The 57671-nt window shown below is 38.9% G+C and carries 50 protein-coding genes and 1 riboswitch (2 of these 51 cut by a window edge); of the genes, 32 read left to right on the top strand and 18 right to left on the bottom strand.

Going from position 1 to position 57671, the window contains the following annotated elements; all coding sequences use genetic code 11:
• The 3 genes from F0527_RS13170 to kynB all read left to right on the top strand — a co-directional run.
• A protein-coding gene (locus F0527_RS13170; RefSeq protein WP_370454683.1) for an amino acid permease crosses the window boundary here: on the top strand, positions 1 to 869 show its 3' portion. It extends 493 nt beyond the left edge of the window; only the last 869 of its 1362 coding nucleotides appear in the window; its start codon lies off the left edge, out of view; its stop codon occupies positions 867 to 869.
• Complete coding sequence (gene kynA / locus F0527_RS13165) at positions 854 to 1693, top strand: tryptophan 2,3-dioxygenase (protein ID WP_150285203.1); 840 nt, start codon at positions 854 to 856, stop codon at positions 1691 to 1693. The genes F0527_RS13170 and kynA overlap by 16 nt, the downstream gene beginning before the upstream one ends.
• A gap of 62 nt (positions 1694 to 1755) precedes the next feature.
• Positions 1756 to 2379, top strand: coding sequence for an arylformamidase (kynB, locus tag F0527_RS13160; RefSeq protein ID WP_150285202.1), 624 nt, complete (start codon positions 1756 to 1758; stop codon positions 2377 to 2379).
• Between the two features lie 151 nt (positions 2380 to 2530).
• Here kynB and rsgA read toward each other — a convergent pair whose 3' ends face one another.
• Together rsgA and F0527_RS17130 are read right to left on the bottom strand one after the other, a co-directional pair.
• Positions 2531 to 3568, bottom strand: a complete 1038-nt coding sequence (rsgA, locus tag F0527_RS13155) for a ribosome small subunit-dependent GTPase A (RefSeq protein WP_370454682.1) — start codon at positions 3566 to 3568, stop codon at positions 2531 to 2533.
• 262 nt (positions 3569 to 3830) lie between these two features.
• Entirely contained in the window at positions 3831 to 3995 is a 165-nt protein-coding gene (locus tag F0527_RS17130) for a hypothetical protein (RefSeq protein WP_158512601.1), read from the bottom strand.
• Positions 3996 to 4366: 371 nt separating this feature from the next.
• Between F0527_RS17130 and F0527_RS13150 the strand changes: the two genes are divergently transcribed.
• The 4 genes from F0527_RS13150 to F0527_RS13135 all read left to right on the top strand — a co-directional run bounded on the left by F0527_RS13150 (position 4367) and on the right by F0527_RS13135 (position 9070).
• Positions 4367 to 5764: an amino acid permease gene (locus F0527_RS13150; RefSeq protein ID WP_150285287.1), complete on the top strand. Its 1398-nt coding sequence runs from the start codon at positions 4367 to 4369 to the stop codon at positions 5762 to 5764.
• Between the two features lie 297 nt (positions 5765 to 6061).
• Positions 6062 to 7510, top strand: a complete 1449-nt coding sequence (locus tag F0527_RS13145; protein WP_147197308.1) for an MFS transporter — start codon at positions 6062 to 6064, stop codon at positions 7508 to 7510.
• Between the two features lie 166 nt (positions 7511 to 7676).
• Entirely contained in the window at positions 7677 to 8636 is a 960-nt protein-coding gene (locus tag F0527_RS13140) for an EamA family transporter (protein WP_150285201.1), read from the top strand.
• On the top strand, positions 8636 to 9070 hold the full coding sequence (locus tag F0527_RS13135) for a GNAT family N-acetyltransferase (protein WP_150285200.1): 435 nt from the start codon (positions 8636 to 8638) through the stop codon (positions 9068 to 9070). Before F0527_RS13140 ends, F0527_RS13135 begins: the two co-directional genes overlap by 1 nt.
• Positions 9071 to 9138: 68 nt before the next feature.
• On the opposite strand, the gene F0527_RS13130 is transcribed toward F0527_RS13135, so the two are convergent.
• A complete protein-coding gene (locus F0527_RS13130; RefSeq protein WP_190323492.1) occupies positions 9139 to 10398 on the bottom strand; it encodes a sensor domain-containing protein in 1260 nt (419 codons plus the stop codon).
• A gap of 313 nt (positions 10399 to 10711) precedes the next feature.
• Between F0527_RS13130 and F0527_RS13125 the strand changes: the two genes are divergently transcribed.
• The 5 genes from F0527_RS13125 (at position 10712) to F0527_RS13105 (ending at position 15239) form a co-directional block, all read left to right on the top strand.
• Positions 10712 to 11491, top strand: a complete 780-nt coding sequence (locus F0527_RS13125) for a transporter substrate-binding domain-containing protein (RefSeq protein WP_150285198.1) — start codon at positions 10712 to 10714, stop codon at positions 11489 to 11491.
• A 34-nt stretch (positions 11492 to 11525) separates the two neighbouring features.
• Positions 11526 to 12191 carry an amino acid ABC transporter permease gene (locus tag F0527_RS13120; RefSeq protein ID WP_066789878.1) on the top strand — a complete coding sequence of 222 codons (666 nt, stop codon included), beginning with the start codon at positions 11526 to 11528 and terminating at the stop codon, positions 12189 to 12191.
• 12 nt (positions 12192 to 12203) lie between these two features.
• Positions 12204 to 12947: an amino acid ABC transporter ATP-binding protein gene (locus tag F0527_RS13115; protein WP_066789876.1), complete on the top strand. Its 744-nt coding sequence runs from the start codon at positions 12204 to 12206 to the stop codon at positions 12945 to 12947.
• Positions 12948 to 13158: 211 nt separating this feature from the next.
• On the top strand, positions 13159 to 14154 hold the full coding sequence (bioB, locus tag F0527_RS13110; RefSeq protein WP_150285197.1) for a biotin synthase BioB: 996 nt from the start codon (positions 13159 to 13161) through the stop codon (positions 14152 to 14154).
• A gap of 269 nt (positions 14155 to 14423) precedes the next feature.
• A complete protein-coding gene (locus F0527_RS13105; RefSeq protein WP_150285196.1) occupies positions 14424 to 15239 on the top strand; it encodes an alpha/beta fold hydrolase in 816 nt (271 codons plus the stop codon).
• Positions 15240 to 15387: 148 nt separating this feature from the next.
• On the opposite strand, the gene F0527_RS13100 is transcribed toward F0527_RS13105, so the two are convergent.
• Complete coding sequence (locus F0527_RS13100; RefSeq protein ID WP_150285195.1) at positions 15388 to 16479, bottom strand: DUF1648 domain-containing protein; 1092 nt, start codon at positions 16477 to 16479, stop codon at positions 15388 to 15390.
• Positions 16479 to 16871: a GntR family transcriptional regulator gene (locus tag F0527_RS13095; protein WP_150285194.1), complete on the bottom strand. Its 393-nt coding sequence runs from the start codon at positions 16869 to 16871 to the stop codon at positions 16479 to 16481. The genes F0527_RS13100 and F0527_RS13095 overlap by 1 nt, the downstream gene beginning before the upstream one ends.
• Before the next feature lie 343 nt (positions 16872 to 17214).
• Between F0527_RS13095 and F0527_RS13090 the strand changes: the two genes are divergently transcribed.
• Positions 17215 to 17490: a hypothetical protein gene (locus tag F0527_RS13090; protein ID WP_066789863.1), complete on the top strand. Its 276-nt coding sequence runs from the start codon at positions 17215 to 17217 to the stop codon at positions 17488 to 17490.
• Positions 17491 to 17557: 67 nt separating this feature from the next.
• On the opposite strand, the gene F0527_RS13085 is transcribed toward F0527_RS13090, so the two are convergent.
• Entirely contained in the window at positions 17558 to 18133 is a 576-nt protein-coding gene (locus F0527_RS13085; protein WP_223823608.1) for a uracil-DNA glycosylase, read from the bottom strand.
• A 148-nt stretch (positions 18134 to 18281) separates the two neighbouring features.
• On the opposite strand from F0527_RS13085, the gene F0527_RS13080 reads away from it, so the two are divergent.
• The 5 genes from F0527_RS13080 to F0527_RS13060 all read left to right on the top strand — a co-directional run bounded on the left by F0527_RS13080 (position 18282) and on the right by F0527_RS13060 (position 25886).
• A complete protein-coding gene (locus F0527_RS13080; protein WP_150285193.1) occupies positions 18282 to 19043 on the top strand; it encodes a MerR family transcriptional regulator in 762 nt (253 codons plus the stop codon).
• Between the two features lie 259 nt (positions 19044 to 19302).
• Complete coding sequence (locus F0527_RS13075) at positions 19303 to 20724, top strand: alanine/glycine:cation symporter family protein (protein WP_150285192.1); 1422 nt, start codon at positions 19303 to 19305, stop codon at positions 20722 to 20724.
• A gap of 298 nt (positions 20725 to 21022) precedes the next feature.
• Positions 21023 to 21991 carry a sensor domain-containing diguanylate cyclase gene (locus F0527_RS13070; protein WP_150285191.1) on the top strand — a complete coding sequence of 323 codons (969 nt, stop codon included), beginning with the start codon at positions 21023 to 21025 and terminating at the stop codon, positions 21989 to 21991.
• 315 nt (positions 21992 to 22306) lie between these two features.
• Entirely contained in the window at positions 22307 to 23797 is a 1491-nt protein-coding gene (locus F0527_RS13065; RefSeq protein WP_066789854.1) for a malate:quinone oxidoreductase, read from the top strand.
• A 394-nt stretch (positions 23798 to 24191) separates the two neighbouring features.
• Entirely contained in the window at positions 24192 to 25886 is a 1695-nt protein-coding gene (locus F0527_RS13060; protein WP_223823607.1) for a methyl-accepting chemotaxis protein, read from the top strand.
• A gap of 74 nt (positions 25887 to 25960) precedes the next feature.
• Here F0527_RS13060 and F0527_RS13055 read toward each other — a convergent pair whose 3' ends face one another.
• Both F0527_RS13055 and F0527_RS13050 read right to left on the bottom strand, forming a co-directional pair.
• Positions 25961 to 26377 carry a DUF1284 domain-containing protein gene (locus F0527_RS13055; RefSeq protein ID WP_150285189.1) on the bottom strand — a complete coding sequence of 139 codons (417 nt, stop codon included), beginning with the start codon at positions 26375 to 26377 and terminating at the stop codon, positions 25961 to 25963.
• Between the two features lie 52 nt (positions 26378 to 26429).
• Complete coding sequence (locus F0527_RS13050) at positions 26430 to 27569, bottom strand: FAD-dependent monooxygenase (protein ID WP_150285188.1); 1140 nt, start codon at positions 27567 to 27569, stop codon at positions 26430 to 26432.
• 135 nt (positions 27570 to 27704) lie between these two features.
• Between F0527_RS13050 and F0527_RS13045 the strand changes: the two genes are divergently transcribed.
• Positions 27705 to 28190 carry a YehS family protein gene (locus tag F0527_RS13045; RefSeq protein ID WP_150285187.1) on the top strand — a complete coding sequence of 162 codons (486 nt, stop codon included), beginning with the start codon at positions 27705 to 27707 and terminating at the stop codon, positions 28188 to 28190.
• Between the two features lie 55 nt (positions 28191 to 28245).
• Here the strand turns inward: F0527_RS13045 and F0527_RS13040 are convergent, their stop codons facing one another.
• Positions 28246 to 29037 carry a TatD family hydrolase gene (locus F0527_RS13040; protein ID WP_150285186.1) on the bottom strand — a complete coding sequence of 264 codons (792 nt, stop codon included), beginning with the start codon at positions 29035 to 29037 and terminating at the stop codon, positions 28246 to 28248.
• A 329-nt stretch (positions 29038 to 29366) separates the two neighbouring features.
• Here F0527_RS13040 and F0527_RS17125 point away from each other — a divergent pair, with 329 nt between their 5' ends.
• Complete coding sequence (locus F0527_RS17125; protein ID WP_190323485.1) at positions 29367 to 31682, top strand: hypothetical protein; 2316 nt, start codon at positions 29367 to 29369, stop codon at positions 31680 to 31682.
• A gap of 150 nt (positions 31683 to 31832) precedes the next feature.
• Here F0527_RS17125 and F0527_RS13030 read toward each other — a convergent pair whose 3' ends face one another.
• From F0527_RS13030 to F0527_RS13020, 3 genes are all read right to left on the bottom strand, one after another.
• Positions 31833 to 32360, bottom strand: a complete 528-nt coding sequence (locus tag F0527_RS13030) for a cupin domain-containing protein (protein WP_150285185.1) — start codon at positions 32358 to 32360, stop codon at positions 31833 to 31835.
• 62 nt (positions 32361 to 32422) lie between these two features.
• Positions 32423 to 33319 (bottom strand): 4-hydroxy-tetrahydrodipicolinate synthase, encoded by an 897-nt coding sequence (gene dapA, locus F0527_RS13025; RefSeq protein WP_150285184.1) that lies wholly within the window; start codon positions 33317 to 33319, stop codon positions 32423 to 32425.
• Positions 33320 to 33433: 114 nt separating this feature from the next.
• A riboswitch (Lysine riboswitch) is annotated at positions 33434 to 33614 on the bottom strand.
• Positions 33615 to 33701: 87 nt separating this feature from the next.
• Positions 33702 to 34730 (bottom strand): YsnF/AvaK domain-containing protein, encoded by a 1029-nt coding sequence (locus F0527_RS13020; protein WP_190323483.1) that lies wholly within the window; start codon positions 34728 to 34730, stop codon positions 33702 to 33704.
• Between the two features lie 168 nt (positions 34731 to 34898).
• Here F0527_RS13020 and F0527_RS13015 point away from each other — a divergent pair, with 168 nt between their 5' ends.
• The 6 genes from F0527_RS13015 (at position 34899) to F0527_RS12990 (ending at position 41968) form a co-directional block, all read left to right on the top strand.
• Positions 34899 to 35420 (top strand): D-glycero-alpha-D-manno-heptose-1,7-bisphosphate 7-phosphatase, encoded by a 522-nt coding sequence (locus F0527_RS13015; RefSeq protein ID WP_150285182.1) that lies wholly within the window; start codon positions 34899 to 34901, stop codon positions 35418 to 35420.
• A 136-nt stretch (positions 35421 to 35556) separates the two neighbouring features.
• Positions 35557 to 36663 (top strand): NADH-dependent flavin oxidoreductase, encoded by a 1107-nt coding sequence (locus F0527_RS13010; RefSeq protein WP_150285181.1) that lies wholly within the window; start codon positions 35557 to 35559, stop codon positions 36661 to 36663.
• Positions 36664 to 36938: 275 nt separating this feature from the next.
• Positions 36939 to 38450, top strand: a complete 1512-nt coding sequence (locus F0527_RS13005) for an NADH dehydrogenase subunit 5 (RefSeq protein ID WP_150285180.1) — start codon at positions 36939 to 36941, stop codon at positions 38448 to 38450.
• Positions 38447 to 41047: a DUF2309 domain-containing protein gene (locus F0527_RS13000; protein ID WP_150285179.1), complete on the top strand. Its 2601-nt coding sequence runs from the start codon at positions 38447 to 38449 to the stop codon at positions 41045 to 41047. The genes F0527_RS13005 and F0527_RS13000 overlap by 4 nt, the downstream gene beginning before the upstream one ends.
• A gap of 85 nt (positions 41048 to 41132) precedes the next feature.
• On the top strand, positions 41133 to 41498 hold the full coding sequence (locus F0527_RS12995) for a Na-translocating system protein MpsC family protein (RefSeq protein WP_066789827.1): 366 nt from the start codon (positions 41133 to 41135) through the stop codon (positions 41496 to 41498).
• A 104-nt stretch (positions 41499 to 41602) separates the two neighbouring features.
• A complete protein-coding gene (locus F0527_RS12990; protein WP_150285178.1) occupies positions 41603 to 41968 on the top strand; it encodes a hypothetical protein in 366 nt (121 codons plus the stop codon).
• 205 nt (positions 41969 to 42173) lie between these two features.
• On the opposite strand, the gene F0527_RS12985 is transcribed toward F0527_RS12990, so the two are convergent.
• Positions 42174 to 43175, bottom strand: coding sequence for a M23 family metallopeptidase (locus tag F0527_RS12985; RefSeq protein ID WP_150285177.1), 1002 nt, complete (start codon positions 43173 to 43175; stop codon positions 42174 to 42176).
• 162 nt (positions 43176 to 43337) lie between these two features.
• Between F0527_RS12985 and F0527_RS12980 the strand changes: the two genes are divergently transcribed.
• The 4 genes from F0527_RS12980 to F0527_RS12965 all read left to right on the top strand — a co-directional run bounded on the left by F0527_RS12980 (position 43338) and on the right by F0527_RS12965 (position 50995).
• Positions 43338 to 45233, top strand: a complete 1896-nt coding sequence (locus F0527_RS12980) for a PrkA family serine protein kinase (protein ID WP_147197358.1) — start codon at positions 43338 to 43340, stop codon at positions 45231 to 45233.
• 160 nt (positions 45234 to 45393) lie between these two features.
• Positions 45394 to 46563 (top strand): sporulation protein YhbH, encoded by a 1170-nt coding sequence (gene yhbH / locus F0527_RS12975; protein ID WP_150285176.1) that lies wholly within the window; start codon positions 45394 to 45396, stop codon positions 46561 to 46563.
• Positions 46564 to 46621: 58 nt separating this feature from the next.
• Positions 46622 to 48022, top strand: coding sequence for a SpoVR family protein (locus F0527_RS12970; protein WP_150285175.1), 1401 nt, complete (start codon positions 46622 to 46624; stop codon positions 48020 to 48022).
• A 243-nt stretch (positions 48023 to 48265) separates the two neighbouring features.
• Positions 48266 to 50995: a S8 family peptidase gene (locus F0527_RS12965; RefSeq protein ID WP_150285174.1), complete on the top strand. Its 2730-nt coding sequence runs from the start codon at positions 48266 to 48268 to the stop codon at positions 50993 to 50995.
• Positions 50996 to 51042: 47 nt separating this feature from the next.
• On the opposite strand, the gene F0527_RS12960 is transcribed toward F0527_RS12965, so the two are convergent.
• A complete protein-coding gene (locus F0527_RS12960; RefSeq protein ID WP_150285285.1) occupies positions 51043 to 52650 on the bottom strand; it encodes a ribonuclease J in 1608 nt (535 codons plus the stop codon).
• A gap of 265 nt (positions 52651 to 52915) precedes the next feature.
• On the opposite strand from F0527_RS12960, the gene F0527_RS12955 reads away from it, so the two are divergent.
• Positions 52916 to 53368 carry a universal stress protein gene (locus tag F0527_RS12955; RefSeq protein WP_066789814.1) on the top strand — a complete coding sequence of 151 codons (453 nt, stop codon included), beginning with the start codon at positions 52916 to 52918 and terminating at the stop codon, positions 53366 to 53368.
• Between the two features lie 47 nt (positions 53369 to 53415).
• Here the strand turns inward: F0527_RS12955 and F0527_RS12950 are convergent, their stop codons facing one another.
• From F0527_RS12950 to F0527_RS12940, 3 genes are all read right to left on the bottom strand, one after another.
• The gene (locus tag F0527_RS12950) at positions 53416 to 54162 is read right to left on the bottom strand and encodes an amino acid ABC transporter ATP-binding protein (RefSeq protein ID WP_150285173.1); all 747 of its coding nucleotides are present in this window, start codon (positions 54160 to 54162) and stop codon (positions 53416 to 53418) included.
• Between the two features lie 15 nt (positions 54163 to 54177).
• Positions 54178 to 54837: an amino acid ABC transporter permease gene (locus F0527_RS12945; protein ID WP_066789802.1), complete on the bottom strand. Its 660-nt coding sequence runs from the start codon at positions 54835 to 54837 to the stop codon at positions 54178 to 54180.
• A gap of 131 nt (positions 54838 to 54968) precedes the next feature.
• Positions 54969 to 55742 (bottom strand): amino acid ABC transporter substrate-binding protein, encoded by a 774-nt coding sequence (locus tag F0527_RS12940; protein WP_066789800.1) that lies wholly within the window; start codon positions 55740 to 55742, stop codon positions 54969 to 54971.
• 269 nt (positions 55743 to 56011) lie between these two features.
• On the opposite strand from F0527_RS12940, the gene F0527_RS12935 reads away from it, so the two are divergent.
• Complete coding sequence (locus F0527_RS12935; RefSeq protein WP_150285284.1) at positions 56012 to 56716, top strand: DUF2935 domain-containing protein; 705 nt, start codon at positions 56012 to 56014, stop codon at positions 56714 to 56716.
• Positions 56717 to 56777: 61 nt separating this feature from the next.
• Here the strand turns inward: F0527_RS12935 and cysK are convergent, their stop codons facing one another.
• Positions 56778 to 57671 carry the 3' portion of a cysteine synthase A gene (cysK, locus tag F0527_RS12930; protein WP_150285172.1) on the bottom strand. The gene runs 30 nt beyond the window's last position, so only the last 894 of its 924 coding nucleotides appear in the window; its start codon lies beyond the right edge, outside the window; it ends in the stop codon at positions 56778 to 56780.

Below are 57671 nucleotides of genomic sequence, written 5' to 3'. Positions count from 1 at the left end.
GACCGCAAAACCTTGTGGATAGCGGAGGATTCCTTCCATTTGGTTTAAAAGGCGTCTGGATTGCTGTATTTATTTCCTTGTTTAGCTTTTTAGGAACAGAAATGATAGCGGTTACTGCAGGAGAAGCGGAGGACCCGGATGTGGCTGTACCCAAGGCATTGAAAGCGACAGTATTCCGCCTTTCCACTTTTTATGTCATTACCTTAGCGATTATGCTGATGATTGTTCCTTGGAAAAGTGCGGGCATTGATAAAAGTCCCTTCGTGAAAGTAATGGAGATATTGAATATCCCGGGTGCATCTGGCATTATGAACTTTATTATTTTGACAGCTGCTTTATCTGCGATGAACAGCCAATTATACGCATCAACAAGGATGGTATTTTCTTTGTCTCGGGCAAAATCAGCGCCAGCAGTTTTTGGTAAATTAAACAAAAAGGGCGTACCGTTATATGCTCTGGGGATCTCAGCGATGGGTATCATCATGGCGGCCGTTGTAAGTGGATTATTCCCAGGGACATCCTATGCATTCATGATGGGAATTTCCATGTTTGGCGCCATTTTTACTTGGTTCATGGTTTTTGTATCGCACTTATTCTTCCGTAAGAAATGGGAGAGAGCAGGCGGTCGTCAATTGCCTGTGAAGATGATCGGCTTTCCGTATTTGACAGCATTAGGAGCCATTCTCTTGGTCAGCTTAATGATTACTACCTGGTTTACGTCATTTAAAATACTGCTTCAATTTGGTATTCCATGGCTCGCCTTTTTAAGCGTTATCTATTTTCTTTTCCAGCGTAAAAATGAAAATACGCCATTACAGCAAGAGAACACGAAAGACGACGAGGAGGATTTAGAATGGAAAACTCAGTGAGTAACAATTTAGAAAAGGGCATCCAATTGGATTTTGAAAAGGAGATGTCATACGGCGATTACCTACGCCTTGATCAAATTTTGACAGGTCAGCATCGGCTTTCAGACCACCATGATGAAATGTTGTTTATTATTATTCACCAAACGAGTGAGCTTTGGATGAAGCTCATTCTGCATGAACTACATGCGGCGATTGAGTGTATTCAAAAGAACGAGTTAGAACCATCCTTCAAGATGCTGTCGCGCGTTTCTAGAATTCAGCAGCAGCTTATTCAATCATGGAGTGTTCTTTCCACGTTGACGCCTGCCGAATATATGGAATTCCGTGATAAGTTGGGACATTCTTCTGGATTTCAATCCTACCAAAATCGCTTGATTGAGTTCGCGCTTGGAAATAAAAACGCCCGCACGCTTGCGGTTTATGAACATCAGCCAGAGGTTTATCCATTGCTAACGAAGTCTTTAAAGGAACCGAGCATTTATGATGCAGCCATTTCAGCGCTTACCAAGCATGGTTTAAAAGTGGATGAAAAAGCGTTAAATCGTGATTGGACACAAAACTATGAACCGAATGAAAGTGTAGAAGAAGCATGGCTGACAGTATACCGCAATACAGATCAGTACTGGGATTTATATGAATTGGCAGAGAAGCTGGTGGATATCGGCAATCAGCAGCAGCTTTGGCGTTTCAACCATATGACAACTGTTGAACGAATCATCGGCCACAAAATGGGTACAGGCGGTTCATCCGGCGTCAATTATTTAAAAAAGGTATTGGATCACCAATTCTTCCCTGAGCTACTGAGTTTACGCACAAAGCTGTAAGGTATTTTAAGGAGCTTTTTATGCAGAAACAGTGAACAAGAGAATGAGGAGGAGAAATACAGATGGATTCGTGGATTGATATTTCATTGCCACTAAATCAACAGACGGCAGTTTGGCCAGGTGATACGCCATTTACGTATGAGGTGAATTGGAGCAAAGAAGAAAGCGGGTCAGTCAATGTTGGCCGTATTACAATGAGCATTCATACAGGTACACATATTGATGCACCATTCCATTTTGATAATGATGGAAAGAAAGTCTCAGAGCTTGATGTGAATGTGTACATTGGGAAAGCCCGTATCATTCATTTGCCAGTACCCTCTTCTATTGGGATAGAAGCACTCGCTGGTGTAGATTTAGAGGGAGTCAGCCGTTTATTGATTCGCACGGATGTCTGGCCGGATCGAAGCGTGTTTCCTACGGCAATCCCAGAGATTGAGCCGGAGCTTGCTTCTTATTTGGGGGATAAAGGAATTCGTTTGCTAGGCCTAGATTTGCCGTCCGTAGATCCGATTGATAGCAAAGAGCTGTTATCTCACCATGAATTAACAAAACATGGCATTCACATACTAGAGGGCTTGGTGTTAGACCAAATTGAACCAGGGGATTATGAGCTGTCTGCATTACCGCTTTCCCTAGCAGAAGCAGATGGTAGTCCAGTCCGCGCAGTAGTGAAGCGTCTGTAGTGAGTATTTAAAATTAAGAAGGATCTTTTTGCATGTCTATAGCAAAGGGTCCTTCTTTTATATGTTAAACACAAAAAAATACAGACAGAGAAAACACAGTTAGTCTTCTCTGTCTGTATGGGTGGCCTTTTTTATATAGTCTGCATCGCAGTTACTTGCGAGTTTTTCTTTTGCCTTGTTGTGTTTTTTGATTAGCTTTGCGCTCAAGATATGCCAATTCTTTTTGGAGTTTTAAATAGTTCGCATAACGCTGTTTCTCTAAAACACCCTCATCGAGTGCTTTTTGAATGGCACATCCTGGCTCGGAATGGTGATTGCAGTTACGGAATTGACACTGGTTGGCAAGCGACTCAATATCTTTAAAACCAGAGTCTACACTATCGTTTTCATTCCAAAGCTGAAATTCTCGCATTCCAGGTGTATCAATCAAGATACCGCCAGCGGGCATTTTAATCAATTCGCGATGTGTAGTCGTATGGCGTCCTTTCGCATCATCTTCGCGGATGTCTTGGACCGCCATCCGGGCCTCTCCGCAAAGAGAATTGATAAGCGATGACTTTCCAACACCAGAAGATCCCAGAAGAGCTGCTGTTTTACCGTTTTGTAGCATATCAGAAAGTGTATCAATACCTTCGCCCGTTTTTGAGCTAACAGCGACGACATCCGCGCCAATAGCCACTTGTTTTGCTTGATCTATATAATCTTCAGGATAGTCACAAACATCCTTCTTAGTTAAAACGACAACCGGCAATGCACCAGAATCGTAGGCAGCCACTAAATAGCGCTCTAACCGTCGCGCATTGAAATCATCATTCATAGACGTTACGAGAAACACTATATCTACGTTGACGGCAATAATCTGTTCGGTGATGGCCATTCCTGCAACTTTACGAGAGAAGAGGGAAGTCCTTGGCAAAAGGGAATGGATGATGCCTTTTTCCTCGCCTGGCATCTGTTCCACAGCAACCCAGTCACCGACTGCTGGGAAATCCCGCCGTTCAGCTGCAGCATGTGTAAAGCTGCCTGAACAGGTGGATAGCCATTCTCCTTCTGCTGTGACCACTCTATACATCCGTTTATGTTCTAATGTTACACGGCCTGGAACATAATTTCGTTCCGCCTTTTCAAAATTGTTTTTCCATTCATCTTGTCGTATATTATTCCAACCGTATTCGTTTAATTGATTCAAAGCATATTCCTCCTGTTATTTGCAAAATAAAAAGCATGGTCCGAGAACGGAAACCATGCTTCACCGCGCATAACAGAATAAACATGCCTAATTTATATTGGCATGGCAGGTGAATATATGGTCCCGTTCATTTGTGCAATAACCTTATTCATCGTTACCATATAAATCACCTTCCTTCTGTAAGTTATCTCAAAGATAACAGAAAAAACGAACAACGTCAATAAAAAATAAATTATTTAAAATGTTTAGAAAAATATTTGTGTTACTTATTCATTAATTTAATAATATGTTCCTTTGGATCCCAGCAATCAAATTTATATGCTGGTTTGGTTTCATAACCAAGCCTTGAGCAATAATATTTCATTCCTTCTGCTACTCTTTCCGCCTTGAAATGCTGACATGTTGCACAGCAATGGAAATCCTTCATTATAGGAACCTCCGTCTCTACTAATTTGGTATTAACTTTATCACACAGCCATTGGCGACGAAAGATAGGGAAAACAAATGATTCTATATTCTATGTATTCATTGTTAATAGCATTAGGAGTAATATTATATCCGCTTCGCTTTTAAAGAAGAAAAAAGCAAGGGTAAGTGGTTTTCAAGCGTACACCGAGGGGTAATTAAAATCTGTTAGTAGTAAAGATTAATAATATTGCAAAAATATATTGCGTATGCGACATAATTCGATTATATTTTTAGTAGCCAAAATGAGTGGCTATTCATCAAGGGGAGACAGGGGGAAGAAGTTTGAATGAATTAAAGGGGAGCAACACAAATCAAGGATTACAAAGAACGATGAAAGCACGGCATTTGTTTATGATATCACTGGGGGGAGTTATCGGATCGGGTTTATTCTTAGGCTCCGGTTATACAATTAGCCAGGCAGGGCCGGCTGGTGCTATTCTTTCATATTTAGTTGGCGGATTTATCATGTTCTTAACGATGTTATGTTTAGGTGAGTTATCTGTCGCTATGCCGGTTTCTGGTTCGTTCCAAACATATACAACAAAATTTATTGGTCCTGGCACAGGTTTTGCACTGGGCTGGCTTTATTGGTTAGGCTGGTCTGTTACAGTTGCGCTTGAGTTGCTATCATCTGGCCAGCTGATGCAACGATGGTTTCCAGATTCGCCAGTATGGATATGGTGCGCTATATTCGCCATTGTATTATTCTCATTGAATGCGCTTTCGGCCCGAGCTTTTGCTGAAACTGAATTCTGGTTCGCGAGTATTAAGATATTTGCTATTATTGCGTTTATCGTTTTAGGAGGAGCAGCGATTTTTGGTTTAGTCCCAATGCAAGGTGGACAAGCTGCACCGTTTTTGAGTAACTTCACAGCAAACGGCTTTTTGCCGCATGGTATAGGTGCACTGCTTATTACAATGATAGCTGTTAACTTCTCATTCCAAGGAACAGAGTTAATCGGGATCGCTGCGGGTGAAAGTGAAGAGCCAGAGAAGACGATTCCAAAATCAATCAAGCAAACGGTTTGGCGTACGCTGTTTTTCTTTGTATTAGCTATCTTTGTTGTAGCAAGCTTGATTCCAATGAAGCAAGCAGGTGTGGTAGAGAGTCCGTTTGTTGTCGTATTTGATAGTATCGGTATACCATATGCTGCAGATATAATGAACTTTGTCATTCTAACAGCATTATTATCAGTTGCAAACTCAGGAATTTATGCTGCAACACGTATGTTGTATGCTATGTCTACTGAGAAAATGGCAAGCCCTGCACTGACAAAGTTAAATAAACGTGGCGTTCCAATTAATGCACTTTTATTAACAATTGGCATTGCGTTATTATCCTTACTTTCAGGATTCTTTGCAGAAGAAACGGTATTCGTTTGGCTATTGTCGGTCGCTGGATTAGGTGCTCAGGTTGGGTGGATTTCTATTTCCGCTTCACAAATTGCATTCCGCAGAAAATTTATTCGCGAGGGTGGTAAAGTAGAGGATCTTAAATTTAAAACACCACTGTTCCCACTTGTTCCGATTGTTTCGTTAACATTAAATTGTATTGTATTGCTCAGCCTTGCCTTTGATTCTGAACAACGGCTGGCACTGTATCTAGGCACACCATTTGTTATCGCATGCTATCTGATTTATCATTTCAAAATTAAAAAGAAACGTGAAAACTTAGGTGTAGGCGAACAACAACTGCAATTGAAAGAAAATAAAACAATGACTGTCTAACTGACATGTAAAATCTTCAATCTCTTCGGAGGTTGGAGATTTTTTTATTTTGAATGGATGGTGGGTTTGAGTTGAAAATAATCGGTTATAAAAAGAGTTGGGGAGAGATATGAGCGAGCAGATAAAAACTAAGGAGAGAGTAGAAATTAAAAAAGTACTACATGCTTCATTGATTATTTTAAAAACATCTATACTGAAAGATAAATTTCTTAAAAAAGGGCAATATAAAAACATATATAGCGCTTGCTTAATTAAATGCTTTTATAAAAGATTATTTACCGAAGAGGAGTTGTTTATGTGGATCAGGACAATTTAACAATAGAGCCAGGCGATATTAATGTTGTAAATTCGAAAAAAACACGAAAAGCAGTAGTAGCGACGGGCATTGGAAATGCGATGGAATGGTTTGACTTTGGTCTGTATGCTTATTTGGCTGTTACGCTAAGTGAACTCTTTTTTACAGGTGTAGGTAACAGTGGTCTGCAATTGATCTTTACGTTTGGTACTTTTGCTGTTGCCTTCCTCGTGCGGCCAATTGGGGGAATTATCTTTGGGCGGATAGGTGATCTTCATGGGAGAAAAATTGTATTAAGCGTCACCATTATTATGATGGCCTTTTCAACTTTGATTATCGGTCTATTACCTACGTATGAAAAAATTGGTGTCTGGGCACCCATTTTATTGTTGCTTGCCCGTATGATTCAAGGTTTCTCCACAGGCGGCGAGTACTCTGGCGCCATGGTATATATTGCAGAATCTTCCCCTGATAAGAAGCGAGGAAGGTGGGGAAGTGGTCTTGAGATTGGTACTCTCGTCGGCTATATTGCAGCCTCAGGCATTGTGACTTTACTGACAGTATTCTTATCTGATGACCAAATGAATTCCTGGGGATGGCGATTGCCGTTTCTGATTGCTGCACCGATCGGGCTGATTGGTTTGTATCTTCGTCGCCATCTAGAAGAATCTCCAGTTTTTGAGGAGATGGAACAAGCGCAGGAGGATGCATCACAGCCAACCTTTAAGGATATTGTGAAGCATTACAAGAAGGATTTACTGTTAAGCATAGTGATAGTTGCCTTTTATAATATTACCAACTATATGATTTTATCTTACATCCCATCTTATTTGACTGAGACGCTGAAGATTAATCAAACGGCTGGGTTAATTATTTTGCTTATTGTAATGGTGCTAATGATTCCGCTTGCGTTATATTTCGGACGGCTTAGCGACCGTATAGGCAACAAGAAAGTTGTGCAAATCGGCTTAATTGGCTTATTAATCTTTGCCATCCCAGCTTTTTGGATGATGGGAACAGGCAGAATAGGCTTCGTCTTTGTTTCCATTTTGCTGCTCGGCCTGTTTTTAAGCTGTTACGAAGGTACAGTGCCTTCTTTGTTGCCATCATTATTTTTCACAGATGTTCGTTACCGTGCATTAGCAGTATCGTTCAATATTTCCGTCTCCATCTTTGGAGGAACGACCCCGCTTTTAGCTTCATATCTTGTTCATGCGACCAATAATACTCTCTCACCTGCTATTTATTTAGTCGTCGTCAGCTTGATTGGCTTGATTGTATTTACATGGTTATTCACTAGCACTTCTGGGATTGCCCTAAAAGGTTCATACCCAACGGTCGATACAAAAAAGGATTTCAAGGATGTTCTGAGACAAGACCCGGAAGAGGCTTTATGGTGGAAGGATGAAACCATTGAAGCGAAAGAGAACAATAAAACAGAAGGTACCTAAATAAAAAAGGCAATGCAGAATCGTCTGCTTGCCTTTTTTTGTTTATTAAATGTCGACCAAATTGTTATTGTATTTTCATCTAGGATACGTTAGCATTAGCGTTATTAACTGAATTAACAAAAAATTAGTAGTGTATGATTAAAAGAGTAATTGGAGAGTCGGGATTATGAAGGGAATGAATAGAAACAAAGGCCTTATACTTGTCATTATCGGAGCAGTGCTATGGGGGATTAGCGGCACGGTTTCACAAAAATTATTTCAGCAATATCATGTCAATGTGAATGGACTTGTGACGATACGGCTACTAGTAGCAGGTGTCTTACTTTTGGGGATGCAATCATTTAGAAGTACACGTTCCCACGTTTTTGGCGTATGGCGAAACAAATGGAGTGCCCTTCGGCTAGTGATCTTCGGGCTTCTCGGCATGCTTGCAGTTCAATATACATACATGGCATCCATCAAACACGGTAATGCCGCGGTGGCGACATTGTTGCAGTATTTAGCGCCAGTAATGATTATTCTTTACTTATTGCTCCGTAGACAAACAGTTTTTTCACGACATGATGCAGTAACTGTTTTGCTTGCATTGATGGGCTGTTTTTTACTACTGACGAATGGATCAGTATCCAATCTATCAGTGTCACCTGTTGCCGTTGCTTGGGGCCTATTATCTGGGCTTGCTTTGGCCTTTTATACTTTATATTCTGTGCCTTTACTTGCTCAGTTTGATTCTCAGGTGATTGTTGGCTGGGCCATGATTATTGGCGGAGTCGCACTTAGTTTGATTCATCCGCCGTGGCAAATGGACTTTTCAAGTTTTTCCCCAGTTGCATATATGTACTTGCTATTCGTTATTGTATTCGGCACGATGATTGCATTTTGGTTTTATATCGAAAGCCTTCAAAGTCTCTCCCCAAAAGAAACCAGCCTTTTTAGCAGTTTAGAACCCTTGGCAGCAGTACTTACAACTGTATTTTGGTTAAAAGAACCCTTTGGTATCTTTCAGTGGGTTGGAACGCTCTGTATTTTTGGAATGATTTTGTTATTGGCATTTCAAAAGAAGCCTTCTTCTAAAGCAGAGAAAGTTGCGGAAACAAATTACGATGAAAAGAGTGATGTGGAATAATGATTACGTTCAAAGATATCGATCGGCATAATTTTATGAATGTCATTAATTTAAAAGTGGCAGATGAACAAAAAAACTTTGTGGCATCGAATTTATTTTCACTTGCCCAGGCAAAAGCTTATCCGGAATGTATTTGCTTAGCTATCTATGCTGAGGATGTTCTAGTCGGTTTTACTATGTATTGTATTGATGCGGATGACGGAGAGTATTGGATTTACCGTTTAATGATTGATGCGCAATACCAGGGGAAAGGGTACGGGAAGGCTGCTATGAAAAAACTGATGAGCTTAATCCAAGAAGATACAGCTCATCATATGATTTATCTAAGCTTTGAGCCAGAGAATGAAGGAGCAAAAGCACTGTATGAAAAATTGGGCTTTAAAGGCGATGGTAGAGTAATCGAAGGGGAAATTGTGTATAAGTATAGCTATTAATAGTTGTATGGAAAAAATTTGATTTAAACAGTGTAAAAACGGGAATCTACCTAATAGATTCCCGTTTTTTATTCTATAGAGAAGTTGTTTTTACCGTCTTGTTTGATGCGATACATAGCATTATCGGCCTTTGTAATGAGAGAAAGAAAATCTTTACCGTCATCCGGATAAACGCTAATTCCAATGCTGCCTGTCACACTAATTGTATGACCTTCAATTTCAAATGGCTGCTTAAAGGCCTCTAAGATGCGTTGTGTTTTTTCTTTTATGCTTTCTATATCCCAAATATCTTCTAAGATGAGAATAAATTCATCTCCACCATAGCGGCAAATAAAATCGTTCTTCTCTACATAGCTTTCTAAGTGTGCAGCTGTCATGACAAGCAATTGATCGCCGATTTCATGGCCAAGCGAATCATTAATGCTTTTGAAATTATCCAAATCCATGAATAAGAAAGCAACTCGTTTCTTGTCAGTCGTATCTTCAATGATAGTTGCCATTTTTTTATGCAAAAAGCGTCTGTTAGGTAAATTTGTAAGCTGGTCATAATGAGCTTGGTTATAGATAACCTTTTCTAGCTCTTTTCTTTCGGTGATATCGTGTGCAATAGTTGACAGGAATTCCACCGTACCATTTTCAGTTTTGTGAGCGACTAGCATGTGGGAAACCGGAATTTCAATTCCATCACCATTTATAATGGTTGTTTCACCTTTCCAATAGCCTTTTTCTATTGCTGTAGGAATGCCTTCGTTTTTAATAAAATCAGTCATCCATCTACTCGTTACAGATTGAATATTTCTCTCCGTAATGCCAAGGATGTTGCGTGCGGCTGGATTGTAATAGAAGCTATTTCCGTTGATATCTAAAGTTGCTATAAAGCTAGGCGAAGCATCTAAAATTTCTATTAGCTGTTTCTGTTTTTGTTCTATTAGTTTTCTTTCAGTGATATCCCGGTCTACCCCTATATAGCCAATACATTCACCTTCGTCATTTAAAATAGGAGAGCCGCTCGTTTCTAAAATGACTTCATGGCCATCACGATGCAAGTTAATATTTTCTAAGCTGTTAATTGGCAGTTTGTTCGCAACGTGATACTGAAAAATGGGTCCTATCCGCTTTCCCTCATCTGGTTCCATCAAATCGAATGGAGTTCGGCCTATTATTTCATCTGGTGTATAGCCTAAAATCTGTTCAATTTGCGGACTTGCGTAGGTATAAACTCCATTAGCATCCACTTCCCATATCCAATCACTTACTTGCTCCACAAGCTTGCGATATCTTTCATCATCTGCTTGAAGAGTAACATTACTTAATATATGTTTTTCCATAAATACCATCCTAAAATTTCTAATTGTAAGAAAGATTATAGCAAAAAATGGTGAAAACACTACTACTTTTTTTCTAAGAAATGTTAAAATTTTTTATTTTGAAAAAGTAAAGTCTTAAAATCTCTTAGTTACTGTCTAGTTTATTAAATCGCATGAAATAGAGGCATTCGAGCCGTTTGGGGAAGAATCGTATACCCATAATCTAAAACTATGTCAGCTGCTTTTTTATATTTATAAAAGATTTAGAGGTTATTTTCAGCAATTGAGGGGTAAGTAACAATATAACTTGCTTTGGAGAGAGGAGAGATGAAGCATGAAAAAAACATACATATTTACCTTGTTAGGCTTGTTATTTATCGGTTTGCTTTCTGGATGTGCAGAAAAGGAAAAGCTTAGCGATGGCACAGAGCTAGTTGAGAAAGGTAAGTTTATATATGCTGCTTCCGGAGAGTTCAAGCCATTTAGTTATATGAAGAAAGACCTTACTATGACAGGTTTTGATATTGCAGTAGGAGAGGCTGTTGGTAAGGAATTGGGTCTTGAACCTGTACAAAAAAGGATGAAATTTAAAGGGTTAATAGAAGGGATAAAAACAGGTAGGGCGGATGTTGCTGTTGCCAGTCATACCATTAATGATGCTCGTGCAAAGCATGTTGCATTCTCTACACCTTATTATTACTCTGGCCCACAAATCTTTACAAGGTCAAATAGCAAAATTAAAACAACTAAAGATCTAAAGGGCAAAGAAGTGGCGGTTGCCAAAGGTTCTACGTATGCAGACATTGCTGGTAGATATACGAAAAATGTCAAAACATACGATAGTGACATTACAGCGTTAAAAGCGCTTAGCATGGGGCGCCACGATGCAGTAGTGACGGACTTTGTTACAGGTAAAAGTGCGAAGAAGGAAGGCTTTAAGATTAAAGGCCAACAATTAATTGAACGAAGTGAACAAGCTATTGTATTGCCGAAAGATAATCCGAAGCTTCTTAAACGTGTTAATGAAGCGCTGGACCATCTGCGTGACGATGGCACACTTGCTAAAATCAGCAAAAAATACTTTGGCCAAGATATCACCAAAAAGCCAGAATAATTACTAGATATTAATAAGGAAGGAAGTGGGTAACATGCCTAGCTTTTCACATTTTTTTGACACACTTATAAGCAGCAAAGGTTTATTTATAGATGCGATGATGGTCACCCTCGAATTGACGGTTGTATCTATTTTAATCGGTATTATTTTTGGGTTATTCTTTGCCCTACTAAAAATTTCACGTATTAAAGTTCTTGGTTATATTTCAAATTTATATGTATTCCTTGTGCGCGGGACTCCGCTGATCGTACAAATCTTTATTCTATACTTTGGTTTTAGTGGTATTTTCTTAATCTCAGATTTCTGGGCAGCAGCATTAGCGCTTGCTTTCCATAATGGGGCCTATATCGCTGAAATTTTCCGCGGGACTATTCAATCTGTGGACAAGGGACAAATGGAAGCAGGTCGTTCTCTTGGGATGACTAGAAGTACGACTATCCGTCGAATTATTCTTCCACAAGCATTCCGAAGAGCATTGCCACCGCTTGGCAACCAATTCATCATCGGTCTGAAGGATTCATCATTAGCAGCCTTCATTTCCATGAATGAGCTCTTCAACGTAGCTACAACACTTGGTTCCAATAACTTTGATGAGATGACGTATTTATTGATTGTAGCTGTGTACTACTTAGTACTTGTTGCAATATTAACATTAGCTGTTAGCTTGTTTGAAAAGAAATTAGCAGTGAGCGACCGATAGGAGGTTACTAGAATGAGTGAAAGAGAAATGATACGAATTGAACACCTAAACAAGTCTTTTGGCGATTTGCATGTATTAAAAGACATAAATCTTTCTGTACATGAAAGTGATGTGGTTTGTCTTGTCGGGGCATCTGGTTCTGGGAAGAGTACATTATTAAGATGCTTGAACTTTCTAGAAAGAAAGGATAATGGAAATATCTTTATTCAAGGCGAAAACATCATCCCAAAAACGCATGATATGAATGAGGTAAGACAAAGAGTTGGCATGGTTTTTCAACATTTTAACTTGTTCCCTCACAAAACAGTCATTGAAAATATTATAGAAGCACCAACCGTTGTAAGGAAAGTATCAAAAGATGAGGCAATTGCTGAAGCAAAAGAATTACTTAAGAAAGTGGGACTTGAGGACAAAGCAGATGTCTATCCAAGCAAACTATCCGGCGGTCAAAAACAAAGGGTAGCGATTGCTAGAGCACTTGCAATGAAACCAGACATTATGCTTTTCGATGAGCCAACATCCGCGCTAGACCCTGAACTTGTTGGTGAGGTATTGGCGACGATGAAAGAATTGGCCGATGAAGGGATGACAATGGTTGTCGTAACGCATGAGATGGGCTTCGCACGTGAAGTAGCGGATTGGATTGTCTATATGAACGAAGGTCAAATTATCGAATTAGACCGTCCTGAAGAATTCTTTGAAAATCCAAAAGAAGAACGGACGAAGGAATTCCTTAAAACCACCGCGCTTAAATAAAAGAAATATAATTAAAAGGATAGAAGAGCTTGAAGTAACTTGCTCTATCTATCCTTTTTTATTTTTTGTGCCTTTTGAACAATACAGCACCAATTTATTTTTCTTTAACAGTTATATAATTTCCTTTGAAAACTATTCGGCGTGGTTTATAATTTTTGTTAACCAAATTAATTATATGGTTAACAAATGTTAATTTCTATTAAAGGGGGAAATGTACATGATTAAAGAAAAAGAGCTAGAACAATTGGCAGATCAAGTGATTAAAGGGAAGGCATTAAATAAAGTTGAAGCACTTTCACTGTTGCAAATAGGCGATAAAGATGTTTTAGCATTAATGAATGCGGCTTATAAAATTCGATCCCATTACTTTGGTAATAAAGTGAAATTAAATATGATTATTAATGCGAAGTCAGGCCTTTGCCCAGAAGACTGCGGGTATTGTTCCCAATCAATTGTTGCAGAAACGCCAATAGAGAAATATGCGTGGCTTACAAAAGAGACGATTATCCAAGGTGCCAATGAGGCCATCTCTCGCAAGGCGGGTACATACTGTATTGTTGCATCTGGTAGACGCCCTACTGATAGGGAAGTAGCCCATGTGATTGAGGCTGTAAAGGAAATTCGCGATACAACAGATTTAAAGATTTGTTGCTGTTTAGGATTTTTAAAACCAAGCCATGCTGAAGCATTAGCAGATGCGGGCGTGCATCGCTACAACCACAATATAAATACGCATCGTGATCAATACGAGGAAATTTGTTCAACACATACGTACGACCAAAGAATTGATACAGTACAAGAGGCAAAAAAGGCAGGGATTTCCCCGTGTTCTGGTGCTATTTTTGGAATGGGGGAAAGTGAAGAGCAACAGGTAGAAATGGCCTTTGAATTGCATGATTTAGATGCCGATTCAATCCCATGTAATTTCCTTGTGGCCATAGAAGGAACACCATTGGGTGGAAAAAAAGAATTAACACCTGTGCAATGCTTAAAAATTCTTGCTATGATGCGTTTTATAAACCCAACGAAAGAAATTCGTATTTCTGGCGGGCGAGAAAAAAACCTTGGAACCCTTCAACCTTTAGGGCTATTTGCGGCTAATTCCATCTTTGTGGGTGACTATTTAACGACCAAAGGACAACAACCGTTAGATGACTGGAAAATGATTGATGATTTAGGTTTTGAAATTGAGGAGTGTGCTTTGTAAAGGGAGCTTATTTATTACAATGAGGCTTAGATTGTTGGCACCCATTATCTTATCCGGAATATCTAGCAATAATTCTTTGTAGAAACAACTAGCAAGCTAGGAATCTCATCCTAGTTTGCTTAGTTTAACCAAAGCATTATGTGAAGGGTGATGATATAAAGGAAAAAGGTCATTGTCAGTTAATTTCCTTAATAAAGTAAACATTTATGGTAATATAGATCTGAAAATTGCAAATTGTAAGATCGTCTGTTTAGAAAGAGGGAGAAAAAGTGGCATATTGTAAAGCTCGACAGGCAGAAATCTATTATGAAGAGATAGGTGATGGCACACCAATTTTATTTATACATGGATTTACACCTGATCATAGATTAATGAGTGGTTGTATGGAACCAATATTTACTTCAAGGGATGGATGGAAAAGGATTTATGTCGACTTACCGGGAATGGGACTAACAAGGAATTATAAAGAAATTAGTAATACCGATGATATGTTAGAAACGCTTATAGATTTTATTGAAGTAGTCCTTCCTAATCAAGAATACATAGTTGTAGGAGAATCTTATGGTGGCTATTTAGCAAGTGGACTTATTGAAAAACAAAAAGATAGTATAATTGGGGCTGCTTTTATTTGCCCTGTTATTATTCCTCGACAAGGCAATAGAGACGTTGAGAAACATACAATATTAAGAAGAGACGAGGCATTTATAAAAAAATTATCAAAGGAAGAATTAATGGACTTTAGTAGTAATCAAGTAATACTTGATGAGTACAATTGGTTACGCTATAACAACGAAATTTTAGCAGGATGTAAAATTGCAGATGAGCAATTTTTGGAGAAAATTAAGAATAACTATGAATTAACAATTAAAGTCCATCAAACTATTTTTTCTCGACCTAGTTTATTTCTTTTAGGTAGACATGATTCTTCTGTGGGATATAGGGATGCGCTTAACATTATGGAATACTATCCAAGAGGAACATTTTCAATTCTGGATAATGCAGGTCATAATTTGCAAATCGAGCAATCCACTCTATTTAATTCATTGATCAATGAATGGTTAGATAGAACAGAAGGATTATTATAAGTTCAGTCTAATAAATAAAAAAAGGTACATCACTAAATACATGTGATGTACCTTTTAGCTTTTGCTAATTATAACACTACATTCATTTAACTATAATTTTGCAGTTATATTCCTACATTTTTGGTGTAAGCACCGTTAGACCGTCTTTCTAGCCTAAAAATAATGGTAGCCCCGTTGCCAAGAAAATAATTGCCGCGAGTATTATCCAAGAAAGCGGGTGAGCCCAGTTATTTGTCCAGCCTACGCCAAATCGTTTTTCCAAAAAGATAGCTGGGTCATTGCGATTGAAATAAAAGACTCCTAGCTTCCAATGTTGGTCATCATCTCGATCAATTAAATCTCCATTTACTGTAGAGACCACACTTCGAACACGGCTTCCGCCTTGCCCTGTTGAGATCGATAATACAATAGCTCCAATGCAAATGACTAAAGTAAAGAGAATCGGTACATATAGTTGCAACTTGCTGTCAATATGATAAAAAAGTGATAGCTGTGGCACCGTTAAAATAAGAATCAGTGCAAGGCCTGTTAATATAGTAAACAATGACCATCTGCGTCGAAAGATAATGTTTTTTTGCAAAGACTCCTTAGGATTTGCAGAAGATACCTGTTGTTTTGCTTTTGCAATCACGACATTAATGAAGAGCATCAATAATGTTAGATAGATTTGTAAAATCGGCATCAGCATGACAGAACGATAAGATTTGGTCGACCAGCTTGTAACTTCGCCATTAAAGTCATACTGCATAGGAAAACGAGAAGGAATATCATCAAAATGTAATAATGTAAAAATCAATGTGGCGAAAGATATGGCTAAATGAATAACAAACCAGTAGTTAGAGTAAGTGAGCTTTTGATGTCTGAACTGTGTATTAATAGTAATCTTTTGAGGCTTTTTCACCCAATCAGGATTTTGAGCTTTTAACTTTTTCATCTTCCCATGAAAGAAAAGATAAAGGGCAAAGGATGCCGCAAGGAAAATGAATATCATGGCAGTGTACAAGCCGGCGATTTTATTCTCGCTCATACCTGAACCTAACCATGCAAGAATGGCAGTTAAGATAATGGCAAGGACACTGGTTGACCAAGCGTATGTTTTACGCATTTGTTTAATGTTAGATTGTACATAAACCTCTTCAGGAATGGAAACACCAAAGCTTTCTGTCTTACGTGTCCAATACGGAATAAAGATAGTTGGAATAAATAATGGAACCAACATAAGAATTAAAAAGATGAACATCAACTATCACTCCTTTTCTCGAAATCCTTATAAATTTGTAAACAAAGTTTTTGAAACTCATCAAGGGATACATCCCTGCAAATACTTTCGGCTATTAAGGGACGGAGCTTGGCAGATAGCGTAGTGTAGTAGGATTCATCTGCTTTTTGAACACCATCCGGGTGGATAACCACGCCTTTTTGCCGATGAATCTGGATAAAGCCTTCTTGCTTTAATTGTTGGTATGCTTTATTGACGGTATGAAGATTGATACCTAGATCTGTGGCTAGGGATCTGACAGACGGCAATCCTTCACCTGGCTTTAACTCTTTTTTAGCGATTCCTTCAATAATCTGTTGTTTTAATTGTGTATAAATGGGTTCTTCAGTTTCAAGATCAAGAGAGATAAACAAACTTTTCACACTCCTTTTTTGTGTTAACTGTTATATATAATGTATAACAGACAAACAAAGGTGTCAACATATTTTCTGAAAAATAAATCCATCCTATTGTTTAGTGAAAAAAAGGGAAAGTAAGTGGACATAAGTCCAATCGTAGTTAGTAAATGAAGTGTGTGTTTTTAAAGTTGTTCAAGATAGGTAGTGAATCAGCTAGACGATTTTTGAACCTGGAGGGTGACAATTAACGAGTGAGCAGCGAAGAAATTTAGGATGAACTATAGTCAAATGTATACTTTTTTAAGATTCCCTAATACTAATTCAGATTATCTAGTTAGCAGGAAGGGAAGAGAGAAATTTGGCAAAGCACTCAGATACAAGCTGGAAACAAGACCATCCCAGCACATTATTCGGTAATTCTGTACAAAAGGCAGACCGCATGTTAAAAATTGCGAAGTCTCATCCAGAGGAAATCGCGGTTGAGCATGCATTTGATCAAATTGCGCACAGCGAAAATGCGAAGAAAAATGCAGAGGAATATGGAGAGCATCTTGATATGGTAGAGCTAAATGCAAAACAATTGGAGCTCATCAAGAAAGATCTGGAGCAAGTACAAAAGATGATTAAAGAATAATAATGTAAAATCCCCACCGGAAAAAAGGTAGGGGATTTTTAAATATTTTTAAATCGTGATGTTAGTTTTAATGATCTTTTGAAGAACTTCGAACGCTCTCTGCAACCAATTGAAAGTCCTCCAGAAATTTTGACCATAGATTTGGACGTCGTCTTACCGCGAAAGGATGATAGGCGACAGTAGTTTGAAAACCTCGCACATCGTAAAATTTCCCTCGTAATGTTTTCACATCTGCAGCTTCATCTTGAAAAAAAGACTGGACTGCCACATTCCCAAGACAGAAGACGAGCTTTGGATTTGTAATAACCAATTGTTGTTGGAGATGTTGGAGACAGATTTCGCGTGTTCTTTCTTTATCATATGCTCGCTTTGGCTTTCTTTTAAGCACATAGGTGACATAGAAATCATCTGCTGACAATCCCGATTCATGTACGGCTCTTTGCAGCGTTTGGCGTGTAGTACAAACGTAAGGGCGTTCTTCTCGATCTTCTCGTTCTCCAGGGTTATCCAATAGGATAAGGATAGGTGCCTTCGGATTTCCCTCGCCCCAAATCATACGAGATCCTTGCTGGAAGAGGCCACAGTCCTGGCAGTTTTGCTGGCTTTCCGGTGTTGGGTCTTCTGGCCATAAGCAAAAATTCAACTAATCTCCCTCCCTTATGTGTATTTTTGTATTTAAGTTATATTGTGCTCATTTGTTTTAAAAAAATAGCCTTACTTATAGAATTATCCTTGACCCTTACGCAACGGAAAGGCTTATGATTTTTATTAAAGAGAAGGGAGGGTGTGGAATGGAATATAGCGTGAAAGAATTAGCGGAGCTGTCAGGAGTGAGCAGTCGAACACTTCGTTATTATGATGAAATCGGCCTTTTAAAACCAGCGCGCTGGAGTGAAGCAGGCTACCGAGTTTATGAAGAAAAGGAAGTGGATTTGCTACAGCAAATTTTATTTTATCGCGAACTGGGGATTGAATTGAAGGAGATTAAGAGAATCGTATGTGATCCTTCTTATGACCAACTGGAAGCGTTAAAGGGCCACTATCGAGAATTAGAGCAAAAGCGCAATCATCTCGATCAATTGCTTAGTACGGTAAGACAAACAATTAGTAGCAGGGAGAGGGGAATAAGAATGAGTGATCCAGATAAATTTGCAGGTTTCAAAGAACAATTAATAGAAGAAAACGAAAAAAACTACGGCAAGGAAGCACGTGAAAAATATGGTGAGGACACCATTGATGAGAGCAATGATAGATTGCGGGATATGTCGGAAGAGAAGTTCGAAAAGATGAAGGCTCTTGAAGCGGATATTTTACAGTTGCTGAAAGAAGCTTACGCGACGGGGAATCCAGCATCGAAGAAAGCACAAGAGCTAGCTGATAAACATAGACAGTGGCTGCTATACTCATGGAAGAGTTATTCAAAAGAAGCGCATGCAGGGCTAGCGGAAATGTATGTGGCAGATGAACGGTTCAAGGAATATTACGAGAAAGTGGTTCAAGGTGGAGCACAGTTCCTAAAAGAGGCTATTTTAAACTATGTTGCAACAGAATAAGTTTATGTGGGGCGCATTCCTAATGGGAATGCGCTTTTTTTCATTCTTTTGTATAAAACCATTTAAATTTAACCATTCCTTTACTTACTAAAGTTATCATTGATATAATTTAAAAGTTATATAAGCATAAGATTCTATCTGAATACGTAAAATCGCTTCATCAGAATGATTTCTTTTTTAATAAAGCGAACCGCACCTGAAGTCTGGCGGGGACGATTCGGACGTACATGCTAAATTCAGTTGATATAGGAGGGGAAACATGGACAACTTAAACAATATCGTAAATAGCACGAATGAGTATCTCTATTCATATGTATTGATTATTTTATTAATCGGGGCAGGTCTCTTTTTTACGATTCGAATGAAATTTATTCAATTTCGTATGATTCCTGAGATGTTTAGGCTGCTAACAGAAAAAACGCCAACAGACTCATCGGGGAAAAAGGGGATTTCATCCTTCCAGGCCTTCACCATCTCAGCGGCATCCCGGATTGGGACGGGCAATATAGCCGGGGTTGCTACAGCCATTGCTATTGGTGGTCCTGGAGCCGTTTTTTGGATGTGGATGATCGCCCTAATTGGCGGTGCCTCAGCTTTAATTGAGAGCACATTAGCACAAGTGTATAAAGTGAAAGACAAAGAAACGGGATTATATCGCGGTGGTCCAGCCTATTATATGGAGAAGGGACTCAATAAGAGATGGATGGGTGTTCTCTTTGCCATCGTAATTACATTAACATACGGCTTTGTTTTCAATGCGGTACAAGCCAATACGATTACGATTGCGTTTAAGGAAAGCTTTGGAGCAAACCGTTTAGTAGTAGGCATAATCTTGGCTGTGTTAACAGGTATTATCGTCTTTGGCGGTTTGAAACGAATTGTTAGTGTAACACAAGTTATCGTACCTGTTATGGCTATTGCCTATATTGCAGTTGCATTTCTTGTTATTCTGCTAAATATTACTGAACTACCGCATGTATTGCTGTTGATTATCAAATCTGCTTTTGGCTGGGAAGAAGCCTTTGCAGGGATGGTAGGCGCAGCGGTGATGCAGGGAATCAAGCGTGGTTTGTTCTCGAATGAAGCTGGGATGGGTTCTGCGCCAAATGCAGCAGCCACTGCTTCTGTTACGCATCCTGTAAAACAAGGATTGATCCAGACATTGGGCGTATTCATCGATACGATCCTTGTATGTACTTCGACAGCTGCCATCGTTTTACTGAGTGATGCCTATATGCAGAATGATGCAAAGTCTGTAAACCTAACACAACTTTCTTTAGTATCAAACCTAGGCGATTGGGCAGGAATATTCTTGGCTATAGCAGTATTTTTATTTGCTTTTAGTACGGTTATTGGCAACTATTACTATGGTGAAACAAATATTGGGTTTATTAAAGATTCTAAAACAGCTATGTTTATTTTCCGTATTTTAGCGGTTGGCTTTGTGTTATTTGGTTCTTTAGCTAAAGTCGATTTAGTTTGGAATTTGGCGGATCTCTTTATGGCGATGATGGCGATTATCAATTTAATTGCTATTATATTGCTATGGAAGGTTGCAAAACCAGTCATTCGCAACTACCTTGATCAACGGAAACAAGGGAAAAACCCAGTGTTCTACAAAAAAGATGTCCCAGAAGTGGGCGATATTGAATGTTGGGGAGAAGACGAAGAAAATCGTTAAACATTAGAACACATTCCATTAAGGAATGTGTTCTTTTGTTTTGTTGAGAAATAAATGATATTATTTTACGATATTTTATAAAAGCGAATTGTTATTTATTGTTAAATTAGTAATTTAGGTATTTATCTTTAAGTAAATAATTGGCGTATAATGTTTACAGACAATATATAAAGGGTAAATGTTAGGTCATATGGCTTAATAATATATAGTGAAAGCAGATTATACATATAACTTTTGAAATGATTTTATAGTAGGGTTTTTGATTTCAAGGTCTAAAAAATAGGGGAGGTAATCTTTTGTGATAGGGTGGTTTTCTTTTTTTTCAGGCTTGCTAGGTGGGGGGATTATTAGCTTAATAGTATTGGGAAATAAGATGTTGAAATGGAAAGATACTTATAATGAAAAGAAAAAAATTAGCCAATTGGTAGAAACGTCAAAAGATATTATTTATTGTTATCAAGTGAAACCGGAGAAGAAATTCCAATATCTTAGCCCTTCTATTAAAACAATTTTGGGAACAAATCCTATGCAAGAAGCTTATAGCAATCCAAACTGGTTATTTGATATTATTCATCCAGATGATTACAATCTACTCCAAAATAAGATAAATGGAAAAATAGACTACAGCAAACCGATCATTCAACGCTGGAAAAATAGTAAAGGAAAGTATATCTGGCTTGAAGAAAATGCAACACCTATCCATGAAAATGGAGAATTTATTGGAGTTCAAGGTATTGTGCGGAATATTGATGAAAAAGTCAAATTGCAGCAGGAGCTGGAATACCAGATTGCCCATGACCCCCTAACCAAAATTTATAATCGGGCCTATTTCCAGAAACAAATGAAAAAGTATAATGAACAAAAAAATGTTCCAGTGGCTATTTTGTTATGTGATCTAGATGGTTTAAAGTATATGAACGACCATTTTGGCCATGAGCAAGGCGATTCTTTTATCATTGCATCAGCAAAACTTCTAAATTACTATTCCACTAGTGAAATCATTGTAGCCCGCATTGGCGGCGACGAATTTTCAATTATTATGGTAAACGCAACAAAGGAGAGTGCGCAAAAGCTTTATAGTGACTTGCATAAAGACATTGAACAGTACAATGAAAATAATGTTAGTGTAAAAATCAGTATGTCTATCGGCCTTTCCTTTGCCGAGAATTCGTATGGACAAATGGAACATCTTTTAGGACTGGCGGATCAGCACATGTACAAGAATAAAAAGCAAAAAAAAAGAAAACGCCTATTGGTGGAGTGTTGAGTTGCATCAATCTAACCGTGTTAGCAGTATAAAGACAACAGTTTTTCTAGCGGAGGAGACAATTGTTTTTGCTGTATTAACACGATATTTTCAATCTTTTTGTACAATATTGCTACTTATTGTTTATAGATAGCTTACCGATATGATATTTAGTTTTGGAGGCATTTTCATGAATAACTTATTATGATACACTAAGGATAGAAAAAACTGATACAGAAAAGGTGTTTGATCAGGTTGCGCCTTGGTTTTATTGTGGTTTCTAAGAGGGAGCGCCTACATCCTTTCTGCAAATCTTAGGGTATAAGGAAGGTAAAAATGAGTAACAGACAAACTACTACAGATGTTATCTTAATTGGTGCCGGAATCATGAGTGCAACTTTAGGAACATTCCTAAAAGAGTTAGCGCCAGACTGGAAAATTAAAGTATATGAAAAGCTTGATAAATCAGGGGAAGAAAGTTCAAACGAATGGAACAATGCAGGTACAGGACACTCTGCACTTTGTGAACTGAATTACACGCCTGAAAAAGCGGATGGTTCAATCGACATTACGAAAGCAATCCATGTAAATGAACAGTTCCAATTATCAAGACAATTTTGGTCATTCCTTGTAAACAATAATCTTATCAGCAATCCTCAAGAATTTATTATGCCACTGCCACATATGAGTTTAGTGCAAGGCGAAAAAAATGTAGAATTTCTAAAAAAACGTTTTAAAGCGCTTTCTGAACATCCATTATTCCAAGGTATGGAGTTTTCAGATGATGCAGAGAAGCTAAAAGAGTGGATTCCAGTCATCATGAATGAGCGCGCATCTAGCGAACCGATTGCGGCTACAAAAATTGACTCTGGAACAGATGTAAACTTCGGTGCTTTAACTCGTATCCTTATTGAACAATTACAAGGACAAGGTGTAGAAGTAAACTATAAACATACGGTTGATACCATTAAACGTACAAGCGATGGTTTATGGGAAGTTAAAGTGCATAGCGAAGATGGCAAAATCGAATATCAAACAGCGAAATTCATCTTCATCGGTGCAGGCGGCGGCAGCTTGCCATTACTACAAAAAACCGGTATTCCTGAAAGCAAGCATGTAGGCGGATTCCCTGTTAGCGGATTATTCTTGGTATGTAATAACCCTGACATCGTGGAACAACACCATGCGAAAGTGTATGGTAAGGCAGCAGTAGGTGCTCCTCCTATGTCAGTTCCACATTTAGATACACGCTATATCGACAACAAAAAGTCTTTATTATTCGGACCGTTTGCAGGATTCTCTCCAAAATTCCTAAAAACAGGTTCCAATATGGACTTAATTGGTTCTGTCAAACCAAATAATGTATTCACTATGTTAGCAGCAGGGGCAAAAAACCTTTCACTAACAAAATATCTTGTTGAACAATTAATGCTTTCTAAAGAACAACGCATTGAAGAATTGCGAGACTTTGTTCCAAATGCGAAAAGCGAAGACTGGGATATTGTCGTAGCTGGCCAACGTGTTCAAGTCATCAAAGATACTGAAAAAGGCGGCAAAGGTACATTACAATTCGGTACTGAAGTTATCACGGCTGAAGACGGTTCTGTTGCAGCATTATTAGGTGCATCTCCAGGTGCTTCTACTGCTGTTCACGTAATGTTAGAAATCATTGATAAATGTTTCCCAGAACAAAAGAAAGAATGGGAACCAAAAATCAAAGAAATGATTCCTTCTTACGGTATCAAACTAGGGGAAAACCCAGAGTTGTTCAACAAAATCTTTGCTGACACAACAAAAGCTCTTCGTTTAGATGCAGAGAACAACTAGGTTTTATCATTTAGAATAATAGATTTATAGAAAAGCTTCTCACTTAGGTGAGGAGCTTTTCTTGTATTAAAACTAACTTTTGGAGTCAACAATTACAGAATATATTGACAAGTGAGAATGAGAATTGTTATCATTTAGTTAGAAGGAAATAGAGTTTTTAACTGATGAGGTAAAAAACTATATACATCAACAGTTCTTGCCGTTTCAAGCATAATGTTGTAAACGGCAGTAACCCTATAAGTTGTTCCCAAAAGACTCAAGCCACCCCCTCGGTTTGAGTTTTTTTATATGATTAAATATATTTGTCGATTTATGTTTGAATTTATAAAGCTTTAGCCCTTTTCTACCGATATAATAGTAGTTGACTCTTTGGGAAAGGATTATGGTGCTAAATTTGAACAGATTATTTCAGTTAAATAGTATTAGAAAGAAAATTGTATTTGGCTTTTCAATTGTGATAGCCCTTGTTGTAATATTGGGTGTATTTAATATTCTTGCCATCCAAGCACTCAATAAAAATACGAATGATATGGTTAAGAAGGAAATTCCCTTGTTAAAACTTGATGAGCAAATGGCTTTAAATATGTCTGAAAGAACTTCATTAATCCGAGGGTATATTTTGTATGGAGATGCAAGCTTAAAGGATGAGTTCAAGAACCAAATAGATGAAAGTATCGCACTTGAGAATAAATTGCTGAAGTTAAGCAACTCTACACAAGTCAAATCCTTAATTGATAAAAAGGTGACGTGGGGAGAACAAATAAATCGTGTGATTGAAGAGTATGATAACGGCAATAAAGAAGAAGCAAAGAGAATCATGGCGACAGAAGTAAAGCCGCTTGAAAAAGAAATAATGGATGGCTTTAAACAATTATCAAAGGATAGAGAAGAGAAGATAGCCAAAAATGGAGAAGAATTCGCTTCATACGGAACATCCTCACTTATATTTATATTAATCCTTACGGCTGTTGCGGCTATTGCTGCAGTGTTAATTGAAATTAAAACCGTACGCGTTATTTCCCGTCCTATCATTGGTTTAGTAGCTAGAGTGAAAGAAATGGCTAAGGGTGATTTAAGCCAAGAAAAAATAGAACCTACATCGAATGATGAAATTGGAGAACTAATCCTGGCGACGAATGAGATGAACGAAAATACAAGACTAGTCTTGGAAAAAATCAACTCATTATCTAATGTTGTGGCAAGTAGAAGCGAAGAATTAACACAGTCTTCGATGGAAGTCAGAACGGGTACTGAGCAGATTGCCACAACTATGCAAGAGCTTGCTTCTGGTGCTGAAACGCAAGCAGATAGTGCGAGCAACTTAGCTATGATTATGGGATCTTTCGCTGAAAAGGTAGAAGAAACAAATGAAAATGGTAGTCTCATTCAACAAAACTCTGAAAAAGTACTTTCATTAACAGAGCAAGGGACTTCACTAATGACCTCAACTACTGAGCAAATGGCTAAGATTGACCAACTGGTAAAAGATGCGGTAATGAAAGTCCAAAGCTTAGATCATCGTTCACAGGAAATTACTACTTTAATATCTGTTATTAAAGATGTAGCAGACCAAACGAACCTACTTGCCCTAAACGCGGCGATTGAAGCGGCAAGGGCAGGGGAACATGGTAAAGGATTTGCTGTTGTTGCAGAAGAAGTAAGAAAACTGGCAGAACAAGTAGCACTTTCAGTAAATGATATAACAGGCATAATTATAGCAATCCAAAGTGAATCAGGCAGTGCGGTATCATCCTTGCAAGCAGGATATACAGAAGTAGAACAAGGAACAATTCAAATAGAAAATACAGGTATGACATTCAATGAAATCAATGGTGCAGTCACTGAAATGGGACAAAACATCCGTACGGTGTCAGGGAACTTGTCAGAAATTAAACGTCACACACTTTCAATGAATGCATCTATTGATGAGGTCGCTTCTGTTGCTGAGGAAGCAGCCGCAGGAGTAGAACAAACAGCAGCTTCCGCACAGCAAGCTAGTAGTTCAATGGAAGAAGTAGCCGACAGTTCAAAACATCTTGCAACGTTAGTAGATGAGCTGAATGAATTGGTTAGCCGCTTCAAGATTTAATAAAAACAAGAAAAGGAAGGTGCTGTTATGAAGCACCTTCCTTTTTGGTGTGTTTATATAGTTGGTAGATATCCTTATTTTACTTCCACTAGACCTTTTCCTTCATGAATGTATTGAACCCCTTCTTCACAAACGCCAAGAGAACGCCAGGAACAGGTTGCACAGACGGTTCCAATATCGAGCGGAACTACATTATTTTTAACCCGTGCTTCAATGTCGGACCATGTAATAGATTGTCCATATTGAAGGCCGAGTTTATCTAAAATGGCTTTATCCATTTTATAAATATCTTGGTCTTGGCAATGATATTCGCCGGATTCTGGAAATTTATCACACAGATGGTCAGGGCCTTTGACAACTTGAATTAAAGTGCTTGGCTCTTTTCTTAATGTTTGATGGAGCTTAGTCATATTTTCAACGTATTCCTCTGAATAACCCATTCCTCTATAGCCAAGGAGGCAAAAGAGGTGATGGCCTCGAAGCTTGTACATCGTCGTTTCCTCCTAAAATGTCAGTTAACCTATTATATCAAATGGTTAACAATTAGCCATTTAATTTCCGTTGAAATAGAAATTTGAGACGCCAGTTTAAGAAAGCTGAAGGAATGAAGGGTAAGACTGCATTTCGTCCATTAGCCAGCAGTGAATTTGACCACTGGGAGGCCCAGCCGATTTGGCGGGAAACTTGAATGACTTTTTTTGTATGGTCTACACGTTCCTCTTCATATTCTTGGAGCGCATCTTCTAAATCGAAGTGACGTAATGCATTAGCGAGTGTTACGGCGTCTTCAATTGCTTGGCCTGCTCCTTGACCCATATTAGGAGTTGTCGCATGTGCAGCATCACCTAACAAGACTACTCGGTCAAATACAAATCTCGAGATAGGTTTAAGATCATAAATATCATGATGAAGGAAATGCTCATCTTTTGTTTGTTGAATCATTTCAGCAACGTTTGGCGGGAAGTTTCTGAAATGATAGGAGACTTCACGCTGAGTCAAAGTGGCAAAAAAGTGACTTTTTTCTGCTGCTTTCATGCATGCAAACCAGTATAGCTGGTTGCCATTCATCGGGGCGAATCCGACTCTGCCTTCAGAACCCCAAATCTCATAGGACGTTTGCTCATCAATTAATCCATTGTTCTCTGTAATGCCGCGCCAACATGTATAACCAGCATAGCGAGGAACACTATTAGGAATGTAGTTTTTTCGGATGAGGGAATGAATACCATCTGCTGCAATAAGAAGGTCTGCCTCCACTTTTTCACCATCATCAAATGTTGCGGTGACTTGATTGTCATCTTGTTCTACCTGCACTAACCGTTTGTTGAATGAAATCCATTCCTTAGGGATATGGTGATAAAGGATTTCATGTAGCTTTCCTCTATGAATCGTAATATTTTCTTGCCCATATTTATTTTTAATTTTTTTAAAATCAATCGAGTTCAAGATATTGCCGTCTTTATTAAGAAATAGCTGTGTAGTGAGTGGTGTACCAAATGCGATTACATCTTCACCAATACCAAGCCCCATCAATGCTTCTAGTGCATTGGAGCCAATACCGATACCTGTACCTAACGGCTTGAAATCGGCCGCTTTCTCATAAAGATGCACCTCTGCCAGCTTTGAAAGAGTGAGGGCTGCTGTAAAGCCACCAATACCACCGCCGATAATAATAATCTTCATGTAGCTACCTCCCTTGTTTTTGTATGTTAATATATGACATATTATAGCACGAGATAGAAGTACTGTATGACTTGGTTGTTTCAAATGGTAATATGCCTTAAGATAAAAGAATGATAAGAAGTGAGGAGTTTTTAAATGGAAAATAATGATATCCTGATTAGGCTTCGATATGCCTTGGATCTTAAAAATCAAGAAATGAAAGAGATTTTTAAATTGGGAGGCAAAGAATTTACACAAGAGGAGATTCTTAAGATTCTTACAAAGACTTCCGAAGAGGAAACAGATGATAGCCAATTGAAAGTAAATGATAAAATGATGGCATTCTTTCTAAATGGCCTTGTGACATTCAAAAGAGGCAAACAAGATCCAAAACCGGGACAAGCGCCAGAAGCTCCCCAAGTACAAGAACATGTCAATAATATGCTATTGAAAAAAGTAAAGGTTGCTTTACAGCTGACGACTGAAGATATGCTCGAAATTTTAGATGAAGGCGGAATTGCTGTGTCAAAAGGCGAACTTGGGGCCATACTACGGAAAGCAGGACATCGTAATTATAAAGAGTGTGGCGACAATTTCGCGCGGAAGTTCTTAAAGGGCTTAACGATTAGATTAAGAGGGTAACAAGCAAAAAGCGTCTAATGACGCTTTTTGTTTTGCACAGATATTTACATTCCACTTATGGAAGACGGAAAAAACGTCTCGTATTTTCTGTGGCTTGCTGAGCAAGTTCTTCAACCGATACTCCCCTATATTTAGCAACTTCCGAAACAATATGCGGAAGGAAGGCTGGTTCATTTCTGCCGTTTTTAGGTTTTGGCGTCAGTGTGCGAGGTGTCAGATAAGGTGCATTTGTTTCCACCATTAAGCGATGTAGTGGAATGAATTTTACTGCCTCCTGCAACTCTTTCCCACGCCTCTCATCGCAAATCCAACCTGTTATACCAATATGGAAGCCCAACTCTACATATTGCTGCACTTCTTCAGCGCTCCCTGTAAAACAATGAACAACAGAACGGTTAATCAAGTCTTGGTGGTTGTCCATTATTTCTAAAAACCGCTGATGAGCATCCCTTACATGAAGAAAGAGAGGCAAGTCCATTTCCCGTGCAAGGTTTAATTGGGCAATAAAGCAGTCCTCCTGTATATCTTGAGGTGAGTACATACGATTGAAATCAAGACCGCATTCACCGATAGCCACCACTTCTTGATGGTTAGCCAATCCACGTAACTGTTCTATTGACTGTCCATTAAATTCAGAAGCAACGTGTGGATGGATACCCGCTGTGGAAAAAAGAGTGTTAGGGAATTCTTTTGCCAATCGAAGGCTTTTTTGGCTTCCTTTTATGCTTGAACCAGTCAGAATCATATGAGTGACTCCACTTGAAACCGCACGTTCTACGACTTCTTGTGTATCCTTTGAAAAACGCTTGTCCGCAAGATTAAGCCCAATATCTATTAATGAGTCCATGTTATCCCTCCTAAAAGCTTACCTCTATTTTACCCTAGATGATAAGGGATGTTTAATCGTTTACTCTGCTTGAGTTACTTCTGGTTTGTTTCGATTACAGTTAGCATTAACCTGTTTCCTCCCCTAAGGCTATTGAGGCTCCTCAAATTCGGTGATGGCTTTGTGATGGACTTTGTGCCTCGTTGGGATATTGATAAGGGGCAAAACTTACTCTTTCGAGAATAGTGGATAGTAAAATAGAATCATTTTATATAAAACAATAACAAAAAATACTGTATATTGCTAAAATAGTATAATAAAAGGAAGATATTGGAGGAGGGGTTCATTTTATGAAAAAGATAGCATTAGCAGCAGTTACAACAGCTATGTTACTATCTTCAGTCGGAACAACTGAGGTAATACCAGCATCAGCTGCAACTACTGTACAATTAAAAGATGGCGTACTCGTAAATAAGGTAACAGGTAAGGCAGTAGAGGGGTACAAAGTATATAATGGTTGCTTATACAAAAATGGTTCACTAGCACCTGGCTATGTTAAATATGGCAGTGGGAAAAATTTAAAACTATACCATAATGGTAGGCTTAAAAAAGGTTACTATAGAACAAAGGATGATAAATATCAGTTCCTAGATGGATCATTGATTCCAGGTAAAGATTTTTATGACAATGGCCTAGAAGAACTTTATTACCAAGATGGTGTTTTAACAAAGCGAATATATGTCAATCCTTCGGATGGTAAACTATATGAAAATACGAAGCTGAAAAAAGGCGATTATGTTATTCATAGCTTTGATGATGATGATAATCCTCATTTGAATCTTTATACCAATGGCATTTTATCCAAGGGCTATCAGTTTGCCGATTATAAAAAGAAAACGTATTTATTTAAAGACGGACACATTTCTCTTGCTACCCTTTATAAGGGGAAATTATACAAAGATGGGCTTCCAGCACCAAAGAATAAAGTTATCTCAGATGGAAAAGACACGTATTATTACAATGATGCGCTAGCAAATGGTGCTATCAAAGAGTACGTTTATAAAAATGGGAAGAGAGTACGCAATATAACGGCACAAAACTTCTTAGACAAATTAGCAGAAGTCCAAAAGCTAAGCGCGGCGACAGAAGTGAATTCTGTAACGTTAAATGCAAAAATAGCCAATTTATTAACCTTCTATACGGAAAATTACGAAACAATTTATCAAAGCTATACATTGTACGAGAAAGTGACAACATTAACATCGAAACTAAATGATTTAAAAGAAATTGTAGGGAAGCTAGAGCATACAGAAGCAACAATAGCGAATGATAAAGCAGTTAGAGAAAAATTAGGCTCTTTATATGATAAACAAAGACTTAAACATGTTAATGGGGACATTTTAGACGGCGAATATAAAGGAAATATTTACAAGAAGGGCCGTTTGATGGGTTCGCGTGAAAATGTCGACCTAAAGAATACCACTGCAGCATATAAAAAATTGTCTACTGATAAATCAGCGACAATGCAACAAACAATCGATGCTTTAACAGCACAAGTAATGGCGGCAAAGTCAGTCTTAGCAGCAGCAAAAGCACCAAAATATCCAAATTTAAAATTTAATACGCCTCAGGCAGAAGAAGTACTACGTGATAGTTTAATACAGCGTCGTGCACTAATAAAAAAAGCAGCGCAACAACATGAAACAGTAGATACAGCTACTTTAGAAAATGAACTTATTGCAGGTTTTTCAGAGCTTGGCGAAAAAATATCGTTTGAACAAGCTTCTACTACAGCAACGTACAAACCACTTGCTGCGGGGGAAGTTGCAAAGGGAACATTTGATGACAAGGGATTTGCATATTACGCTATTAATGTCGATCAAGTAGAAGGAAACTATTACTTTGTTGGAAATCATGAAGTGTCAAATCTAGCTTTTTGGATGAGTGACACAAAAGAAGCAATCAACGATAGTGATGAAGGAGTTGCGAAAAAATTACGCTATCTCGAAAAAGGTGTTTACTATGTAGCGATAAAAGGAAAACCAAATGCACTATACCGCTTCAAACTATACCAACAAACATATAACTATACGACAATGAAAGAACTTCCTTCTGGTCCAAATGCTTTAAGTACGCCTAGAGTAAAATTACCGTATTACCAATATTCAACCCCTTCAGTTGATATCAACCTAACAACGGATGAACATATCATGTTGTATGGCGTATCAAACGAAGATCCATTTAAAAGAACGGTTGAAAATATTGTGTTGACGAATAAAAAAACAGGTAAAACATATCCAGTTGTTCATATTTCGACAACACACTTCTCATCAAATGCACCAAACGGCAAGTATTCATTGTCGATTATACCTACTCAAAAAGGTGTTCCAGGACATGTGGGGATTCGCTACGAAACGACACCCCATTTAAAAATCAATAAACCAAATCAAGAAAGTCGTTTTTATACACTGAACGTTAAAAAAGATACGAAGTTTAAATTTGAGTTAACGGGTTCTGGAAAAATGCTATTATACGATCACAACCATCACCTAGTGAAAAAAGCAACCATCGCAGAAGGAACTGATAAACGGGAGTTTGTTTATACCGTGAAAAAAGGCCGTTATAGCCTCAAAGCTCCTTTGACTATTAAAGTTACACCGAAATAAAAGGTATTCGCTAATTAAATCAGTAGAAAAGGAGAATCTTGCGAAAAAAGATTCTCCTTTTCTTATGTTCAAAATTTAAAAGGAAGAATCACCCTTTATTCAGAAAAAGCAGCCTCCCCATAAGGCGGAAGCTGCTTATTTAATGCTTTTTTATTGGGGTTCCTCCGCTTCGGCGATTGCTTTGGTTTGATGGACCGTGCCGCGTGGATGGTTAGGAGGTGCATAGATTGAATACAGCTTGATTGGCTTGTTGCCTGTATTGGTTAGATTATGCCATGTACCAGCTGGAACGAAAAAGACATAATCATTCCGCACTGGTTGCTGGAAGTCTAAGAACTGTTTATTCTTACCCATTTGTACAAGGCCTTCGCCTTCTTCAATGCGAATAAACTGGTCCGTATGCGGGTGAATCTCCAAACCAATATCTCCTCCGACCGGAATGCTCATCAGAGTAAGCTGCAAATGCTCACCGGACCATAGCGCTGTGCGGTAGTTTGTGTTTTGTTTTGTTGCTGTGTCTATATTGAGAGCAAAAGGTGCTGGACCATAATCTCTTAAATAAACACTATTCGGACTTTGGTAGGTTTGCTGGTATTGATTTTGAAACTGGTAAGGGGAGGGGCTATTCGGATAATAGCCGTGGGTTGTTCCGCAAGATGGACAATGATAGTGATACAAAACATCATTCCTTTTTTTACTATACTGTACGCTTCTCGCGGAACTTTGGTGCCTATTTTAAATTAACTTTTTAAAGCTGTGTCTTCTTTACATACAGTCTGCAATAGATGCTGCAACTCAGTAGTTTCTTCTTCATTAAGGGGTATTAAAGGCAAACGTACACCGCCTACTGCTATTCCTCTCAGATTCAGTCCGGCTTTTACAGGGCAAGGGTTAGGTGCGCTAAATAGTCCTTTGAATATAGGGAGAAGCCTACGATGATCTACCGCAGCTTCCATCACATTCCCGTTTTTAAACTTTTCCATCATCGCTTGCATTTCATTTCCAATAATATGGGAAGATACAGAAATAACGCCAGTAGCGCCAATCGATAAAGATGGCAGTGTTAAATGGTCTTCTCCTGTATAGACACTGAAATCATTGGGTGTTTTTGTAATGAGTTCAGCCATTGCATCCAAATTTCCGCTCGCATCTTTAATGGACACGATGTTATTAATCGCGGCAAGGCGAGTGACTGTTTCAACGGATAGATTGACAACACTTCTTCCAGGGATATTGTAGAGAATGATTGGTAGCTGCGTTGAATCCGCAATTGCTTTGAAGTGCTGATAAAGACCTTCTTGTGATGGTTTATTATAGTAAGGTGCAACAAGCATGATTCCATCCACCCCAGTATCTTCAGCAGATTTAGTCAGTTCAATGGATGCCCTTGTATTATTAGATCCGGTGCCTGCAATAACAGGAACCCTATGGTTTACTTCATCTACGACAAATTGAAATAAACTGATTTTTTCTGCCGTTGTGAGTGTAGGGGATTCACCTGTAGTGCCAGCTACCACAATGCCATCTGAGCCGTTTTCGATAAGATAATTAATCAGCTCACGAGTAGCTCTAAAGTCAATATTTCCTTGTTGGTCAAATGGGGTCACCATCGCCGTTATAATTCTTCCAAAATTCATTGCTTCTCCACTTCCTTTTCATTTTTTGGAGAAGGGCAGTATAGAAAATGACGCAAAAAAAGCAGCAACGTGATGTGACTACGTTGCTGCGAGAATTCATAAAGTCATCTCCATGCGTACGATAGCCCTCCATATAGTTTCCTACATGACAGTCCTGTGTTTATTCAACAACAGGCCCAGCAATAGAGAAATATGAGTTTCTCTAAGCTTCGGCAAATTCCCCTTTCCACTGCAGTAGTCGGATCTCATCATCCTCTTGCAGCTTACTCATGGTTTTTGCGCCTCTATCCTTATTTCAAAAGATATTGAAATAAGTGAATATTCAATTACAGAAAGTATAGCAGTCTAGCTATGCTTTTACAAGATAGAAAGCTAAATATTATTATATTTCTCTGTTTTTAATATCGGCATTCATATTGCCAGCTGTAAGCGTATCATCAAGATTGTTCTTTTTAAGGTCATTATCGTTTTGATTTGCAGGGTCGTACAATTCTTGCTCTGTAATAGCACCACGATTTGCAGCATCTACATCGCTATCTGTAACAGAAGCATCACCAGTCGTTTCAATGCGTGCTTCCTCGCGTTTTAGATTATCAGTGACTTGTTCTGTTTCGGTCACTTGTTTTTTACCAATGACTACTTCTTCGTTTACCACTGGTCTTTTAGTCACTTCAATTTGTTCTTCGACGATTGGAATACGGATGGTGTCGTCTTCGCCCATTGGAGCATAAGCATCTGTAGTGGCAGCTGCTTCATCGGTAACTTTTCGTCTTTCCACATATACTTCATCGTGTGTGACAGGTACATTGACTGTTTGTGGTTCTTCCACAACATCTTTGTGAACTTCAACCTCACCAGTTTGTACTTGGTCTTTTTCAACATCAAGTTGTTCTTTGCGCAATTTTAATGTTTGCTCATCTGCCACTGTATTATTAACATCCACTGTATCATTAGTAGCTACTGTGGTATCAAGACCTACATTTGCCTCTTGGTTGTCTACTGGTGTTAGTGGGTCAGCAGTGCCTAAAAGGGCATCATCTTCTTTGTTTGCTAAAAGTAGAATACGGCCATCGTTAATATCGCGTTCGTAGCGACGAGCAGATTCTTCATCAAAGCCAAGTGTTAAGAAATATTCGTAATAAGATGCATGGTCCACATCTGTGTGGAAATCACCTTTAAATACTGCTGCTAGGCGATCGAAGAAACCTTCATCTTCTTCCATATTGCGACCACCGACATCTTCTGTTAGTACACCTGTTTCATTTTTTACGACTGATGGAGCAGAAGGGAAGTTTGTTGTATTAAGTGCAATTGAGAAATCGTCAGTTGCATATCCTTTTTGACGATATTCATCAATAGCTTTAATCACTTCCGCGCTTGAGTTATAAATTCCTAATACTTTTTTATCCATGTGTATTACCTCCATTATTTGTTTCATTTTTTTGATATGTGATTACAACATAAATATACCCGAATCTCTTTCAACGAAACGCTTAAGCATAAAAGAATGTTTGTTTTAGAATTAGTAAAATGTGACAATGATGAAGAAGATAAACGCTAAAGAAAGGTGCTTATATATATGAAAAAAGCCGTATTTTTAGATCGTGATGGGGTCATTAATGAGGTACTAACCAATAGGGTAAAGTTTGTGAACAAACCGAAAGATTTGTATTTCTTACCGGGTGTTCCCGAAGCCATAAAAAAATTGAATGCTTATTTTGATTTTGTGTTTGTGGTCACCAATCAGGGCGGTGTAGGTCTTGGATATATGAAAGAATCGGAATTGAAAAAAATCCACTTGCATATGATTGAGGAGTTAAAGAAACAGGGAGCTCAGGTGGATGAGGCAGTCTATTGTCCACATAAACCAAAAGCTGGTTGCGCTTGCCGAAAGCCTAACAGCAAGTTAATTGAAGACTTAGCAACAAAATATGAAGTTGACTTATCAAAATCATTTATGGTTGGTGATACGGATACAGATATTATGGCGGGGAAGAAAGCAGGGACGAAAACAGTTTATTTAGGTGAACGCGATCCAATAGCCGATGCAGTATGTAATGACCTGAGCGAAGCGGCAGAATGGATTATAGCACATCAATAGTTTGCATCTGTAATGTACCTATTGTACAACGTGAACGTACAAAAGTTGTTTTGCTGGAGTTTCAATTCTTTGACACATGATTTCATGCAGAATACGATAAATTAGTGAAGAAATGAAAAATAGGAGGTCAATATGTATGGCAGATTTATTTGAAGAATATACATTGAAAAACGGGGTTACATTGCGCAATCGAGTGGTAATGGCACCTATGACGAACTACTCTGGTAATGACGATGGTACCGTTACAGACGCGGAGGTCGCTTATTACGACCGCCGTTCAAAAGGTGTCGGTATGATTGTGACAGCTTGCACGCATGTCTTAGAAAACGGCAAAGGTTTTCCAAGACAGTTTGCTGGATATGATGACAAGTTTATCCCTAGTCTAAAACGCGTGGCTGATGCGATTCATGCTGGAGGAGCAAAAGCAGTGCTTCAAATTTTCCATGGTGGCAGACGCTCTATTCCTGAAGAGGTGCCGAATGGCGAAATCGTGAGTGCAAGCGATGTCGCTTTTCCAGACAATGCAACACCAAGACCAATGACAACGGAAGAAGTAAAAGAAGCAATCAAAGCCTATGGCGAAACAACGCGTCGTGCGATTGAAGCAGGCTATGACGGCGTTGAGATTCATGGGGCGAACACATACTTATTGCAACAATTTTTCTCTGCCCACACGAATAAAAGAACAGATGAATATGGTGGAGTAATTGAGAACCGTATGCGCTTTCCATTAGAGGTTCTGCGTGAAGTAAAACAAGTGGCTAAAAAGCATGCCAAAGAAGCCTTTATCATTGGCTATCGCTTCTCACCTGAAGAACCTGAAGAAAACGGGATTACAATGGATGATACTATCCAACTTGTAGATGCTTTGGCTGCAGAAGGGCTGGATTATCTGCATGTATCACATATGGAATTCTTTACGAAGCCGCATCGTTTTACTGGCGACAAAGAAAAGACACGTGTTCAACTGTTAATTGAAACGATCAATGGCCGTACTGCATTGATTGGGGTAGGTTCCATTTATAGTTTCGACGATGCAGTGAAAGCATTGGAGACAGGTGTCGATCTTGTTGCATTAGGTCGTGAATTATTAATTGAACCGGATTGGGTGCAAAAGGCGCAAGAAAATCCTTCATCGATCCGAACAGAAATGGATATGTCTATGCAGAAAGAATTAGCGATCCCTGACCCGATGTGGGAAGCGCTTAAAAGACCAAATTGGATTCCTGGAATGAAGGCTTGACTTGACAGAATTTTTGACAAATAGTATGCTACTAATAATGAATTAGTTATAGAACATTTTAGCAAATAGCTATAGCGATATGGCCATTTGAAAAGATGGAACTATAATACGGTATTCTTCTAAATGGAAGAATGAATATTAAAGGTAGACGATTAATCCCCATTCAAGATGGGTTCGTTAAAAGTAAACCGATAATTTCTTTGTTTAATAGTGCCTTGCGCCTTTTAAATGATGAAATTGTCGGTTTTTTTATGTAAAAAAAGGAGGGATTTGGGATGTCGTGGCCACTATTGTTTCTCATTTTTCTTGGACTTTCTCTAGGGAGCGGATTGTGTATCCTGTATCCGCAAGTCCCGCTTCGATTCATTCGCATTCATATCGGCATGCTGGCGTTAGCACCAATTGCCGCTTTATTAGGCCTTATTTTTTCTAAAGGAGATTATTTCCTAGGAGCATTACATTTTGATTCATTATCATGGCTCTGGTCTCTGTTTGTTTTGACAATTGGATTAATCGTTCAGCGATATTGTGTCCATTACTTGCTAGGCGATAAGTCGTACCGCAAGTACTTTGCACTTTTAACTATCACTACTTCAGCGGATGCCCTTGCATGGTTATCTGATGATGTTCGCCTTTTATTTATTGGATGGGGGCTAACACTATTTTGTTTAACTGTCCTAATCGGATTAAGGAAGGAATGGAAGGTAGCGCAGCATGCTGCAAAAGTATCCCGCGGCTATCTATTAGCTAGTTTGCTGGCACTGGGCCTTGCGTTATTCTGGTTAGCATACAGTACAGGCGAATGGCGTTTATCAACTATACTGACCCCTGATACATTAGGTTTGTTATCTAGTTATGAAAAGACAGGAATTAATTTATTGCTTCTTGTGTCAGCGCTCATTCCTGCTGCTCAATGGCCAACACATCGCTGGCTGCTTGATTCTGTTGTTACACCAACACCTATTTCAGCTGTTATGCATGCTGGGATTGTTAATGCGGGAAGTATTATGCTTGCTCGTTTTTCTCCATTGTTTAATGGAGACTTGGCGCAGATAATTTTGCTTGTTATTGCAGGCCTTTCTGTCTTAATCGGCACAGGCATTATGCTTGTGCAAGTGGATTATAAACGGCAGTTGGTGGGATCAACAATAGCACAAATGGGTTTTATGCTGGTGCAATGTGCACTAGGCGCCTATCTTGCAGCTATTACACATGCAGTATTGCATGGCTTGTTTAAATCTACTCTTTTCTTGCAAGCAGGTTCAGCTGCCAAGGCAAAAGCACCTGTTACTTCTAAGGCCCAAGCAGCTTCTGTTATATGGACAGTTGCAGGTGGTGCGCTTGGAACACTTATAGGATTAGGGCTTTGGCTGACAGCTAAAGGAGAAGGCTATCAACTGATTAGTGCCCTTCTACTCGGCTGGTCGATTGCCCTTGCATGGGCACAGCTGGTAGCGGCACACCCTACTGCTACTGGAAAAATCGCAGGTTTCTTCTTATTAGTTGCAGGTGGACTTGTTTTTAAAGTAGTTCACACACTGTTTTACAACATTTTGCAGGGGACCATCGACAGTGATTTCCACCAGCCGTTTATACTATCGATTATTGTTTTAGTTGTTTTACTAGTTGCGATTGTATGTGGAACTTGGCTAATTCGAAGGAATAATAAATTATCCTTTGCGCTTTATCTATGGCTAGTTCGGCTTGGAGAACCTAAAAAACGTCTCGCGGAAAGCCATCCAAACTATCTTGCACAATTATTAACGAAGGAGGGGAATTATCAATGAGTACGGCGTCAACACTTCACTATGATGAGGGATTTAAACCGAACGATCGCACGCTTCAAGAGATTGTAAAAGAAGCGAGCGAGGTCATTGTACCCCTCGGCGATATTAATAACTTTGCGGCAAGAAGCCCTTGGGCGGGACTCGAGCACCAGACTTTTGACCAAGTGGCAAGAAGGCTGAAGGATACGGGTGACATTGACATGTATCCTAATCATGCTATCGTCTCCTCTGCTGCTCGTAAGGGAGAAATTGATTTGGCCATCTTAGAAGAAGGGTTGAATGCATGGCTTGATGAGCAGTTGATAGGCTTGCCTAGAGAACTCGCTAAAGAATATTGCCGTAATGTATTACAACAAGAATCAACTTCCTTCACTAAAAGAGAATTGCCTGGCGCAAAGACTGCTGCACTCTGGTATAGTAAATACTTTTCACCCACTAAAAATAAACATTCCATCTTAACAATGAGTCAACGTGTGCAACAACCAGAAAACGAATCCCTTGTAGAAAATATAAATCTACATGTGATTAAATGGTGCAAATTATATTTGGATGAATCGCTTGCGGTGTGGTCCATGCCCAATAAAGAGGCTGGGTTTTATGCAGCATGGCGCCAAATGGCTAGATATGATCGCACGCTTACTCAAGAAACGCGCAAGCAACTTGATCAACTAAATCAAAATGCAGAGCAAGCTTTGATGGAAGTGCTTCACAATATGGATATTCCTAACACAGAATGGCAAGAGTATTTGGAGGCTCACCTGCTTGCTCTACCAGGATGGGCTGGTATGATACGCAGTCGTGAAGAAGAATCAGAGGCACTGCTTTTAGAATATCTGGCTATGCGACTATCTCTTGAATATGTATTCGTAAAAGAATATCTTCCGTTGCCAGAGCCAATGCAAGATGATGTTCAACTCATTGAAAAACTTCTTATTAGCTGGATTGAATTCGGCAGAGTAAGACTCGAGGATTGGGCAGCGTTAGAACCAGAAGAAATAACAGCACGCCTTATGCTCGCAAATCGCTTCAATTCCTTTGTCCAAGGCCGCCTTTGGCTAGAAGCTTGGGAGAAAACGTATGAAAAAAATCTTCAAGAATGCTTGCCGGCTAAACCTACAACAATAGAAGAAGCAAAAACAATCGCAGCACAATTTGCTTTTTGTATTGATGTACGTTCTGAAACGTTCAGAAGGCATTTAGAAAGAAGCGGGCCATTCGAGACTTTTGGGACAGCTGGATTTTTTGGCTTGCCAATTGAAACAAACGAACTTGCAAGCTCCAATAGCCATAATTCATTGCCGATTATGTTTAAGCCTTCTCACAAAGTGCTTGAATCTACGGACAGGGACCAGCTAGAACAATACATTGAACGGGCGCATACTGCCCATTCCGTTGGGAAAACATTTAAAACAATGAAACAAAATATGCTGACGAGCCTACTATTGCCTGAAATTAGCGGACCATGGCTTAGTATTCAAACATTAGCACGAAGCTTTATCCCGCAAAAAGCTGGAGAGGTCATGCGGCAAATGAGCGAAAAATGGCTTAAAAAGCCAATGACAAAATTGACGCTTCACTCTCCAGATGAAGGAGCAGGTGAATTGCCTGTAGGTTTTACGGAAGAAGAACAAGTATTTTATGTACGGCAAGCCCTTCAAACCATGAGTTTGACAGAGAACTTTGCTCCATTGGTTGTTATTTGCGGCCATGGAAGCCAAAGTCGAAACAACCCATATGCATCCGCTCTTGATTGCGGGGCATGTGGAGGAGCATCAAGCCAATTTAATGCACGTGTGTTGGCGACATTATGTAATCTGTCTAATGTTCGTGAGACTCTTGCCAAAGAAGGTATTCACATACCAGAAGATACTGTTTTTGCAGCGGCTGAGCATATTACTTCGTTGGATGAGTTGAAATTTACGTATTTGCCAGAATTACCGGTAGCTGCAAAAAATTCATTTGAGCTTATTCAAGGGGCTCTTCCAACTGTGCGTAAGAGTGTAAACGCTGAAAGACTTGCTCAGCTTCCGACACTCCATCCTGATTGCCCAGATCCGGAAGAGGAGGTACGCCGTTTCGCTGACGATTGGAGCGAGGTGCGCCCGGAATGGGGGTTAGCGCGGAATGCTGGATTTATAATCGGCGAACGGACGTTAACGGAAGATTGTGACCTAGAGGGAAGAGTATTTCTTCAAAATTATCAGTGGCAGTTAGATCCAACAGGCGATATACTGGCTAGTATCATTGCAGGCCCTGCTCTAGTAGCACAATGGATTAATTTACAATACTATGCGTCTACAGTAGCTCCGCATTATTATGGTAGCGGCAATAAAGCGACACAGACGATTACTGCGGGAGTTGGCGTCATGCAGGGTAATGCAAGCGATCTTCTTTTTGGACTTCCATGGCAATCTGTTATGATGTCTGATGAAGAGGCATACCATGCACCTATCCGTTTATTAGTGGTCGTGCAAGCGCCTAAGTATAGGGTTCAGCAAATCTTAGAACAGAATGCGGAGTTCCGGCAAAAGCTACAGAACGGCTGGATTCGCCTTTCATGCATCGATCCAGATGGCATATGGCACAGTTTTTCATAAGTTATCGCTTTACGTGCTTACCTTCGCATTATTAAAATAGAAGCAGAGTGACTAAAATGCCAACAGGTTAGCGGGAGAATGAAAAATGGATAAAACAAGAGGAACGGTAGAATCGGAAATCAGCAAAGCTTTAACGCACTGGGAAAAGAATTATTTAGGGCGCGGATCGGTTTCGGTTAAGTCGGATATTTTGCGCGACATGATTATTGTCGTGCTGCGCGGTATCCTGACGCCTGCAGAATATTCTCTCTGTGAAAAGAAAGAAGGATTGCTTAAGGTGAAAGATCACCGAAATAGCCTCGTGGAATCTGGGATAGATGAACTGAAGGCAATTATTAGATCGATCACAAACCAAGAGGTTTTAAGCTTTCATACAGATATAAGCACACAAACAGGAGAGCGGATTATGCTCTTTAAGCTGCATACCGATTTACAAAGTGAACTAAGTTAATTGTTCACTAATTCTGTCAGTGAAAAAAGTGAAATCTTTCTAACGATTTCACTTTTTTCTTATAATGTTTGAAAAAAATATGATATACATAGAGGTATCTCATCATGCTATTTATTACTAAAAAATCACTTGAAAGTCTTGCTGAATCTCATAAAGAGCCAGAAATGCTTCTTTGTTACGCGACGCCTCAAGGCTTTTCAGCTATCACCAATCGAGCTATACTACTGATAAATGATAATCATATGATAGTTCTTTTTCTAAATCTATTTTCCACCAAAATAGTACATAAACTTATTTTTGAATTAGCTGAAATCCAAGATCAAAAGTATGCTACTAAAGATCCACTTACAGTCTTATGGTCTTTCAATTTAAAGAGGCAGGCATGGAAGTTTAGAATTCCCACCAAAATATTGACTCTTGGCTCGATGCAAAGAGAATTTTTGATGTTTGTAAAACAAAATATCCTGTAAATAATAAAAGATAATAAAGAATTGCCTATGAAAAAACCGAACAATGTGAAAAAATCTCACATCTGTTCGGTGTTTTTTTCTTCTATAGAATTCATTTAGTATGAAGAACTTGCGGTGTTCCGTTCCAGACGGCCCTTCTTACGAGGCTTGCCTTCAATTTCCATCTATAAGATCCTGTGGAGCTTTTATCCAAACTTTGGTTTCGTTAGTTCTTTTTAAGTTGGGCTTTCGCCGTCCTTTCCCATTGTAGAAGGGAAGGGTAAGGGTCATAAGCCCATTCATAACGACCGTTAAATTTATAAATACCATAGTGAAGATGTGGTGGGAACTTACCTGAAGTTCCTTCACTTCCATAACCTGAGCTACCTACATAACCAATTACCGTTCCGGGTTTGACGATATCACCAACTTCTATTCCTTTGGCATAAGAGGAGAGATGAGCATAGTAATGATAGGAATTATGGTGATCCCGAATGCCGATTCGCCATCCACCAAATTTGTTCCATCCTTTTGTGACGACAACTCCATATGAAGCAGATAATACAGGTGTACCATAATCAGCAAAGATATCTGTTCCTTCATGAATACGCCTTCCGCCCCAACCACGGTTAGCTCCCCAGGTTCCCTTGAAGGTATAATTATATCCGAGAGCTACGGGGAAAGTGTACTGTTCTAAATTGATATCTTGATATTTTTTATATAATGAAGCAATAGCCAAGACTTGATTGACGATCGTCTCATTGGTGTAATAATCCCATAAAGCTTTTTTGAAATCGGCTTCTGATGGTCCGTAATGACTTAAGTAACTGGCCATCGTATAGATTATGTCAATGTCATTTTCAGCATCAGCTACACCATCTTTATCTCCATCAAGCCCCATGCCACCAAAATAATCAATCGTAGTTGGTGAATTATCCTGTATTAAAGGATTAAAAGGGCCTGCCCAATATTCATCAGAAAAGCGGATGGCAACTACGCCTTCCCGTGATGGAATATCTTTTCGTACTGCCTGAATATTACGTTCATATTGATCAATAGCGGCTAAGAAATACCAAGGCACCAACATATCTTCAAATTGAACATAAAGAGACATTCGCTGCTTTAGCAGGTCTTCTTTAGATGTTTCCGTTTCAGCTAATACATTTAGAGGAAGAACCATTTGAATAAATGATAGTGCTAGTAAGAATGCGATAATCAAGCGATTCATCAAAATCCTCCTTTCCTTCTTCGATAGAATATCCAAAAATGTTGATTTCATAAGCCATTGTCTAAAAATCATAGTAGTTCCATAAATCCCTTAATTAATTAGTTATCATTCAAAAGTTCCTAACATATCATGGTTAAAACAGGCCTGAATGGAGGGATAACAATCGATATTTTAAATAAGTTTAAACGTTACCGTGAAGAAGAAAACAGGCTGAAGTGGGAAGGTACTTTTGCAGACTATTTAGAGATAGTCAAAGAAAGGCCTGAAGTGGCTCAAACTGCTCATTCGCGCGTTTATAATATGATTAAAAGCTCTGGTCTTAATGAAAGAGACGGAAAGAAAATGTATCACTTCTTTGGTGAAGAAATTTTTGGACTTGAAGAAGCCATTGAAAGGCTGGTAGAAGAATACTTCCACCCTGCAGCCAAACGATTAGATGTAAGAAAACGTATCTTGTTATTAATGGGGCCAGTCAGTGGTGGTAAGTCCACGATTGTGACTATGCTTAAACGGGGATTAGAACAGTATTCACGTACAGATGAGGGAGCAGTTTATGCGATTAAAGGCTGCCCAATGCATGAAGATCCGCTTCATCTCATTCCACCCCATTTGCGTAACGACTTTTATGAGGAATACGGCATTCGTATAGAAGGAAATCTTTCGCCTCTAAACACAATGCGCCTTGACCAAGAATATAGGGGAGAGATTGAAAATGTGCAGGTAGAACGCATCTTCTTCTCTGAAGATAAACGCGTAGGTATCGGCACATTCACACCATCCGATCCGAAATCACAAGACATCGCTGACTTAACCGGAAGCATCGACTTTTCAACGATTGCAGAATACGGATCAGAATCTGATCCAAGAGCCTATCGTTTTGATGGTGAGTTAAATAAAGCGAATCGCGGAATGATGGAATTTCAGGAAATGTTGAAGTTAGACGAAAAATTCTTATGGAATCTCCTCTCCTTAACGCAAGAAGGAAACTTTAAAGCGGGTAGGTTCGCATTGATTAGTGCGGATGAATTGATTGTGGCACACACAAATGAAACGGAATACCGTACGTTTATATCCAATAAAAAGAATGAAGCCCTACATTCACGTATTATTGTCATGCCTATTCCTTATAACCTGAAGGTGAGAGAGGAAGAACGGATTTATGAAAAAATGATTCGCGACAGTGATATGAATCATATTCATATAGCACCGCATGCATTAAAAGCAGCCGCGATTTTCTCTGTTTTATCCAGGTTGGAAGTACCTAAAAAACAAGGAATCGATCTTGTAAAGAAAATGAGATTGTACGACGGCGAGAGTGTTGAAGGCTATAATTCTGTAGATGTGGAAGATTTGAAGAAAGAATATCCGAACGAGGGCATGCATGGTATCGATCCGCGCTATATTATCAACCGGATTTCTTCAGCGATTATTCGCAAGAAGTCACCATCAATTAATGCGCTGGATGTCCTTTTAGCTTTAAAAGATGGGCTTGATCAGCATGCTTCCATTAGTCAGGAAGATAAAGACAAATACATGAATTTTATTGCCATTGCTAGAAGAGAGTATGATGAGATTGCGAAAAATGAAGTCCAAAAGGCGTTCGTCTATTCATATGAGGAATCTGCTAAGACGCTGATGAATAATTATTTAGATAATGTAGAAGCCTTTTGCAATAAAAATAAGCTGCGTGACCCGCTGACAGGGGAAGAACTAAACCCAGACGAAAAGCTAATGCGTTCAATCGAAGAACAGATCGGCATTTCAGAAAATGCGAAAAAAGGCTTCCGCGAAGAAATTTTGATTCGTATCTCTGCTTATGCGCGTAAAGGAAAACGATTTGAATATAACTCGCATGAACGGTTAAGAGAGGCTATTCAGAAGAAGTTGTTCGCCGATTTAAAAGATGTCGTGAAAATCACGACTTCTTCCAAAACACCGGATGAATCGCAGTTGAAAAAAATGAATGAAGTAATCGCAACTTTGGTGGATGAACATGGATATACAACTACATCTGCCAATGAATTGCTTCAATATGTTGGTAGTTTATTGAATCGCTAAGTGTTGAGGAGTGTCCACATTTTTTAAGGACACTCCATTTTTTTATATCAAAAAGTTAAATAATTCAATCTCTATGCATAGTATAAGTAAAGCGTTAAGAATTATCCCAATGCAAACGCCAAGTGCAGAGTTTCTAAATTAAGAGATGGGTGAGGATATAATGGCTGAAAATCCGAATAAGCATTTTGTCATTTCACAGGAAAATTGGTCTCTCCATCGCAAAGGGCATCAAGACCAGCAACGCCATATGGAAAAAGTAAAAGAAGCTATCAAAAGCAATTTGCCTGATTTGGTCAGTGAAGAAAACATCGTGATGTCGAATGGGAAAGATGTCATCAAGATTCCCATTCGTTCATTAGATGAATACAAAATTCGTTATAACTATGACAAATCGAAGCATGTAGGCCAAGGAAAAGGAGACAGCAAAGTTGGAGATGTAATCGCCCGTGATGGCAGCGGCCAACAAAATGGGCCAGGCAGAGGGAAGAAGGCCGGAGACCAAGCTGGGGAAGATTATTATGAGGCAGAGGTAAGCATAGAAGAAGTGCAAAGTGTATTGTTTAAGGAGCTTGAACTGCCGAACTTACAGGAAAAAGATAAAGCAGAAATCCAATCGGAAAAAATTGAATTTAATGATATACGTAAAAAAGGGTTAATGGGCAATATTGATAAAAAACGGACTATACTGAATGCCATCAAACGAAATGCGATGAAGGGGAAAGCCGAGATTGCCCCTATTTATAATGATGATCTTCGTTTTAAGACGTGGGATGAGGAGATTAAACACGAATCAAAAGCTGTGGTGCTTGCGATGATGGATACAAGTGGCTCTATGGGGAGTTTTGAAAAATATTGTGCGAGAAGCTTCTTCTTTTGGATGACGCGTTTCCTGCGCACCAAATATGAAAGCGTCGAAATTGAATTTATTGCACACCATACGAAAGCGAAAGTAGTGACGGAAGAGGAGTTTTTCACAAAAGGGGAAAGCGGAGGAACGATTTGCTCATCTGCCTATGTGAAGGCCCTTGAACTCATTAACGAAAAATATCCACCTTCTAAATACAATATATATCCTGTCCATTTTTCAGATGGAGAAAATATGTCTACTGATAATGATGCTTGTTTAAAACTTGTACAGCAATTAATGGGCGTGTCCAGCATGTTTGGATATGGAGAGGTCAACCAGCATAATCGTTTTTCAACGATGATGTACAACTATAAAAAGATTGTAGACCCTAAGTTTCGCCACTATGTCCTTAAAAGTAAACATGATGTATACGAAGCGCTGAAATGCTTCTTCCAAAAAGAAGTCGAAGAACAAAAGTTATAAGATTCAACACAGCTAGAGATAGAATGTTAGGTTAATAAGCGCGGAGGAGGATTAAAAAATGGAAAGAGAACTTCAAATAGCAATCGAAGAAATTACTGAGATTGCTAGTGGTTTTGGGTTAGACTTTTATCCAATGCGCTATGAAATTTGCCCCGCGGAAGTAATCTACACAATTGGCGCTTATGGAATGCCAACACGTTTTACCCATTGGAGTTTTGGAAAACAGTTTCATAAGATGAAGTTGCAATATGATTTAGGCCTAAGTCAAATTTATGAACTTGTGATTAATTCAGATCCTTGCTATGCTTTCTTGCTTGATACGAATTCATTAACTCAAAATAAATTAATCATCGCACACGTTTTAGCTCACTGTGACTTCTTTAAAAATAATATTCGTTTTTCCAATACACGAAGAGATATGGTGGAAAGTATGACTGCTACTGCAGAGCGTATTGCCCACTATGAAAGGCTGTATGGAAAAGATGAGGTAGAAGAGTTTCTAGATGCTATTTTAGCGATTCAAGAGCATATTGATCCTTCATTAATGCGGCCACAGCTCGGCGAAAAATCAGAAGAAGTGGACATAGGAGCTCCACGGAAAAGAAAATCGCCTTATGACGAGCTTTGGAATTTAGAACAACAAGAAGAAGAACCTCTATCCACTCGCTTCAAGAAAAAGAAATTCCCCGAGGAACCAGAAAAGGATCTCCTCTTATTTATTGAAACACACAGCCGCGAGCTGGAGGACTGGCAGCGAGATATTTTGACGATGATGAGAGAGGAGATGCTCTATTTCTGGCCGCAATTAGAAACAAAGATTATGAATGAGGGCTGGGCATCTTATTGGCATCAACGCATTATGCGAGAGTTAGATTTATCGACGGAGGAAACAATTGATTATGCTAAGCTGAATGCAGGCGTTCTCCAACCATCCAAAACCTCTATTAATCCGTATTATTTAGGAATTAAAATTTTTGAAGATATTGAAGAGAGATACAACAATCCAACAGAGGAAATGAAAAGGCTTGGCGTAGCACCCAATTCGGGGCGCCAAAAAATGTTCGAAGTGCGAGAAGTTGAATCGGATATGTCCTTTATTCGTAACTATTTAACGAAAGATCTAGCGAAACGGGAAGATCTTTATTTATTTGGAAAACAAGGATCTGATTATCGAATTACAGATAAAGACTATGTAGCAGTGAGGGACCAACTCGTTCAGATGCGCGTCAATGGTGGCTTCCCTTACATTGTCGTCGAAAATGGTGATTATCTAAGAAATGGAGAGCTCTTTTTAGTACATGGCTATGAAGGAATGGAGCTGGATCCTCGTTATTTAGAACAGGTCCTGCCTTATGTTTATCAGCTGTGGGGGCGGCCCGTGCATCTTCGAACAGTAGTAGAAGATAAATTTGTTCTTTATTCTTATGATGGAAAGAAAAACTCAAGAAAGTATCTTTAATACTGATTAACCCATGGAAAACTCTATGGGTTTATTTTTTTTCTAATAATAGACTAAAAAAATAGGTATTATAGTTTATTGTGTAGGTAAATGTATTTAACTAATAGTTCTATTTACATGCATTGATATAAGTCAATAGTTGAGAATATGAAAATTGTTAAAAAACCCTGTTGAAGAATAGAGTAAATGAGCTATGATGGATTAGGATGTTTTTCCAAAAAAAGTTTAATAGGAGGTTTTTAAGTGAAGCAAAAAAACACTCGCAAAATTGCTGTTTGGCTATTAGCATTTGCTATCATTCTAGGATTGACGCTTCCGCCGCAACAAAGCTTTGCAGCAGAAACGACTACTGCAACAGCAATTGATGATGCGACAGCTATAACAAATGGCGCGGCCGTTAAAGGTTCATTTGACCAACCAGGTGTATATTGGTACAAAGTTACACCAACGAAAGAAGAAGTTTCAAAATACTCACATATAAAATTCGATATAAACAGTGACCAAGTCGTAAATGTATCTGTTTATCCTAATAAAGCAAAAGCAATCGCGGATGATGCTTTTGAGCAATACGTAACAGGGACAGTTTCTGATCAAGCTGCTACTATTTCATTCCCTTACGCATGGGAAGGACCTTATTATGTGAAGGTGGAATACAGTGGCTTTGCAGATGATCTTCCGATGGAAGGTCTTAGTGAGGATGAAGGTAGTAGCACAGACTCAGTCAACTATAGTATCACAGCAAAATCTGTTAAGCTTTCACCTGCTAAAGAAGAAGCAACAGGCTCTGTATGTCCTGTTGAATACAGTGTCGCAAAACAAAAAAGTGCTACACAAATCTTAAAAGATATCCGTCTATTCCGTGATGGTACTCTAGCAAAATCAACACAAGGCAAGCAGCTATCATCTTTATACTACAAAGCAGCACCATTCCTTGTGGCAAAAATGATTTTTAACAAAGATACAAAACAAGATGTGTACAAGCATTTGGTTGAAATTCAACCGCTTATCACTGATTTAAACCAAAATGGCGGAAACAGCACACGTGTTATCAGCAAATCAGAAGCGAATGCGATTAAGCAGCTTTTCGACATTGCACATGCTGCAGTACCAGCTAAATTACAACAAAGCATGGATGCTATCGCGAAAAAAGTACAGATTGATAGCCTAGCGGGTGAAGATTTAGTAGCTATCGCGAAAAATGTTGGTATTAAATTAAATGGAAACTCAGCTTCAGGTAAATATATTGTTAAATTAAAAGATGGCAAGACATTGAAATCTGTACAATCTAAAATCTCTGGTAACAAAACGTTCTCTACATTATCAAATGTTGAACACTCAGATGAGTTGCTTGACAATACGTATGTGGTAGAAATGGATGCAAAAACAGCAAGCATGAGTGCAAAAGCTCAAACTAAAGCACTTCAAGCAACTGTTTCCCAAGTAGAAAAGTTAAATGAAGTGGAATATGTAGAGCCTGTCCAAACCTACCATGCGCTATCTAGCGATGTTTTATCAAGTTATCAATGGTCATTAAAGAATCTTGGTAAAAATGAAGGAACAAAAGGCGCGGATGTTCAAAATGATAAACTTCAATCACTATTAAGCACTAAAAAAGTTAAAGATACAGTCATTGCAGTTGTAGATACTGGCGTTGACTATACTCTTGCTGATTTAAAAGGACATGTTGATCCGTCTATCGGCAAAAACTTTGTTGACGAAACAACAGGTCCATTAGATGATAATGGTCACGGTACACATGTTGCGGGCATTATAGCAGCAGAGGCAAATAATGGCTATTCAATTCAAGGGCTTGACCAGCATGCAAAAATTATGCCTGTCAAGGTGTTAACAGCTGATGGAGCAGGCGATACAGAAACAATCGCTAGAGGTATTAAATATGCTGCAAGCCATGGCGCAAAAGTAATCAACCTAAGCCTTGGTGGTTCATATAGCCGTACACTTGAAGCAGCAATGCAATTTGCATCTTCAAAAGGTGTAGCAGTTATTGCAGCATCAGGAAATGATGGCCAAATGGGCATTTCATATCCTGGACGTTCTCGCTATGCTATTTCTGTAGGTGCTACAAACGATTGGGACATTGTGTCGGATTACTCCAACTTCGGTGAAAAATTAGACCTTGTTGCACCTGGTACGAATATTCCTAGCCTTGTGCCAAACGGTAATGTGACATATATGAGCGGTACTTCAATGGCAGCGCCTCACGTAGCAGCTGTTGCTGGATTATTACGTTCTGTTGATTCTACATTAAGCGTTTCTGATATCAAAACAATTCTTCACCAAACTTCAAAAAATGTAACCTTTGAAGGGAAAGATAACACTGGTGAGGACGGCAGCATCTTTGATATGTTGTTAGGCGGCGACATGGATCCGGAAGATTTCGACCTTCGTGTCGGTACTGATCTTGTATCAGGCTATGGCCGCTTGAATGCATTTAACGCAGTAAGTACTGCAGATTTACGAGTAAAAGTACATCCAATTCTAGAAAGAGCAACTTCAGTAACAGGTAGAGCAAAAACTGGTTCTAAAGTTATCGTGAAAAAAGGCTCTAAAGTGATTGGTAAAGCCACTTCTGTACATGGAAAATTCAAAGTGAAAATTCCTGCACAAAAAGTGAATCAACACTTAACAATGACAGTGACGAATCCATCATATAAAGCTGCTTCAACATTAGCTTTGTATGTAGCAAAGGACAATCGTCCGGCAGCACCAGAAGTAAAAACTATCACAACTAAAACAACAGTTGTGACAGGTTTTGCAAAACCTAAATTACAAGTAGTTATGAAAAACTCAGCTAAAAAAGTAATTGGCAAAACAACAGCTTCAAAGAATGCTCAATTCAAAATTAAGCTGAAAAAACAAAAAGCCGGCACAAAATTATATTTCAATACGGTTGATTCTAAAAAACGCTCAAGCAAAACAGTCACAGTTACTGTGAAAAAGGCGAAAAAATAAAAGAAAAGATAAAAGCCCCTACTATAGGGGCTTTTCTTTTTAGCCTTTTATATTTCAAAAATTATAGGCAAAATCATCGGTCTTCTTCTCGTTTGTTCAAATAAATATTGGCCAACCGATTTTTTTACTTTTCGCTTTACGATATTCCATTGCTGTGCGTCTCTACCCTCTAAATCTTCTATTGTAGATGCAACGAGGCGGTTGACCTTTCCGAGCAATACTTCATTATCTTTCGCATAGACAAAGCCACGGGAGATAGTGTCGGGAGGGGCAGTCATGCTGCCGTCTTCTTTGCTTATGGTGAGTACAATGACGAGCATCCCATCTTCAGCAAGCTGTTTTCGGTCGCGTAAAACAATTTCGCCCACTTCGCCTATGTCAATGCTGTCAACATAGGTATCCCCAGCAGGAATTTTACGCGTTTGCCTTGCTTCTCCTTTTTCAATATCCAGCACGTCTCCGTTTTGCATAATAAAGGTGTTGCCTTCCTCTACGCCGACAGACTCAGCCAACTCACGGTGAAGATACAGCATTCGATATTCGCCATGAATCGGAACAAAGTATTTCGGTTTCATAAGTGTCAGCATCCATTTCAAATCTTCTTGGTAGCCATGGCCGGAAACATGCATGCCTGTAATGCTAGATGAGCCATAGATGACTTTTGCTCCAAGCTGGAAAAGATTATTGACAATACGTGATACATCTTTTTCATTGCCCGGAATAGGAGAGGCTGAAAAAATAACAGTGTCTCCAGCATGGATTTGAACATCACGGTTATCTGATGTCGACATTCTGGAAAGCGCAGCTAACGGCTCCCCTTGACTGCCGGTACAAAGTACCACGACTTCTTCAGGGGGCAGATTCATAACAGTTCGTGCATCTACTAATAATCGCGGAGGTACCTGCAGATAGCCTCTTTCAATGGCAATTGGAACGACAGTGAGCATACTTCGTCCTAACAAAGCCACTTTGCGGTTTGTCTTTACAGCTGCATCGATAATCTGCTGAACACGATTGATATTGGAAGCAAAGGTAGAGATTATGATTTTCTTCTCTGCCGCGAAGAATGCTTCATCAATATGTTTTCCCACTTCTTGTTCAGAAGGAGCGGATCCTGGGCGTTCAGCATTGGTACTCTCTGATAAAAGAGCCAATACGCCTTTGTTGCCGATTTCTGCCATTTTATGGACATCTGAATATTGAGCATTCACAGGTGTTAAATCAAATTTAAAGTCACCTGTATGTACAATGATTCCTTCTTCAGTAGAAAAGACAATTCCCAGGCAATCTGGAATACTGTGACTCGTCTTAAAGAAGCTCACTTCTATGCGATCAAATGCAATCACTGTATTGGAATTTATTTCATGAAGCTTTGTTTTACGTAATAGCTTATGCTCTTTTAATTTGACTTCAATAAGGCCAAGGGTAAACCGAGATGCATAAATAGGAACATTTATCTTCTTTAGGAAATAAGGGATGCCACCAATATGATCTTCATGGCCATGCGTGACAATCAGACCACGAATCTTTTCTTTGTTTTCCATGAGATAGGTGATATCAGGGATAATCAGGTCAATCCCCAATAGACTTTCATCGGGGAACTTGCCGCCGCAGTCAATAATCAAAATTTCATCTTCATTTTGGATAGCATACATATTTTTGCCGATTTCATTTAATCCACCCAATGCAAAGATGGATAAAGCGTTCGTATTGTTTTTTGCCAACTGTATAACACTCCTCTTGCCAGATTTCTTATCTTCATCCCTAGTATGGCGTAATAGAAAAGCAGTTATGCAAATGGAATAGAATGAAATGTTTTAAAAAATACACAAATACCAAAAAACGTCTGAGCTGTTCCATCTCTGATTTGAAATAACTTGAAAAAGGGTATAAATTGAAAAAGAAAAGGGGGAAGATGAAATGATTGGAAATTACAAAAACATACTTATAGGTATTGATGGCTCTAAAGAAGCTGAGTATGCCTTAAAAAAGGGCGTTGAAATCGCTAAACGTAACCAAGCTAAGCTACACTTGGTGAATATCATTGATTCAAGAGCGTACGCTGTATTAGATTCTTATAACCTAACAGATGAACAAAGAAATGCAGAACAATTTGCTAAAAGTCTATTAGAAGGCTACAAAGAAGCAGAAACAGCTGGCGTTTCAGATGTTAATTTAATGGTTGAATACGGCTCACCTAAAACAGCTATCACAGGGGATATTGCTAAACAAGTGGAAGCTGACTTAATTATTTGCGGTGCAACAGGACTAAATGCGGTAGAGCGCTTCTTAGTCGGTAGTGTTACCAATGCGATTGTCCGCACTGCAAACTGCGATGTGCTCGTTGTCCATCCACCATACTTAGAAGATTAATAAAAAAAGTTGGCCACAACTATTTGTTGGCCAACTTTTTAAATGGATTATTTTAAATTCCGACGCAAAAATGATTTTGTCCGTTCAAATTGTGGGTTGTCAAAGACTTCTTCCGGTGTGCCTGCCTCCAGGATTTCACCTTGATCCATAAAGAGGACACGATTTGCGACTTCACGTGCAAATCCCATTTCATGCGTTACCACAATCATTGTCATTTGCTCTTTAGCCAATTCTTTCATAACGCTTAACACTTCTCCTGTAAGCTCAGGGTCTAGTGCAGACGTTGGTTCGTCAAACAACAGAATGTCCGGCTGCATCATGAGGGCTCTTGCAATCGCCACACGCTGTTTTTGGCCGCCTGATAGGTTAGAGGGATAGGCAGATGCTTTATCTGCCATGCCTACTTTTTCTAGCAATTCCATACTGCGCCGACTAAGCTCTTGAGCAGATTCTTTCTTTACAAGCTTAGGTGCCATTTCTAAATTTTCCTTTACCGTTAAATGAGGAAAGAGATTGAAATGTTGAAACACCATGCCCATTTTGGTAGATGCTTTCTTTAAATCTGAAGGTGAGGCATAAGCACCTTTATTTACGAGATATTCACCATCAATATTGATAGTGCCGTCATCTATTTTTTCAAGGTGCACCAAGCTTCTGAGCATAGTACTTTTTCCTGAACCAGAGGGACCGATAACGGCTACCACTTCGTTTTTTTGTACATCAAAGGTGATACTTTTTAATACTTCTAGATCGCCAAATGTTTTCTTTAGATTGGTCACTTCCATTATTGCCATATCAATTGCTCCTCTCTATTCAAATGTAAACCGTCGCTCGATCCACTTGAAAAGCAGTGTTAAGATTAGTGTCATGATTAAATAAATAATGCCGGCTATAAAGAATGGCACAATAGTGAAGTCCCGATTTACAGCTGTTTCCGCAAAATGTAATAATTCTGGTACAGCGACTGCATATAAAAGAGCAGTATCTTTAATTAATGTCACAGATTCATTTGCAAGTGATGGGATGGCAATCCGAAACATCTGTGGTAGGATAACACGCACTGTAGTTTGGAACTTGTTTAAGCCCAGTACTTGAGCTGCTTCATATTGACCTTTATCGATAGCCAATAAACCACCTCGGAATATCTCTGCAAAGTATGCCGCGTAATTTAGGATGAATCCGATACACGCTGCAGTAAAACGGTCTAATACTAAATATTGTCCAATTCCCGGTATCATAGGTAAACCAAAACAAATAATTAATAATTGTAGCAAAAGCGGCGTGCCCCGCATGATATAAATATAAGCTTGGGCTAATAAGGAAAGTAGTTTGATGCTGCTGTTGACAGCTAATGTTAATAAAAACCCAAGCGGAATAGATAGCACAATGGCTATGATAAATAATAATAGCGTCATTTGAGATCCTTGAAGCATTGGCTTTAGAATCGTCAGGATATAATCTAAACTCATGTCATTTCCTCCTATAAGGCTCGCGCGCCTATTGTCCGCACAGCGAAAGCAATTCTTCCTATACGAATAGCATGTTTAAGGAATGGGCACCCAAGCCTCAAAATAAAGGGAGAATCATTTCTTTATTGTTGTTACTTTAACACCTTGTCCTCGCCGAACCATTTGTTTGAAATTTTCTTCGCAGTACCGTCTTCATTCATACTGTCTAAAGCCTTTTGCAGTTTATTTAACAGTTTTTCATTGCCTTTTTTCACACCGACGCCATATTCTTCAGGTGATAGCGATTCATCTAATACTTTAAATGTGCCAGGATCTTTGGCCATATAATAATCAATTACCACTTCATCAATAATCACGGCATCTGTTCGACCGCTTTTCAGATCATTTAATGCCATCACATTATTTGCATACTCACTAGTACTTTTGAGAGTAGCTTTTATAGGGCTCGCATCTAAAGCGTCCGCAGCAGAAGATTGAGCTTGCAGACCGACGATTTTGCCTTTTAAATCTTTTAATGAAGAAAGGTCTGTTTTTGCTAGTGTTGCAACGACTTGCGCATTTTTTAGATAAGGTTTAGAAAAGTCTACTTTTTTCTTTCTTTCGTCCGTAATGGTATAACCATTCCAGATTAAGTCAATACGTCCGCTATTTAATTCGGATTCTTTCGCTTTCCATTCAATAGGCTGAATATCTACTTTATAGCCCATTTTCTTGGCAGCAGCTTTTGCATAGTCGATATCAAAGCCTACTAAGTTATTATCTTTATCTCGAAAGCCCATTGGCGCGAATGAGTCATCTACACCGATGGTCAATGTTTTTGAATCAGAACTTGATTTGCTGGAACATCCAGCAAGTATGCCTAGCAGCATAATGGATGTAAGGAAAAGCATGGATAAACGTTTCATAATTCAGACCCCTTGCTTAATAGATTTTTATTTACACTTTAGTACACTAGTATGCTAACACGATAAAATTATAACATCCTTTTGTTTTTGAGTAAAATATTTTTTTAGATTGTTTTTAAGAGCTTAGTAAAAAAATTTGTATAAATTTATACATAGTACAATCCTTCATCACAATAGACTGAGGGTAGAGTGATTTTGAAGGAGTGATAGAGGTCGCTGATTATTTAAAAAGTGCAGTGTATGAACATGACTTTTGGCTAGAAATCCTAATGAATCATGGTCAATTTATTCGTGACTCTTTATATGAATCTGAAAAAGAAGCTATTGAGAAAGCAAAAGGTTTTATCGAGCGTTTTAAGGAGCTTCATGAAAAAGTAAAGGCATTAGATATTGCAAGCGCGCCAAGATTTGCAAGTGAGGCCAATGAAGCGGCAGAGCAATTAAAGCAATTCAAATTCGATATCATTAGACGTCAATTAGAAGGAAAGATCGGAATCCATTTAACCCCTTCATTTATTGGACATATGGTGCTGGAGCTAGAAGAGTACCAGAATGTTTTGGGTTATTTAGAAAAAGGAGAAGTTCCGCCCATTTTTCATGAGTTGCACCATCACTTATTATGGTTGAGAGATGCTTATGGGCATGCGGGAACAATAAACGATAATATGGATGGAGTGGAAAAGAGGCTCAAAGAAAAAAGCCATTTGTTCACTCAGCATTTTGAACAGTTTTATTTAAAGGCAGTGGAGTTAACTACTTTTTTGCAGGCTAATATAGATTCTTTCCCAGCGTTGAAACGGTTTAATAATGAAGTAGACGTTGAAATGAATTTGTTTAAAACATTTTTGCTAGAGTTAGAGGAACACGAGCTAAGTGCTGAAGTATTAAGCAACTTTACAGCACCCATGGCAGAACATATGGCAAAGGAGGAGCAATACTATTTATTGAAGTTAGCAGAATCGAGAAGTGCATAGGAAGGCATGAAAAAAAGAGAATGAAAAACCCAAGAATACTTGATTCTTGGGTTTTTGATTATTAGTCTTCAAATAAATCGGATGATAAATATCGCTCGCCTGTGTCTGGTGCAATGCAAAGCACTTTAGCAGTAGGTGGCAGCTTTTTAGCTACTTGAACTGCCATAAAGGCTGAAGCAGCACCTGAAGCGCCAACAAAAATACCTTCTTCCGCTGCAAGGCGGCGTGCCATGACTGTAGCATCTTCATCTTCAATATGAAGAATTTCATCATAGATATCTCGGTTTAAAATAGAAGGGACAAACCCAGGGCCTGTGCCAGGAATTTTATGCGGTCCAGGTTGGCCGCCAGAAAGAACTGGTGAACCCGCTGGCTCTACTACATAGATTTTTAAATCAGGTAACTGTTTTTTCAGCTCTTCACCTGTGCCAGTTACTGTGCCGCCTGTACCTGCTGTTAAGACAAAGGCATCCAATGAACCATCAAATGTATCTAGGATTTCCACAGCAGTTGTTTTACGATGGGCATCCGCATTAGCTTGGTTATCAAATTGCATAGGAATGAAGCTATCTGGAATGTCTTTTGAGAGACGTATAGCTTCATCAATAGAACCTTGCATCCGAAATTCGGATGGCGTCAAATGAACCTCCGCACCATACGCTTTCATAATTTTAATACGTTCCTTTGTTGCATTATCAGGCATCGTAATGATGCAGGGGTAACCTTTTACTGCACACACCATAGCAAGACCAATTCCTGTATTGCCTGAAGTCGGTTCAATGATTGTGCTCTTACCAGGAATGAGTTTTCCTTCTTTTTCAGCTCTTGTAATCATATTGAGAGCTGCACGGTCTTTTACGCTTCCTCCAGGATTAAAAGACTCTAATTTAATAAAGACTTCTGCTCCAGTTGCTTCGGGAATTTTATTCAACTTAACGATTGGAGTTTTTCCGAC

Source organism: Rummeliibacillus sp. TYF-LIM-RU47, from assembly GCF_008638315.1.
GTDB classification, from domain to species: Bacteria; Bacillota; Bacilli; order Bacillales_A; family Planococcaceae; genus Rummeliibacillus; species Rummeliibacillus stabekisii.
The sequence above is the reverse complement of the archived record's forward strand: the minus strand, read 5'-3'. Positions and strand labels throughout refer to the sequence as shown.

Bases quoted from the DNA above. Each gene is read 5' to 3' on its own strand.
- F0527_RS12985 (WP_150285177.1), bottom strand. From the start codon at position 43,175: ATGAATCGCTTGATTATCGCATTCTTACTAGCACTATCATTTATTCAA.
- F0527_RS12970 (WP_150285175.1), top strand. From the start codon at position 46,622: ATGGAAAGAGAACTTCAAATAGCAATCGAAGAAATTACTGAGATTGCT.
- bioB (WP_150285197.1), top strand. From the start codon at position 13,159: ATGTACATGATTAAAGAAAAAGAGCTAGAACAATTGGCAGATCAAGTG.
- kynA (WP_150285203.1), top strand. From the start codon at position 854: ATGGAAAACTCAGTGAGTAACAATTTAGAAAAGGGCATCCAATTGGAT.
- F0527_RS12995 (WP_066789827.1), top strand. From the start codon at position 41,133: ATGGATAAAACAAGAGGAACGGTAGAATCGGAAATCAGCAAAGCTTTA.
- F0527_RS13065 (WP_066789854.1), top strand. From the start codon at position 22,307: ATGAGTAACAGACAAACTACTACAGATGTTATCTTAATTGGTGCCGGA.
- F0527_RS13005 (WP_150285180.1), top strand. From the start codon at position 36,939: ATGTCGTGGCCACTATTGTTTCTCATTTTTCTTGGACTTTCTCTAGGG.
- F0527_RS13010 (WP_150285181.1), top strand. From the start codon at position 35,557: ATGGCAGATTTATTTGAAGAATATACATTGAAAAACGGGGTTACATTG.
- dapA (WP_150285184.1), bottom strand. From the start codon at position 33,319: ATGAATTTTGGAAGAATTATAACGGCGATGGTGACCCCATTTGACCAA.
- F0527_RS12935 (WP_150285284.1), top strand. From the start codon at position 56,012: ATGAATCATGGTCAATTTATTCGTGACTCTTTATATGAATCTGAAAAA.
- F0527_RS13050 (WP_150285188.1), bottom strand. From the start codon at position 27,569: ATGAAGATTATTATTATCGGCGGTGGTATTGGTGGCTTTACAGCAGCC.
- F0527_RS12945 (WP_066789802.1), bottom strand. From the start codon at position 54,837: ATGAGTTTAGATTATATCCTGACGATTCTAAAGCCAATGCTTCAAGGA.
- F0527_RS13000 (WP_150285179.1), top strand. From the start codon at position 38,447: ATGAGTACGGCGTCAACACTTCACTATGATGAGGGATTTAAACCGAAC.
- F0527_RS12955 (WP_066789814.1), top strand. From the start codon at position 52,916: ATGATTGGAAATTACAAAAACATACTTATAGGTATTGATGGCTCTAAA.
- F0527_RS13045 (WP_150285187.1), top strand. From the start codon at position 27,705: ATGGAAAATAATGATATCCTGATTAGGCTTCGATATGCCTTGGATCTT.
- F0527_RS13130 (WP_190323492.1), bottom strand. From the start codon at position 10,398: ATGGAAAAACATATATTAAGTAATGTTACTCTTCAAGCAGATGATGAA.
- F0527_RS13075 (WP_150285192.1), top strand. From the start codon at position 19,303: ATGGACAACTTAAACAATATCGTAAATAGCACGAATGAGTATCTCTAT.
- F0527_RS17130 (WP_158512601.1), bottom strand. From the start codon at position 3,995: ATGAAGGATTTCCATTGCTGTGCAACATGTCAGCATTTCAAGGCGGAA.
- F0527_RS13055 (WP_150285189.1), bottom strand. From the start codon at position 26,377: ATGTACAAGCTTCGAGGCCATCACCTCTTTTGCCTCCTTGGCTATAGA.
- F0527_RS12950 (WP_150285173.1), bottom strand. From the start codon at position 54,162: ATGGCAATAATGGAAGTGACCAATCTAAAGAAAACATTTGGCGATCTA.
- F0527_RS13080 (WP_150285193.1), top strand. From the start codon at position 18,282: ATGGAATATAGCGTGAAAGAATTAGCGGAGCTGTCAGGAGTGAGCAGT.
- F0527_RS12990 (WP_150285178.1), top strand. From the start codon at position 41,603: ATGCTATTTATTACTAAAAAATCACTTGAAAGTCTTGCTGAATCTCAT.
- F0527_RS13120 (WP_066789878.1), top strand. From the start codon at position 11,526: ATGCCTAGCTTTTCACATTTTTTTGACACACTTATAAGCAGCAAAGGT.
- F0527_RS12940 (WP_066789800.1), bottom strand. From the start codon at position 55,742: ATGAAACGTTTATCCATGCTTTTCCTTACATCCATTATGCTGCTAGGC.
- F0527_RS13020 (WP_190323483.1), bottom strand. From the start codon at position 34,730: ATGGATAAAAAAGTATTAGGAATTTATAACTCAAGCGCGGAAGTGATT.
- yhbH (WP_150285176.1), top strand. From the start codon at position 45,394: ATGGCTGAAAATCCGAATAAGCATTTTGTCATTTCACAGGAAAATTGG.
- kynB (WP_150285202.1), top strand. From the start codon at position 1,756: ATGGATTCGTGGATTGATATTTCATTGCCACTAAATCAACAGACGGCA.
- F0527_RS13140 (WP_150285201.1), top strand. From the start codon at position 7,677: ATGAAGGGAATGAATAGAAACAAAGGCCTTATACTTGTCATTATCGGA.
- F0527_RS13115 (WP_066789876.1), top strand. From the start codon at position 12,204: ATGAGTGAAAGAGAAATGATACGAATTGAACACCTAAACAAGTCTTTT.
- F0527_RS13040 (WP_150285186.1), bottom strand. From the start codon at position 29,037: ATGGACTCATTAATAGATATTGGGCTTAATCTTGCGGACAAGCGTTTT.
- F0527_RS12960 (WP_150285285.1), bottom strand. From the start codon at position 52,650: ATGTATGCTATCCAAAATGAAGATGAAATTTTGATTATTGACTGCGGC.
- F0527_RS13125 (WP_150285198.1), top strand. From the start codon at position 10,712: ATGAAAAAAACATACATATTTACCTTGTTAGGCTTGTTATTTATCGGT.
- F0527_RS17125 (WP_190323485.1), top strand. From the start codon at position 29,367: ATGAAAAAGATAGCATTAGCAGCAGTTACAACAGCTATGTTACTATCT.
- F0527_RS13015 (WP_150285182.1), top strand. From the start codon at position 34,899: ATGAAAAAAGCCGTATTTTTAGATCGTGATGGGGTCATTAATGAGGTA.
- F0527_RS13100 (WP_150285195.1), bottom strand. From the start codon at position 16,479: ATGTTCATCTTTTTAATTCTTATGTTGGTTCCATTATTTATTCCAACT.
- F0527_RS13150 (WP_150285287.1), top strand. From the start codon at position 4,367: ATGAAAGCACGGCATTTGTTTATGATATCACTGGGGGGAGTTATCGGA.
- F0527_RS13135 (WP_150285200.1), top strand. From the start codon at position 8,636: ATGATTACGTTCAAAGATATCGATCGGCATAATTTTATGAATGTCATT.